Genomic DNA, 57,671 nt, shown 5'->3' with positions numbered 1-57,671 from the left:
TGGTAGTCAGCCATATTGCTGTGGCTAATACGGTTGATGCGGTCGCAGAGCTGTTTGGTATCTCGGCGGACGATCGCTCAATCACCTTGTCCGCACTGGATTTTGACCTCTCAGCCTATGACATCTTCACCTTCCTTGGCCGTGGTGGTTCGCTGGTGGTGGTGGATGAAGCAGAACGTCGCGATGCAGCGGCTTGGGTGCATTTGATCAACCACTGGCAGGTCAGCATCATCAGCGCCGTTCCCGCGCTCGTGGAGATGATCACTGTGGCTGCGCAACAGATCGGGCTGACCAGCCAACTGCGATTAGTGATGGTGGGGGGCGACCGCGTAATGCGTCAGTTGCCGCAAGAGTTGTGGAACCTCGCGCCGCAGACGCGCTTTGTGGCACTGGGGGGAATGACGGAAGCCGCCATTCACTCAACCTACTATGAAATTCAGCCAGACGATCCCTGGTGGCCATCCGCGCCTTATGGCATACCTGTTGCCAACATACAGTGCCGCGTGGTGGATAAGCAGGGTAGAGATTGCCCGGACTGGGTCAAAGGTGAGTTGTGGGTCAGCGGCGCGGGCGTCGCTACCGGATACTATGGCGATGAAGAGCGCACCGCTGAGAAGTTTGTCGTGTGGCAGCAGCGGCGCTGGTATCGCACCGGCGACGTCGCCAGCTATCGCCCGGATGGGATACTGGATTTCTTCGGGCGTGCGGATAATCAGGTAAAAATTCGCGGACACCGCGTTGAACTGGGGGAAGTGGAAGGAGCGCTGAGCCGTTTGCCGCAGGTGGAGAACGCGGTAGCCGTGGTGCTAAGCGGTGCCACGCGCAAATTGGCAGCAGCGCTGCTGGCGCATCAGCCATTAGATCTCGCTGCGATCAAACAACTGGCGCAAGCCACGTTACCTGAATATGAAGTTCCTGAGCATTTGCTGCAAATAGACAGCATACCGCTGACGGCCAATGGCAAAGTCGATCGTCACTGCATCGCCCAGCAGATTGCTGCCCATCTGACACAAAGCAGCAGGGCGGAAGATAGCGCGCAAACGTTGCAGGGGGAGGCCGAACAACTGCTGGCACAACTCTGGTGTGAGTTACTGTCAGTGCCGCAGGTTACCGCAAGCGACAACTTCTTTAGCTTGGGCGGTGACAGCCTGGTGGCAACCCGATTGATGAACCGCCTGCAACAGGCAGGTTATCGTGGTGCACTGGCGTCGCTGTTCACTACGCCGCAGCTGCGCGCCTTCGCGGCGAGTTTGCAGCGCAAAGCAGAAGCCGAAACGCCGTCGTTGCAACATGACAGCGCCATTCGCTATCAACCGTTCCCGCTCACCGAGGTGCAGCAAGCCTATTGGCTGGGGCGGCAGGCAGATTTTACCCTCGGTGGTATCGCCGCGCAGTGTTACAACGAATATGAAATGCCAGGTATGGATGTGGCGCGGATGGAGCTGGCGTGGCATCAGTTGGTTCTGCGTCATGACATGCTGCGCTGCCGTATTACCGCCGATGGACAACAGCAGATCCAGCAGCAAGTACCTTATTACAACTTCCGCCAGCATCTGCTGCATAAGGTGCAAAATCCGCAAGCTGAGTTAGAGCAGTTACGGCGACAAATGGCGTACCAAAAGCTCGATCCAGAAAGTGGCCGCCTCTACGATCTACAGGTGATCAAATATGGCGACAATCAGGTACGTATGGCGGTGCTGTTCGATAACCTGATTGTCGACGGGCTGAGCATGCTGACGTTGTTCACCGAACTGTTTCATTTCTATCAACATCCCGACCAACCGCTGCCACCTATTGGTATCCAGTTCCGCGATTACCAGATGCTGCGCCAGCAGCAGGGCGTGTCCCCGAAGGCCATGGCCTACTGGCAGCAACGTCTGGCGTCACTGTCGGCAGCTCCTGCGCTGCCGACCCGCGTCGCGCCCGAATCACTGAATAAACCCAGGTTCTGCCGCTTGCAGGCGAAACTCGCCACTGCTGAGTGGCAAACCATTCTACAACGGGCGCGTCAGGCGCAAATCACCCCCTCCGTGTTACTGCTGACCTGCTTCTCCGAAGTGTTAAGCCGCTGGAGCGGGCAGTCATCGCTGCTGGTCAACATGACGCTGTTTGACCGTAAGCCGCTGCATGCCGACATCAATAAGGTGACTGGCGATTTCACCTCGCTGATTCTGGCGGAGTACCATGCTAGAGCGGCAGAGAGTTGGCTCAGCCACGCACAGCGTTTGCAGCAGCAAATCTGGCGCGATCTCGATCATCAGGATGTTTCAGCCGTGAGCGTGATGCGTCAGATGGCACAGCAAAACGGCGGTGAAACACGCACGGTGCCGGTGGTATTTACCAGTATGCTGGGGGTCGCTGATGCACTGGCAAAAGCCGCACCCTGGCCTGATTTCACACTGTCGCAAACCCCGCAGGTGTGGCTGGATCATCAGGTGATCGAACTGGAAGACGGGCTGCTGCTGAGCTGGGATTACCTTGATGCTTTGTTCCCGCCACAGATGGTAGAGCAGATGTTTGCCCGCTATCAACAGGCGCTGCATACGTTAGTGGAAGGTGACTGGCAGCAACCGCCGCTGCGTGCGTTGCCAGCAGAACAGCAGATCGTACGCCAGAAAAGCAACGACACCGCCGCGCCAGCAACCGAACCGGCAGTGCTACATCAAGGTTTCTTTGAACAGGCTCTGAAACACCCGCAAAATATCGCGCTGTGCGATGCGCACAACGTCCGCGTGGGTTATGGCGAGTTGCGCCAGCGTGCGCTTGCCGTTGCCGCAGGCCTGCAGCAACAAGGCGTGAAGAGTGGTGACTGCGTGGCCGTGTTGCTGCCACGCGGCATCGAACAGGTCATCGCCGTGTTGGGGATCATGGCGGTTGGTGCTGCTTATCTGCCGGTAAACATCGATCATCCCGCCGCCAGGCAGGCGTTGTTGTGCCATAAGGCGCAGGCGCGTGTTGCCATTGGTGAACGGCCCGCTATCGAAGGCGTTGAAGCGTATCCGTTTGAGCAGTTAGCGCGTGCAGAGCCGTTGGCCGCGCCCGTATTGCCAGACCCCGCCAGTCTCGCCTATATCATCTTTACCTCTGGTTCGACCGGTGAACCCAAAGGCGTTGAAATTGAACATCGCAGCGCCAGTAACACCGTGAATGACATCTGTCAGCGTTACGGCATCCGCAGCAAGGACGTGCTGCTTGGCGTCGCGGCACTCGATTTTGACCTCTCAGTATTCGATATCTTTGGGGCGCTCAGTCAGGGCGCACTGCTGGTGTTGTCGGAGGAAGAAGAGCATCGCGACGCCGAAGGCTGGCTGGCGTTGATGCAGCAACACCAGGTCAGTGTGTGGAATAGCGTGCCGACACTGATGGAGATGCTGGTCGAGATAGCTCGCCTGCGTGGCGTCACACTACCCTATCTGCGTCTGGCTCTACTCTCAGGCGACTGGGTCAACCCTGATATCGCTGCACGTCTGAAACTGACCGCGCCCGTTTGCCAGACCATCGCCCTTGGTGGGGCGACCGAAGCGGCTATCTGGTCGAACGCCTGGGTAGTGCCGGATCATGCACCGCGCCACTGGCCATCCGTCCCTTACGGATGGCCGCTGCGCAATCAGCGATTCCGCGTGGTGGATGAACTGGGCTGCGATCTGCCGGATTGGGTGCCGGGTGAACTGTGGATTGGTGGCGAGGGCGTGGCGCGTGGCTATAGCGCGGCACCTGAATTGACTGCCGCCAGCTTCAGTGGCGAATACCCTCATCGCTGGTACCGCACCGGTGATAGGGGACGTTACCGCCCGGATGGCATTTTAGAGTTCCTTGGGCGACGTGACGGACAAATCAAGTTACACGGTCACCGCATCGAACTGAGTGAAATTGAACAACAGCTACAGGCGTGCTCCGGCATTCAGCGCGCGCTAGTGATGCTGCATGGCAGCGGCGCTAGCGCCAGCTTGCATGCTTTCTATGAAGGCGAAGGCGTCTGTGCCGAGCAGGCTGAGCGCTGTCTACGCAGCGTGCTGCCCGCCTGGGCGGTGCCTGCCAGCTTCGTATCTCTTACCCATTGGCCACTCACTGCCAACGCCAAGATCGACCGTAAAGCGCTGGCAGCCCAGATCCGACAAACCCCTACTGACGCACGGATGCTCGACAACCCGTACCAGCAAGCACTGGCTGAAATCTGGCATCGCGTACTGGGGGCAATGCCTGCCAACGCCAAGGAGAGCTTCTTCAGCGCGGGGGGTAACTCACTACTGGGTATCCGCCTGGTGGCCCAAATCTGCAAACACTTCAGTATTCGTCTGACGCTTAAAAACTTTTTTGCCGACGCGACCCTCTCGGGCCTTTCCGCATCTGTTGAAAGGCATCTGGCTGACAAAAACAGTATGAAAGAAGGTTTATTGTGAAAATTTTTGACTTTATCGCACAGCTTGAAACTCAGGGTATTGAACTATGGAGCGAGGAGAACAATCTACGCTTCAGAGCCCCCGCTGGTGCCATGACCGAAAGCATCAAGCAAGAATTGCGCGAACACAAGTCCGCCATTCTTGCCTGGCTGCAACAACAGCGTGCGCCAGCGGTGCTCACCGCCAATCCCGATACGCGCTTCGACCCTTTCCCGTTAACGCAAGCGCAGCAAGCCTATTTTGTCGGTCGTCACAGCGCGTTTACTTTCGGCGGCGTCGCCTGCCGCAGTTATCTGGAGATCGTCTTCCATCAACCCATTACGCATCAGCAAATTGCCAAAGCCTTTAACCAACTCATCGCTCGTCACGACATGCTGCGTGTGGTGATTGAAGAAGAGGGGTATCAGCGGGTACTACCGCAGGTGGTGACCTTCTCCCCGCAACACCACGATTGGCAGGAAAAGTCCACGACAACGGTGCGTGTACAACTTGATGAGCTGCGTGATGGCATGCTGGCCGCGCCTGTAGATTATCATCACTGGCCGCTGTTCAGTGCCACCAGTGTGCAAACTGCAGAGCAAACCCGATTGCTGCTGGCGATAGAGTTGATCCTGGTCGATTCCGCCAGCCTCTATTTGCTGGTGAAGGAGCTGGAACAACTGCTTTTTGAACCCTATTCGTTGCTACCTGCCCCCTCACTGGGCTTCCGCGACTATGTCATTGCCCAGCGCACGATACGCCAGGGCATACGTTACTTTCAGGCACAACAATACTGGCGTGAGCGGTTGCCAGATTTGCCGAATGCTCCCCTGTTACCGCTTGCGTCTCAGGAGGAAAACGCCCGCTTTATGCGCCGCAGTTTCCGTCTGAGTCATGCTCAGCGTGTGCAACTGGAGCTGTTGGCAACGGCTGCGCAAGTCACACTCAATACCTTACTGCTCGGCGCTTTTGCCCAGGTGATGGGCTTTTACAGCGAGCAGCGTCATTTCACCCTTAACCTGCCGATCTTCCATCGTGATGGACAACACCCTGATCTGGACCGAGTCGTGGGGGATTTCACCTCGATCACACTGTTGGAGGTTGATCTACGCGGGGAGGCGGATTTCGGTCAGCAGTTAACGGCGATCAATCAGCGCCTGTTTGCCGATCTTGATCATAGCCTGTTCTCCGGCCTGGAAGTGTTGAGTGAACTTTCACGTCATCACGGCGAAGTCGCGTTGATGCCAATCGTCTTCACCAGCACCCTGGGGCAGGAAGAGCGCACAGGCGAAAACGCCCACTATCACATCGCGCAAGGACTGACACAGACGCCGCAGGTACTGATCGATTGCCAAGTTACCGCACAACCAGACGGCATGATACTGGCGTGGGACTCGCGTGAAGCGCAGTTCCCGCAGCACTTCATTGAACAGGCATTTACCGCCTTCAGCGAGGTGATTCAGAGACTGTTCAAAGAGGGCGAGCGTTGCCTGCGTCAGCGCCAGTTGCTCAGCCTGCCGCTGGCCCAACGTCAACTGCGTGACAAGATCAACAGTGATGCCTATCCCATTAAGGCGCAACTGCTCCATCAGGGGGTTCTGCAACAGGCCGAATTTCAACCCAATGCCACCGCACTGTGGGATAACGAAGGGCCGATGACCTACCACGATGTGGCGCAACAAGCTTACGCGCTGGCAGCTAATTTACAACATGCCGGACACGTAGCGGGCGAACCTGTCGCGGTGATCGGTGATAAAGGCCGTGCGCATGCGCTGGCTCCGTTAGCCATTCTGCTTAATGGTGGGTATTACGTTCCGATCGATCCGCAACAGCCGGCGCGGCGCCGCGAAAAAATTCTACGTAATGCCGGCGTGCGCTGGGCATTTTGTGCCAGTGCCGAACAGCTACCCAAGGGGGTTGTCGCGCTTAGCTACAGCACGGAAACGCCAGCGGGCCATTACCAACCGCAGCACACGGACGTGTATCAACCAGCTTATATCATCTATACCTCGGGTTCGACGGGCGAACCCAAAGGCGTAGTGATCAACCATCACGCTGCCTGGAACACGGTTGTTGATATCAACCGCCGTTTTGCCGTTAGCGCGCAGGATCGTGTACTGGCGGTCGCCAACCTGAGTTTTGACCTCGCGGTGTATGACCTGTTCGGTGTACTGGCCGCAGGCGGCACGGTGATTTACCCGCAGGAGGCGCGTAAAGCGGACCCTTCGCACTGGGCTGAGCTGATTACCCAACATGGTGTGACCCTGTGGAACACCGTGCCTGCTCAGTTGCAGATGCTGACTGATGCCGCACAATTGCTGCCTTCGCTGCGCCTGGCAATGGTGTCAGGAGACTGGGTACCACTGGATCTGCTGGCGCAGTTGAAATCCATTGCGCATCAAGCACAACTCATTGCGCTAGGTGGTGCCACTGAAGCGGCCATCTGGTCGGTATTCCATCCAGTAGCCGAGGTCGCCAGCCACTGGCAGAGCATTCCTTATGGCAAACCACTAGCGAACCAGCAGTTGCATATCGTCGATGAGGATCTTCAGGATCGCCCTGACTGGGTCAGCGGCGAAATCGCCATTAGCGGCGAGGGATTGGCTGATTGCTACTGGCAGGACAAGCAGAAAACGGCGGCACGGTTTGTTGAACGCAGCAATGGTCAGCGCCTCTACCTGACCGGAGATCGTGGGCGTTACTGGCCGGATGGCAACATTGAGTTCCTTGGCCGCGTGGACAATCAGGTCAAAATTCGTGGTCACCGCGTGGAGTTGGGTGAGATTGCCTCAGTAATGCGCCAACATCCCGCTGTGGCAGATGCCGCAGTGTTGCTGAGCGAGGGGAACGGCACCGCCAGCAACCTGAGCGCCTTTGCCGAACTCGCCAGTGGCGTGCAACCCAGTGCAGAACAGGCACGACAGAATGCGCAGCAGCGCGCGCGGCAGATAGAACAGCAGATCGACGGTGCCGCCTTCCGGGCGCTAATGGAGGGGGCGGATCGTGTTGCTATTCTGGCAATGTCCGATCGATTACGCTGCGACGGGTTGTTTACCCAGGCAGCATCCCGCCATTCACTGGAGGAAATCTATCAGGCGACAGGGGTTGCTGAGGTACATCAGCGCCTGCTGCGACGTTGGTTAGATGGGCTGATCAGCGTTGGTGCCTTACAACAGGATGAACAGGGCGATTACCATTCGCTGATCGCCGCCGATGCTGAGCGCCTGCAACAGTGCTGGCAGGAAGTGGAACAGTGGGAGCAGCGGGCGGGCTACGGTAGTCAGACGCTGCACTACATTCGGGTGTGCAGCCACTGCCTGCGCGGATTACTGCGTGGCGAGACTGATGTACGCGGTATTCTGTTCCCGGAAGGCGAACTCTCAACCGCACATGCCGCTTATCGCGACAATCTGGTGAGCCGAAGCATGAACAATATCGTCATCGCGGCGGTAACCACGCTGGCAGCCGCCAGTCATAAGCCGTTACGCATCCTGGAAGTCGGCGCTGGAGTCGCAGGCACTGCCAGCGATCTGGTGCCCGCGTTGGCGGAGTACCGCCCGGAGTATTGGTTTACCGATCTCTCCGAGTTCTTCCTGATGGAAGCACGCAAGCTATTTGCCGCCTATCCGTGGATGCATTACGGTATTTTTGACATGAATGAAGATGCCGTCAAACAAGGCATGGAGATGAACAGCTTCGATGTCATCTTGTGCTGTAACGTCTTGCACAATGCGTGCAATGCCGGTGAGGTGCTGGCACAGTTCTCCTCACTATTAGCACCTGGCGGTTCGCTGGTGTTTATCGAGCCATTCCGTCGTCACAACTACCCGCTACTGGTCTCGATGGAGTTCTTCCCGGAGTTAACCGGATTTACTGACCTGCGTGCGACGACTGATCAGACCTTCTTCACCCGCGAACAGTGGCTAAGGCTACTCGATGAGGCAGGTGCGACGCTCTGCGATTGTGCCCCTGTGGCGGAGAGCGCGCTGGCCAGCTCTGGACAAGGGGTGTTTATCGCCCAGTTCAAAACCGATCGTGCCAGCTTACGCACGGCAGAGTTGTGCGATTTCCTGCGCGATCGGCTGCCCGGCTATATGGTTCCTGTGCATTTACAGCTGCTTGATCGCCTACCACGTACCCCCAATGGCAAAACGGATCGGCAGCGGTTGCTAAGTTACGTGCCACAAACGCTGACCAATACGGAAAACCGTCAGAGCGGTAATGCGCCGCGCGATGCGCTGGAGCAGAAAATCGCCGAAGTGTGGGCAAGCGTGCTGGATATTGCGCAGGTAGGGCGTGACGCCGATTTCTATGCCTTGGGCGGTGATTCACTGTTGCTGTCGCGGATGATTGGTCGCCTGCGTAACCAGGTGGAGGCCGCTGCCCATTTCGAGTGGGAAACGCTACTGCGCCATCTGCTGCACCACTCCACCGTGATGGGATTAGCTGATCTGCTGCGCGGTGCAAAACAGCAGAAAGAGGATCAGCAGCAGGCAAAAGCGCTGCTGGTGCCACTATGGGGAGAACAGAATTACCACACGCACTGCTGCGTGCTGCTGCATGCCGGCACTGGCAACTTGCAACCTTACCAGCATCTGCTGGCCTCCCTGAACAAAACGCCGTTTGCGCGCGGCGTGGGGCTGGAGCTTCCCAGTCCGCAAGCCTTCATGGCGCTGGCACCGCATGAAGCGTTGGTGACCCTGGCCGGACACTATGCGGATGCGTTAGCTGAACAGGGCGAAAACTTTACCCTGATGGGCTACTGCTTCGGCGGGCTGCTGGCGGCAGAAATCGCGGGCCAACTCACCGAGCGTGGTAAACAGGTGCGCGAGCTGGTGGTCATTAGCAGCTATCAGCCGCCGCAGGTGGATGACGCGCGGCTGGTGGATTATATCTTTGCCCGAGCGATCGGTGCTGATCTGGAAAAACTGGGTCTGCCGCAGGAGCCGGTGCTGGCGGCGGCAGTTAGCACGCTGTTGCAGCGCTCGCCGCAGCGTATCGCTGAAGATGCGTTTGATCATCTTGCTGAGCATGCGGACGTTGCCACTGCGTTGACACGCTGGATGCAACAACCAGAAGAGAAACGGCTACAGGCGCTACAGGCGGCGAGCATGGCCCAAGGCGTTTATCACCAGCAGGATGAAACCCATCCGCTGTTTGCCAGTCGCTATGCTCTGTTTGGTCATAGCCTGGCGTCGGTTGGGCAATATCATCCCAATCCATGGTTGGGTAAAACCATTGTGCTGCGTAACAGCGAAAGCGATCCATTATTACCCGGCACGCCAGGTGACGTGCATGAGTGCTGGAACGCCCTCTGCCTCGGCGAACTGATTGTGGAAGACACCCCAGGCGATCACTTTAGCTGTCTGTCACGTCACCATGCACCTGTGCTCGCCGAACTGATTGCACGCCACACGGTGCAGGCGGTGGTGTCATGATTATTGCGATATTGGGGGCCAGCGGCGGCGTGGGCAGCTGTGCCAGCCGCTGGCTGGCACAGTCAGGGCACGCACTGCGCTTGGGTGGGCGACGATCCACGGCATTGCAGCCGCTTGGGCTGGAACTGAATGCCGAGATTCAGACGGTGGATCTTTGGCAGGATCGACAGCTTAGCGCCTTTTGCCGTGGCTGTACTGTAGTGGTCAATTGTGCCGGACCATCCTATCAGGTGCTGGATCGGGTCGCGCGTGCCGCCGCCGCCGCAGGTGCACATTACGTGGATGTCTCAGGAGACGGGCCTGCCTGGCATTTGCTACAGCAGAAACCAGCAGGAGACCCATACTGGATCGCCATATTTTCAGCCGGCATGCTGCCGGGCCTCGCCAATCTGGTGCCAGTCTGGATGAGCGCGCGCAGCGGCGGCAACCTGACGGTTTACAGCGGCGGTATCGAGCCGGTGAGTGGCGCAGCTGCCAAAGATTTGGTGCTTTCCCTCAACGAACACTGTAGTGCGTTACAGGGTAGCGATTACTGGTATGGCGAAGCCGGGGCGAGCTGGCAGCTAGGCCGCCGCAGTCGGCACAGTTTACTCACTCAGCAAACCGATTCTCTGGCGCATTTTCCCGGCCAGGTCACGCTGCTGCCTTATCTCAGCGCCGATGCGGAACGGCTGGCGCTGCGTCGTCATCTCTCCAGTCTGCGTTGGTACAACGTATTCAGCGGGCAGTGCTTGCGCGAAACCCTGACCGGACTACGGGGCAAAGTCGATGGCTCAGCAGAGAGTCTGGCGTCCGCCGCCGCCGCCGTAGAGAAGGCGAGTCTGATCGATTTGGCAGGTTTCACGCCTTACTATCAGATGGTGTTTGACCTGCAACAGGAAGATGTGCCGTACAAACGTGCGGTGATCACCACCAACAGCAGCCTAGCGCTTACTGCTGCGACTGCCGTCAGCGCAGTCAATAGCCTGTTGCGCGGTGACGTGCCTGCGGGTGTCCACTTTGCTGATCGCGTGTTGTCACCGAGTATCACGTTGCAGGATATAGGTCATCTGCACCCTGGCACGCGCATCAGTCACTATCAGTGTGAGCAGTGTGAGGAGGGCGTGCTATGAGCGCTTATGCAAAACCTGTGCGCGCCATTGTTTGCGGTACCAGCTTTGGGCGCTTCTATTTGCGTGCGTTGGCAGCCAATCCCGACATTGAGTTGGTTGGGATACTGTCGAGCGGATCTGCGGCTTCTGCGGGCTATGCCTGCGAGCTTGACGTTGAGCACTTCACCTCAGTGGAGAGTCTACCAGCGGATATCGACCTGGCTTGTGTGGTGGTACGCGCTGCGGTTTCGGGCGGCGAGGGCGCAGAGATAGCCTGTCAGCTTTTACGTCGTGGCATTGATGTCTTTCAGGAGCATCCGCTGCATCCTGATGAATTAGCCGAGTGCCTGCGCATTGCGCATCAGCACAACGTGCGTTTTGGCATTAACGCGTTCTATCCCTTCGTAGCGCCAGTCAGCCGCTTACTGCAAGCGGCGGGGATCATCAGAGCGCAGCAGCCCATTCAATACATTGAAGGGATCTGCGGCGTGCAGGTGCTCTATCCGTTGCTGGATGTGATAGGCCGCGCCACCGGAAAGCTGCGTCCAGCGCAGTTGGCGCTGGCGCAACCCGCCAACGTTGGCCCTTATACCTGTCTGCAAGGCACTATGGGTGGTATCCCTCTCACGCTGCGGGTGCAAAACCAGATCCATCCTGCCGATGCCGATAACCATGCGCTATTACTGCATCGCTTAACGATTGCTTGCGAAAGTGGAGTCCTGACGTTGGCGGATACACACGGCCCGGCGATCTGGAACCCACGGCTGCATACCCATCGTGACGTTACACATCGGCTGGTGCTGACAGGGCCAGGCACTGAGCGCCTGGCTGTGCCAAGCAGTTCAATCATCCCGGGCAGTGAAGCAGTCACGTTCAGCGAAATATTTGATCGTGTCTGGCCGCAGGCGATTAACCGGGCGATAGCCGATTTTCTGCAATCAACCCAGTCTCCCGCGCGTGTGCAACAGCAGGCGCAGTGGGCGCTGGGGGTCAGCGCTTTCTGGCATCGTGTCTCCACAGTGTTAGGACCACCAGAACTGATCCATCCCGACTCACCGCATGTGCTGCCATTGCTGGAACAACTGCCATCGGAGGCTGCTGTATGACGCCCACTTTCTTGCGATTTTACCAACCGGCACCCGCCGCCCCGCTGCTGATAATCTGCTTTCCTCACGCGGGCGGTGGTGCCAGCGCTTTTCGTCCCTGGTCTTGTCTGTTTAATGAGACAGAGGCAGAAGTGGCAGTGGTGCAGTATCCAGGACGCGAAGATCGTTTCTCCGAGCCGTTTATCGATGCTATGCCGCTGCTGCTGGAGGCGTTGCAGCAGGAGTTGCAACTGAGACTGAAAGGGCGACGTTTTGTATTGTTTGGTCACAGCATGGGCGGTGCTGTGGCGCATGAACTGGCGCAGCGTTTGCAACAACTGGGCATACCGCCGGAACAACTGATTATTTCTGGCCGCCCACCACCACAGTTTCATCCCCTCGACAGCACTATCCATTTAGGCAGCGACCAGCAGATCCTTGATGCATTGCTGCGACTGAGTGCGGACAACCAGGCGCTGCGCGAACAGCCAGAGCTGGCTGAGCTGCTGCTACCGGTGATCCGCAACGATTACCGGCTGATTGAGCATTATCGGCCACAGCCTGTTCAGCTGCTGTCATGTCCCATCATGGTACTGAGCGGCGAAAACGACAGTGAGTTGTCGCTGGAACAGGCGCAGGCGTGGCAATCCTGTACCACTGTCGCCAGCGAAGTGTATCGTTTTCCCGGTGATCACTTCTTTATTACCAGCCAGCGCGCCGCCGTAGTCGCGCGCGTTAAGCAGGTGTTACGTCAGTTCTCTCCCTGCTTCAGTGAAGGATAATCCATGGACGACTTCTACTCTCCGGTCGCTGAGTTTTATGATCTGGTGGGGCGTGCACACTCTGCCGGTGAACAGGCCCTGCGTGAACGTCTCTCCGCAATGACCCATATTCACGATCCGATTCTGGACATTGGCGCTGGCACCGGCCGCACCGTGATGACCATTGCCGAGTCAGTGCCGCAGGTGGACATTCTGGCCGTCGAACCGGCTCCGGCGATGCGTGCGGTGCTGACACATGCGGTGGCACAGTGTCTCGAATTGCGACAGCGAGTCACCATCATTCCTGACACCGTTGATCAGTTACAACTCCCTCAGCGATTGGGCGCGATAGTAGCATTTGGTGTGCTGGGACACTTAACCTCATTGCAACGCCAGGGGCTATGGCCGCTGCTGCTACCGCGTCTGGCTAGGGGCGCGCCGATTTTTGTTGAGCTATTGCCCGTTGAGAAGCCGGTAGTGCTACCCAGGATGATGCTGGCCAATGAAACCATTGGTCAACGTCACTATCAAGCTACGTTAGAGGGCGAACCCGGGCCGGACGATACCATGCTGCTCACCTCCTGCTGGACAGTGAGTGGTGGACCTTGCGCGACACAGGTGATCCGCAACCGCAGCGTCTGGCACACCTTCGGTCTGGACGATCTCGCACGTGAAAGCGGTTTGCACGCACAACGACTGACGCCACAAGCGGGAGTGCTCTATGTCTGAACTCGATTTGAACACCAATCATCGCATCTTGCCCGCCGAGCTGTGTGGGCCTGCACCCCTGGCTGACCGCTATCGGCAACGCGGTCTGAGCATAATCGTAATGCCTTTACCACCGAGGATTTCTTCAGCAGCGGTGACAGGGTACGGCTGAGGGTCGAAGGGCGCACGCGCGACATGATTAACCGTAGTGACGAATCGGTCGCCGCAGATGAAATTGAAGAGTGCTTACGCACGCACTCGCTAATCCACGAGGTCTCCGTATTGGTAGACGCGGTGGGGGAACAGCAGGAAACTATTCATGCTATTGTTGTCGCGCGCGCAGCAGCCACGTTGGCTGAACTGCGTGCCTTCCTTGAGCAGCAGGTTGCCGCTTTCAAATGGCCTGCTCGCCAGACCCTAGTCGACAGCTTACCTTTAACCCCGATGGGTCAAGTCAACAAACAACAGCTAGCTGCCCAGTTGGCAGAGTGAGGAACATCTTATGGCAAACACATTCACCCAAGCGCGTCTGACGCTGCCTGCTGACCAGACGCTTGCGGCTATTGTCAGCCTGATTAGACAAAACGCGGGCGAAAATTATTTCGTTTATGAGCGTGCACCGCGCTGGTATATCGGGTTGGGAAAAAAGGCGCAACTGACAATCTCTCCCGATGGCTCACAGGCCATGATAGAAAGCGCACAAGGTACCGCCAGTGCCGCCATTAAAACCTCTTTGGCAACGTGCGCACGGCAGTTCACGGCGCAATATGCCGCACAAGGTCAGCGCGTATTTGGCATGGCCGGTTTCAACTATGCAGCTAAAATCCGCAACCTCGCCTTCACCCCCGGAAGCTGGCCGCTGCTGTCGTTAACCGTGGTGCGTGACGAGCTGATTATTGAAGAAGGTGAAGTCACCATTTACGCAGAGAATGAAGCGCGCTGTCAGCGGCTATGCCAGCAATTACAGGCTATTTTGCCAACAGAACAGGGCAAGCCCGTACAGGCCGATCTCACCGCGCAGGGTGACGATTATCAACAACGGGTCAATCGCGCGCTGGAGGAGATTGCGTTAGGTGACTACACCAAAGTGATAGTGGCACGTGCGCTGGTGATGCCGCACAAAATTGACATGTCCGCTACACTGTGGCGTGGACGACTCGCCAACACGCCTGCACGCAGTTTCCTGCTGAAACAGGGAGAATTGGAGGCGACCGGTTTCAGCCCGGAGATGGTGGTGACAGTGGAAAAGGGTTTCGTTACCAGCGAACCGCTGGCCGGTACGCGCGCCCGATCCGATTCTGCCGGTGAGAATGTGCATAATCGCGCCGAGCTGCAAAGTGACAGCAAGGAGATCGTCGAGCATGTCATCTCTGTCAAGGCGGCCATTGAGGAGTTGGAGCTTCTCTGTTGTGCGCAATCGGTCGTGGTGTCCGACTTAATGTCGGTGCGCGAGCGCGGCAGCGTGCAGCATCTGGGATCGCAAGTACGCGGCGAATTGGCTCCGGGATACGATGCGTGGGATGCTTTCGATGTGCTGTTCCCGGCCATCACCGCATCGGGCATTCCCAAGATCCCCGCGCTTGAAGCAATCTTACGCCTCGAAGCGGTGCCGCGTGAACTCTATTCTGGTGCTGTGCTGATGCTTGAAGGTGAGCAACTGTTTGAAGCGGCGCTGGTGTTACGCAGTGCCTTTCAGGATCAGCAACGTAGCTGGATCCAGGCGGGGGCCGGGGTGATCGCGCAGTCGAATGCGCTACGGGAATTGACCGAGACCTGTGAAAAGCTCTCCAGTGTGGCACCCTTCCTGGTAAGGCGTGAGGAAAATGATAAGAATTGATAATGATTATTATTTACAAATAACCAATCCTTAGTATGATGACTCTCTGAGTTTCGTTTTGGGAATTGAGCACTCGATACCGTGCGCATCGAGTGCTTACAAAAGAGGGTTTTTATGCAATCCACTCACCAGTTACATTCTCAGCAGCCGCTCACCGACATGACTCATAAGTGGGGATTACCATACGGCGTTGATCTTTGCCTGAATGACCTGACGGCTAATGGCGACGCTCATCGCAGTGAGACGCTAAATCACTGTCTTACCATCCTGCTTACACTCGACGGCGATGAACCCAATTATTATCTGGATGACGGTAGCCTACTGCCGGTTGAACGTGGTATGGCTAAAGTTATCGCCAATAAAGATCGCCTGCGCCTGTGGTGTCGCAACCCACGCGGTCATCACAGCCGTAGCATGGTGATTCAGGCCGCTCCTGAGCGGATTAGTGACAATGAACTGGCTGACCAGATTGAACGCATTTTGCAACGCAACCAAGTGTTTGGGTTTGTCGTTCCGCAATCCACCATCGAACGCGCCAATGAGCTGTTCAGTTACTGCGACAATTGCGTGATTGGCCGCCTGCAAACCCGTAGCTGCGTATTAGATCTGCTGGCGCAAGTGCTCCACGCTGCGGAACAGGATGTGCCACACGTGGATGTGATGATGCAGCATCGCGATGTGACGCGGGTATTGAAAGTGCGCGACAAGCTGGTGAGCGAATTGGACAGCAACCACTGCCTGGGCGATTTGGCGCGTGATGTCGGCATCAGCGTGAGCGCGTTAAAAAGTAAATTCCAGGCGGTGATGGGGCAATCGGTGTTTGCCTTCTTGCGCGATCAGCGCCTGACACGTGCACGGCAAGGGTTGGAATCCGAAGGCTGGACGGTTAAGCAGGCTGCATATTATGTGGGATATCAGCATCCCAGCAACTTCTCCACCGCATATCGACGTAAATTTGGTATGTCGCCGCGTGATTCACTTAGCCCCTGATTGGCTACCGCCATAACTCATTTGGCTCTACTCATAACTGAGTTAGATAGGGTATCCTATTGCAGCCCCATACAATTGTGACAGAAATAAAGCACATTTTTGTCTCAAACTTCAATGCCATGGGGATGAACATGACCAGTACACACCAACCGCGTGTCAAAATAACACCGAAAACATCTCTCAAACCTCTCTGCCTGTTGTGCGGGCTGGCGATAACGGCACCTGCGTTTAGCGCCAAGCAAACGGCCAAAACTCAGAAAGACGAAACCTTGATGGTCACCGCGCGTAAGGTGAAAGAAGATGCGCTGAAAGTACCGGTGAGCATGACGCTCTTTGATCGTCAGATGCTTGATGATCGCCGTATTGATGATGTGGAGCATCTTCTCCGCGCCATGCCAAACATCAGCTTCAGCTCGTTAGGCGATAGGCGTTCAACCTATCTGTCGATCCGTGGCGTGGGTCCGATGGCGCAGCCAATGGGTTTTGATGATACCTCGGTGGTGACTTATATCGACGGCGTGCCGCAGCCGTCATTTGGTTCTGATCTGCGTTTTCTTAATGTCGAACGTATTGAAGTGCTGCGCGGGCCGCAGGGCACCGTGTTTGGCCGCAATGCACAGGCGGGTGCCATTAACATCACCACACGCCAGCCGAGTGATAGCTTTGAGGGAATGCTGCGTGCAGAAGCTGGGTTGAATAGCGAGTCAGAAAATGTGGGGCAGCTCTCCGTTTCCGGGCCGCTGATCGAAGATCGTCTTGGTGGCCGTTTTTCTGCCGCCTACTCCAATCTGGGGCCAGACGTTGATAACAAGTCGTCTGGTGGCAAGCTGGGTAAAGTAGAAACCGGGGTGTTTCGCGGTTCGCTGGTGTACACGCCAAGCGCTAGCACGCGATTTGTTCTAACCGGCAACTACGAGCGCGATAACAACACACCGTCCAACTTCCTTTTAAAAAATGGGCCGAGCTTTCCTGCGGTACAAATTGATCCTAAAGGCTGGGTTAATCGCCAACTTTCCGGGCTGTCTCTGACCGCTAACCATGAATTCGAGCGATTGCAGTTCACTTCCGTCTCAGCGGTGAACCACTACAACTTCAAAAACCTGACCAACAACTCGGAAGCGCTGACCTTCAGTAAAATGTTTAGCATGCCGGCCTCGTCATTTATTCCAGCCACCGACTGGAGCACTTATGACGAAAGCCAAAACAGTCTCTATCAGGAACTGCGCCTCAGTAGCCTTGATAACGCAGATAGGGTTTGGGTTGGCGGCGTCAACTATCTGCATAACAGCTATAAGCTGACCACCAACTACGATTCAGCATTTTTCTCCTCTACCAACGGCACCCGCAACGGTGATCACGACACCAATAGCTATGCTGCTTTTGGCGAAATGACAGTACCGCTGTATGGCAATGATAGGCTCAAAGGCACGTTAGGCGGCAGCTATACCCACGATCGCAAAACCTACGACTCGAAATATCGTTCAAACGGCTTCCCAGGTACGGTCGCCAAATTCGATCAGAGTGGCGTGCTGAGCGACGATATGCTGACCGGACGCGCCGCCCTCAGCTATGAACTTACGGACAATAACTCGATTTATACCAGCGTGTCGCGCGGCGCAAAGAGCGGTGGCTTCCCCAACTTCACCAACAATGCACCGAGCGGCAGGAAGGACACCCCTTACAAAGACTCGACCTCCTGGAGCTATGAAGTCGGCAGCAAAAACCGTTTCCTCAACGGACGGTCAGCACTTAATGCTGCGCTGTTCTGTAACACGGTGAAAGACGAGAACCTGTTTGCCCTCGATTCCGCCTCGTTTACCTTCGTACCAAAACCTATCGACACCCATAATTACGGTGTAGAACTTGAAGGTTCATATCAACTGGCAGATAGCTGGACGTTAAGCGGTGGCCTGGGTTACACCCATGCTGAACTGCGCAACGTTTCCGAAGATGTGGCGGCGTCATCCGGCGCACGCAACGGAAACTTCGTGCCAGCGGTGCCGAAATTCAATACCAACCTGACATTGCAATATTACGCCGCCGCCGACTGGCTCGGCCTGCCGGATACCAATATCTTCGCGCTGGCGCAGCATCAGTACGTCGGCAGCCGCGAGGCGGACGTGGGCAGCCACTTCAAGCTCGATGCTTACCAGCTGTTCAACGCCAAAGCGGGACTGGAGTTCTCTTCCTTCGACCTATACCTGTTCGGGCAGAACCTCACTAACGAACGCCCGCAGTACATTGGCCTTTATTACGGCCCGCAAAGCACAGCCATCACCGTCGGGCATGGCCGTGTGCTGGGCGTCGGCACACAAATTAGATTCTGATGGCTGGGTGATCATATGTTGAAATCAGCGCTATATCGCTGTTGCTCTCTGGCTGGATGGCTGCTGCTGAGCATACCACTGACGATGCCAACAGGCTTTGCGAGCGAGCAGACGCTGCGGGTACTGATGCTGGGTAGCCAGAGCGAAACTCTCGATTATGGCCGTGCGCAAACCTACTATCCCTGGGTGGTGGTGGGGAATGTGTGTGATGTGCTGGTAGCGGATAAGCTGGGCGAAGCGCAACATCCACTCAGCCAGAGCATCACACCGAATCACGACGCTACGCGCTGGACGATCACCTTGCGTCCAGGCGTGCGTTTCTCAGATGGCACTGCCTTAACCGCTAATGATGTACTGGCCAGTTTACGCTTTCTCGCCGCCTCGCCTGGCTTTGCCAGTTTCTTCAGCGATGTTGATCTCGCCGCCAGCCATAAACTCAGTGACCACCAACTGGCACTGGTACTAACCCGACCGCGTACCGACCTGGTAAGCACCATCCTGAGGGCGGCGAGCATGGTGTGGAAGCAGGGGAAAGGTGATGCCGCTATTCCGGTTTGCAGTGGATCTTATCAGGTTAGCCAGTTCAATGCGCAGAGCGGCGCGGTCTTGGAACGCAACCCTTACGCATGGCAACCTGCCGCGTACTTTGATCGCATAGAGATCCGCCCACTCGCTGATGCCAGCGCGCGCGTGAATGCGTTGCTCAGCGGTACAGCAGATTATGTTTTCGACGTTCCCGTAAGCAGCGCCCGCAGTGTGGAAGGGCGCAAAGGCTGGCAGGTGATACGCAGCGGCGTCGCTAATGCCAGCGCGTTCTATTTTGTTTTGAATACGCGGGTGAAGCCGTTTGATGATCCTGACGTCCGTCAGGCATTAAAACAACTGGTTGATCGCCAGCAACTGCTGAACGTGGTGCTGGGGGGTTATGGTTACCCTGGCAACGATGTATTTGGTCAGGGGCTGCATGGATTTGATAGCCAATTGCCACAGCGGCATAGAGAAGTGGCCGCAGCCAAAGCTGTGCTACAGAAAAAGGGCATCACTGAGCTGTCGCTGATGACGGCCGAACTGACACCGGGCCTGAACGATGCTGCTGAACTGTTGCGCCAACAGTTGGAAGACGCCGGTATCCGGCTGAAAATCAATACCGTCAGCGCTGCTGATTATCTTGGTGACATCCCACGTCTGCATCGGGCGCAAATGCTCTCGCTATTCGCTCTCAATCGCCCATTCCTCAGTGCCATTCCGATGCTGTTGGGTAATGACAATCCCTATAACTATGGTGGATGGTATCCGGCTGACTTTGCCACAACGGTCGAAAAGGCACGCCGAACGCTGCGTACCGAACAACAGCAGCAACAGCTCAATCAGTTGCAGCAGCAGTTGTGGCAGCAAGGCCCGTACCTGCTGTGGGGCTACCGCGATCAGCTTTCGGCTGCGGTTCAGGGATTGGTTGGCGTCAAACTCAATCAAGGTATCCCGTTATTCCGTGATGCGCGGCTAACGGGCCAGCAGGAATGACGCGTTTTATCCTGTGGCGTCTGGGCAGCACGCTGCTGTTCCTGCTGCTGGCGAGTGCGCTGATCTTCTTTACTCTTGCGTTGGCACCCACGGATGCTGCCGTGCAGATGCTGGGTGAGCGTGCATCATCGCAAGCGTTGCTGACTTTGCGCCACCAGCTTGGACTGGATCATCCGATGAACGTTCGCTATCTCGAATGGCTGACGGCGCTGCTGCGAGGCGATGTTGGCACCTCGCTGATGAGCAAACAATCCGTGGCGGAATTGATCGCGCCAGCTGCGGCGCGTAGTGCCTTGCTGGCGCTGCTTGCCGCACTGGGCATGCTGTTACTGGGCGGAATAGGTGGCATAGTGGCCGCCATATATCATGCGCGTTGGCCGGATCGTCTGCTCTCGTCTTTCGCACTGAGCGGATTGAGCACGCCAGAGTTTATTGTCGCCACCCTGCTGATCCTGGTGTTTGCTGTTGGCCTCCGTTGGTTGCCTGCAGTTTCATTGCCGCCACCATCGGGTCACATTAGTGAGCAGTGGTCAATTCTCGTTTTACCCGCCATCACCCTGTCGTTGATCAGCGGCTGTTACTTGCTGCGCATGGTGCGTGCGTCACTGCTGCGGTTGATCACTGCGCCCAATATCGTCAGCGCGCGGATGAATGGCGTTGGAGTGGCGGCGCTGGTTGGCCGCCATTTACTGCCGCAAGCCAGCGGATCGCTGGCGCAGATGGTTGCCGCCACCGTTCCGTATCTGTTTGGCGGAACGGTCATCGTTGAGCGGATTTATGGCTATCCCGGTCTGGGCGAACTGCTGCTCACCGCGTTCAGTACGCGCGACGCAATCTTGTTGCAAGGTGTTGCCATGCTGTTGGCAGCGATAACGGCAATGTGTTGGCTGATCGCGGATATCTTCGTGGCCTGGGTAGATCCACGGCGGATGCGGCCGTGAAATTCGTTGTTTTGATCATGTTGGTGGTGATCCTGTGCGCGCCGTGGCTGGCACCTTTTCCTCCCCAGCGTACGCTGGTCATGGCGTGGCAATGGCCTGCCCAGCCTTTCTGGCTAGGCAGTGACGGTCTGGGGCGTGACGTGTTGAGTCGACTGTTGAGCGGTGGGCGTACGCTGTTAATTTTCCCGCTGCTTTGCACGCTAAGCTCGACGCTGATTGGCAGTGTCATCGCTCTGCTGTTGCTGGCTTTACCTGGCAGAGGTCGACGCTGCGTGGCGTTGCTAGATCCCATCCTCTATATGCCGCCTCTGCTGGTGCTAATTGGCGTTATCTATCTGTTGGGCAGCGGGCAGCCTGCGCTGCTGCTTGGTATTACACTGCTCAACATTCCTTTTACCGTCCGCTATGTGCGAGCGCTAGCGGATCCCGTCTTTGATAGCGGCTACGTCGAGGTGGCCTTTGCTGCAGGCGATGCACTTGTGCTGATCCTGTGGCGAGAAGTATTGCCGGTGATTGTTCCCGGCATCCTTGCCGATGCCACCACACGCTTTATCACCGCCATTTATCTGCTGACCTCTGCCAGCTTCCTCGGCATCACCCATACAGAAAGCGTGGATTGGGCGGGAATGGTGCGCGATGGATTGCCCGGGCTGATGCTTAATCCCTGGGCTTGCTTGCTACCAGCACTCTGTATTGTGGTGGTGGTGCAGGTGGTGAGTTTCCACAGCGAGCGCTGGAGTCAGTCATGAGCAGGGTGATTGTGCAAGTGAGTGAATTGAATGTGGCTACTGCGCAGAGCGAGCATACATTGCAGGGCATCAATTGCACGCTAAAAGCAGGTGAATCGCTGGCGGTGGTGGGGAGTAGCGGGGCAGGCAAAAGCACGCTGGTGCGCGCGTTGCTCGGTGCAACGGCGCCGGGTTTCCAGATCAGCGCACAACAACTGAACTGCTGCGGCGTTGATATTCTGCATGCCAGACCACGGCAACTGCGCAGGCTACGCGCCAGAGAGACGGCGTGGCTGGGTCAGGATCCAGCCCAGGAACTCACGTCCACTATGACGGTTGAACGGCTGTTGACGGAGTTATCGCGCGTCAGCAAAGCAGAAGCGATGACAGTGCTCGCCGCGCTCGGGCTGCCGCAGGCGGGGGATTTGTTACGGCGTTTTCCGCATCAGCTCTCCGGCGGTCAGCGGCGGCGCGTTGCCTTGGCGCGAGTGCTAGTGAAGCGTCCACAGTTGCTGATCCTCGATGAACCCTTTGCCGGACTTGATGAAGCACACTGGCGCAACACATGCGACTATTTGATGCAACTGCAACAGCAGCAGGGATTTGCAATGGTGCTGATCAGTCATGAACGGCAAGCCGCCGCGCAGATGACACAGCAGGTGCTGGTTTTGGAACAGGGTAAACTGTTAGCCCATGGCGAGTATCAACAGGTTTTAGCTGCACGTCATACCGCGTTGCTGCAAGCCCCTGCTTTGACCAAACCCGTGGAGGATCAGCAAGAGCAGACGTTACTCCACGTCACTCAGTTACAGTTGGCAAAACCGGGTAGTCAGTCGCTGCCCAACATCAGCTTCGAATTACGTGCGGGTGAATGTCTGGCGATCACCGGAGAGTCAGGTATCGGCAAAAGTACGCTGGCACGCACCCTTGCCGGTTTGGAACGCCCGGCGTTTGGCAGCATCGTGTTCGCCAACACTCAATTGGCAAGTCACGTCAGACAACGCAGCCGTCAACAGCAACGCGCCATCGCGCTGGTGCCGCAAGATCCTGCGCGCTCACTTCATCCGCTACGTAACGTCGGTAAACAGCTACAACAGGCGCTTAATCGCTATCCATCCGACCATCGCCAATCAGTGGTTTCCCTGCTCCAGCAAGTGGAACTTCCCGGCAAGTATGCCAACCGATTGCCGCAGCAGCTCTCTGGCGGCGAGCAGCAACGCGTGGCATTAGCACGTGCGCTGGCGGCGCAACCACGATTACTTATCTGTGATGAGGTGACTTCAGCGCTGGATGTGTTGAACGCGCAAAAGATTATCCATCTGCTGGCCCGACTGCGCAGCCAGGGGATGACGATTTTAATGATTACCCATGATTTACAGGCAGTCAGTTCACTCTGTTCTGCCTCGCTGCAACTGTGCCGCGATAAAAGTCAGTTCAGTAGACCAACGGCGATTGATAAGGCGATGTTTGATGATCTCAACAAACCATACTGAGCGTCCGCCCGGCAAGGGGCTGCTAACGCCGGTGCGTGGCTGGATAACACTGGCGGTGATATTGCAAATTGGCTCGTCAGCACTGGTGCTTGCGCCATTGATTGGCCTTACCGAGTTGGCGCGCGTGTTGATCAGTGTTGATGCTAAGCGTGCGGACATGGCGTGGCAGATCATAAAAGTCTCCGCACTTTGTCTTGGTGCGGGACTGGGACTGCGTGGTCTGGCCGATCTGGTCACTCACCTCGTCGACAATGCCTTTTCTCTCTGGTTGCGCCGCCAACTGGCGCGCCGTATGGCCAACGCGCCGTTGAGTTGGTTCAGTGAAAACAGTAGCGGAAAAATCAAGCAGGGTATGCAAGAAGATGTGTCGGCGATCCACCATCTGGTGGCGCATTCTTATCTGAATTTGGCCAATGCGGCGACCACGATTTTGTGTGTCTACGGCTATCTGTTTTCGGTCGATTGGCGCATGGCGCTGATTACGCTGCTGCCACTACCGTTTTTCTTCCTGCTTTACCGCAAAATCATGCTGGCCAGTCAGGCTAAAATGGCGGATTACGGCCAGGAACTGGAGAAGGTCAACCGTTCGGTGGTGGAGTTTGTGCAAGGCATCCCGGTGGTGAAGATCTTCGGTCAACATGGCGTGGCGCACCATGCCTATAGCCGCGCGGTGGACAGCTTTCGCGACTTTTTCCTCGACTGGGTTCGCCCGTTAATCAAACCCGAAAGCCTCTCTGGCGTGATTATTGCGCCCATCACCTTGCTGTTACTGGTACTGGTAAGTGGTATTGCCTTTATTCATCTCGGCTGGATGGATATCTGGCAGTTGTTACCGTTTGCCGTGCTCGGACTGGGGATTTCGCTGCCCATTGGCACGTTAAGCAGCAGCGCCCAGTCTCTGCAAATGGCAAAAGGGGCATTCAACCGACTGGCAGAGTTGCTGGCGATCCCGCAACAGATGGAGCCGCAAAAAGTGATGATCAATGCCGGTAACAACGTGTGTTTCGAACGGGTGAGTTTCAGCTATGGTGGAGATCGCCGCATCATTAACGATATTTCTCTGACGCTCGAACCTGGCAGCGTCACCGCGTTGGTGGGTGCGTCTGGCGCGGGTAAATCCACGCTGGCCAAATTACTGCTGCGCTTCATCTCGCCCGATAGTGGAGGGATTACCTTGGGTGGTGTTGATCTGAGGCAGATAGCAAGCAAGCGACTGTATCAGCAAGTGGGCTGCGTATTTCAGGATGTCAGGCTGCTGCGCATGAGTATCCGTGACAACATCGCGCTGGGTCGTCCGCAGGCAACAGATCAGCAGGTGATGGCAGCGGCACAGGCCGCGAACATTCATCAACGCATTTTGCAGTTACCTCGCGGCTACCAATCAATCTATGGCGAAGATGCGTGTTTGTCGGGCGGCGAAGCGCAGCGCCTCAGTATTGCGCGCGCACTGTTGTTGGATCCGCCGGTCTTGGTGCTCGACGAAGCGACCGCGCAAGCCGATGCGGAGTCTGAAACCGCGATCCAGGATACGCTGTCACAGCTTATCTCACAGCATGGGCAGCGCGTGCTGCTGGTGGTGGCGCATCGTCTGGCGACCGTGATGAACGCCGACAATATTGTGGTGCTGGCCGATGGCTGCATTGCTGAACAGGGTACGCATACCCAGCTACTGATGCAAAACGGTGAGTACGCGCGCCTGTGGCAGTCGCAGTATGCGCAGACACAGGAGGAAATATGATGCTGACCCGTCTCTACGCACTACTGGGCAAACAGAATGCGCGCGTTATGCATCGTTATCTGATCCTGATGTTGATTTTCTGCCTGGTGCAGGGGCTTTGCTTCGCTATGGTGGTGCCAATCATGCAGGATCTGTTACAGGGTGACGTCAATCACGCGGCGCTGTGGCTGATACCGTTAATCGTTGGCACCTCGCTGACCGGGTATCTCAACTACTTCACTTCTCTGGGCAGCTTTGAGGTCGCCATTGCCTTATTGAACACACTGCGCCATCGCATTGGCGATCACGTGGTCTCCCTGCCGCTGGGGTGGTTCACCAGCCGAAATACTAGCCAATTGGGCGTACTACTCAGCCAGGGGGTGATGGAGATCCTTGGATTGCCTGCTCACCAACTCACACCACTGATGCGCGCCACGCTGACGCCGCTGGTAGTGGTGCTGATCACCTTCTGGTTTGACTGGCGTATCGCGCTCATTGTTCTAGTGTTCCTTCCATTGGTTGCGGTGATCTACTGGTGGGCCGGTAAATTGGGACGGGCAGCGGACATAGCCGTGCACCAGGCCACCGCAGACGCCAGCGATCGCATGGTGGAGTTTGCGCAGAACCAGATGGTGTTGCGTACCCATGGTTGCGGTGAACAGGGGCATGCGAGTTTTGACGCTGCGCTGACCAACCAGAACCGTGCCAGTCAGCGTCAGTTGTGGCTGGTTTTACCGCCGCTGCTGGCAAATTCTTGGCTGGCGCAGTTGAGTTTTCTGACGTTGATGGCAAGTGTCACCTGGCTGGGACTGGCTGATGATAATCCGCAACAGCTCGTCACCTTATTGGCGTTGCTGGTGCTCATTAATCGCGTTATCGATCCACTCACTGAAGTAGCGGCTTACGGCTCAGGGATACGCATGGCATCGGCGCAGATGGATGCGGTTGAGCGGGTGCTAGCAGAGAAGCCATTGCGGCACTCAGAACGGCCGCAGCCCTTTAGCGGCGATGCCACCATTGAATTGCATAACGTCACTTTTGGTTACCAGGCGGATCGTCCAATTCTCAAAGACGTATCCGTTTCGCTGCCAGCCAATACCACCACTGCGCTGGTGGGGGTGTCAGGTGCAGGAAAAACCACTTTGACGCGGCTGATCGCTCGCTTTTTCGATCCCGACTGCGGCAGTATCACCATCGGTGGCACCGATCTGCGCGAGCTGAGCAGCCGCGATCATATGGCGCTGCTTGCACTGGTGTTCCAGGAAAATTATCTATTCAGCGGTACACTGCATGAAAACGTATTAATTGGCAATCCGCATGCCAGCACGGAGGAAATCGCGCGAGTCACCAGGCTGGCGTGCCTCGACGAGCTATTGGAACGCTTGCCACTGGGCTGGCAGAGCCAGGTCGGAGAGGGCGGAGGGCTTCTCTCCGGCGGTGAACGCCAGCGCGTGGCGATTGCTCGTGCGCTGCTGAAGAACACACCGATATTATTGCTCGATGAAGCCACTGGTGCACTCGATGCGGAAAACCAGGCGGCGATTGCCGCAGGGCTGCACTCTCTGCATCGGCGCTGTACACTGTTAGTCATTGCACATCAGCTTTCCACCATTCAAAACGCCGATCAGATTCTGGTGCTGGATCAACAACGGATCGTAGAACAGGGCCGCCATCAGCAACTACTGGCGGCGGGCGGTCATTATGCTGACTTTTGGAAAGCGCGTAGCCGCGCCGAAGGCTGGCGGCGACGTTAGGGGCTGTCCGGACGAGTAGGATGGGGCCAGGGGGGAGCGCCGCACTTCTGTTCATATATCAAAGGAATTGAAAAAATTATGGAAATAAATACATCAAAGTAAAAAATAACTTTATAAAAACTTATCATGAACCATTAAACTCTAACCCGGAAAAAAATCATCCATAGAAACTTGAAGGTGGGTAAAGCAAAGTCGGATAATTATGACCCTCTGATGAATATATTTGAAGGTTTATCTGAAAGGCAGTTCGATAAACTAAAATTTCCAATGTGGCGTCCCTATCAGAATGATTTTTTATCCTGATACTAATGGTATTAAGGGCCGCTTGGAGAACGGAAAATTTTGCACTTAGCGTAAGATAATTTCCGTTTTCCAGGCAGTTCCCATGATGCCCGATCTGGACGCGAACTGGTGGGAGTATCATTGTACTTCAATGTGTTACAGCCAGTACGACAAGAATGCAGATATCCTTAAAACGGGGTGCCAATGAAATAATAACGGCCTAGTTCAGTGAATTTACTTGACAATAAAATAATTAAAAACTACAATACTATTGTAGTAATGTATTTTGCGCATCCAGAGTTCTAGGCAACTTTCAATAGTGTTTTCAGCGCTAATAATGGCGGTTTCACTTCTACATTGAATCTGCTCAATTTTATTTTTTCATGATTAAAAGGATAAAATTATTAGTAAAAATATTATCTACATACTGGTATCTATTTTTTCTCTTTCTTTTCATGAACCAGCATTAGCTGGCCAGTATACAGAGAATGGTTACTACGTATATAACATTAGAGCTGATAACACTGGCCCTAGCTGTTTTATTCAGATAGCTTCAGCTCCCTACTCTACAATTAATCATCAAGGAGGGAGGTGGCAATGCGATACACAATACAATTGAAGGGCAAAATATGCTTAAATTAGCCCAAACTGCCTTTATTCTTAAGTTACCTACAAATGTAACTTTTGAAGGTGATGGAGAGGAATTTAAGCCAGTGTACGCAATACGTATAATAGACAAATGATTCTATGGAGAGCTTATATATGGGAAGACTAGCTTATTCCGTAGCTTTACTTTTCTTAATCAGAAGCAGCGCATGTTTTGCAGTGCTTCCGCTAGAGGTATATCGTTCAGTTATGGAGGATCCAGAGTTAGTTAAAGCTGCCGATGGTTTCTTACCCAAAGGGATGGATGGCACGAGACCAAATCAGCCTATACCCAGCGTATCACTGTATAATCATGCCATGGGTTCTGAAACCGGGCTGGCCCGTTATGACTTGGGATATGTTTCTACGACCTCGTCCTTACGCCTTGCGCATATCTGGTCGAACAGTCAATTTCCAGGTACGAGTTATATATACACGATCCAACCAACACCTAATTTTATTGATGTGAATGCTTCTCTAGGGAGGTATTCGCCTCACCCTGGAGAGGAAGAGTTTGCTGCTCTTGGACCAATACGCTGGGCACAGATTATTGGATGGAGAAGAGTTCATTTCAACGTGATGGGGGAGTTTATTAGAAATAGGGACTTTAATAGAAATTTATACCAGGGCATGCATGCTACGGAAAGTGTGCCTGAGTTGGCCGGTTTTCCTCGTTCTCATCCAGCTTGGGGCCAACCACCATGGCGATATTATACGAATTGTGATGATAGTGATCTTAAAAAGCGTGCTAGCATTATATGTATTCCATTAAAATCGAACAGACTAGTAGCGCTTCAGTACTCATTGAGGTATGACCCGACTATAGTTTTTATTATTACGAAATGAATATATCGCCTGCGCATCAGCAGCCATTGGATCTAATGGTCATGGTCACTCAAATTTATCGTGATTAAAAAGGATTAAATTATGAATAAAAATATCATCTACATGCTGGTATCTGTATTTTTATTTTTCACTTATTTGCAAGGTATTACATATGCCAGTGTGTTTAGCTTGCGTGGATACATATATAGCTATAAAGCCAATAATGTTGGCCCTACCTGTTTTTTAAAGTTATCTAGCTTGTCTACTTTTAATATACCCTTTCAGGGAGGTAACTGGAATTGCAATGGAATTGAGGGGCAAAATATTCTTGAATTAGCCCAACTTGCCTATATTCTTAATTATCCTGTAAATGTAACTTTTGATAGCAGTGGAGGTGAATATAAAGAAGTGTATGCAATAAGTCTGCACGACAAATGATAATTGTGTTCTCCCTCTGGCCCGTCAAGCATTGGCGTTGACATAAATACCTTTCACACATCCTGCCATCTGCAGAGCCGCCATGACACACCACGCAATGCATGAACCGGCTACGCCGGGCGACCTGTGATCCCCACCTCCCTGACCAAGCTGCATATTTCTACGCGACATGATTTGCAGAGAAATTCCGAGGTGCCCCTTGTCCGTCATGCCAGTCAGCCATTACCAGACGCAGATGAACGTGGAACACCATGGTGCAAATGCGCTATATCGTTGCATGAAGTTCTTCAATAAACAATAAAAAGCCTTTTAAATCAAAAAGTAAAAATTGGCATGTTTCTTGCTTTTTCACTTTTGGTTTTTAGAGGTAAGTGATCATTCCTTCTTCGTCACTAAGGCATCCGGTGAGTGGCACTAAGTAAATGGCACAGAGGCAACAACACATTCACACACTGCTTAAGGAGCAATATGATGGTTGAAAATGTAGGTAGGAAAGATCATTCCCATCCGATTTATACTTATATCAATTCTAATTCACAAAGTGATAATACATCAAATCAAATTACGCAGGAGTCAAGGCTTGCCAATGATATAATTTCCATCACTCAAATACACACTGATATTGTAAGCTCATCACTAGCTCCTCTGAACCCAACGCAGGGGCCAGGGCTTGCCAATGATATGCGTTCTATCACTCATGAAAGCTCAACATCAAATGAAGAGACCACTTCAGCTAGCAAACCACTTCACACTGTCATTCAAATGACCGAAGATAATGAAAGCTCAACATCAAATGAAAAGGCTACTTCAGCTAGCAAGCCACTTCACACTGTCATTCAAATGACCGAAGATAATGAAAGCTCAACATCAAATGAAAAGGCTACTTCAGCTAGCAAACCACTTCACACTGTCATTCAAATGACCGAAGATAATGATCGGGATGAACAAGAATGCTGGAGCGCTTATATTCATCGGCACGGTAAAAATACCGGACTTGCACTTAAACGTAATATAGTTTCAGTGGGCTTGCCTACTGCAGTACGTGAGTATGTGAGAAGGTCTGTTTTACCCGTATTGTTTGATAAACTTCCTCAGGCAGCCCCTGTGAGTCTTGGGGCTATAGCCCTAGCAACACCAATAGCGCTCCAATTAATAGGATTAGCACGAGATATTCACGCTGGAACTATAACACAGAAAAGCTTAAGTTCCAGGCTGACAAATATAGCCCTTGCCTTGGGAACAGGTACAGCTTTAGTTGCTACAGGTGGTCTATCTGTTGCGGTAAATTCCTTGATTGCTGCTGTATTTTCTTATGTTCCATTAAGAGACTTATCTCAATATTTTTTACAGCTGCAAGATAATAATCAAGGTGGATTCAGATTTGAACCCACTTCCAAGTCTGCCGCAGCCTATATGGTAAATCAGATGACAGTAGATCAGGGAATGAACATGTTGGTACACACTCTGACACCTATAATAGGAGAGCTAGCAGCGAATATGCTGGGTAGAGCATTAATCAACATAGCGGGGGAAACAGTTGATGAGTTAACAAATCGGGGGTTTCACGCAACATCATATAATAATCCTGAACTTAATTTTGACTTGCGTTTCCGGCCCGGAAATGAGAGAACTCAAAAAACCGCTTATAATCAATTATTTGATACATTAGCAGGGCGTGCAACTCTATTCAGTAGTTCAACAGCTGGGTGTTTTGCTGCTCAAAAAGGAGATTTTCGCGATAGTATGGTCGTTGGAATCATTTTAGCTATCGGATATATACCATTCATTTACACCCATGACAAAAAGGAACTCATCAAATTGCCAGCGACAACGGTATAGGACTGTAATTCACCATTTGAATTCCGCAGCAGCCTCTTTAGTTGTATTAGCCAAGATGTGATCTGACAGTTACCGGTTATTTATACAGGGGTTTGTCAGATTACATCTGGCCTAAATTTTTCTCAGCCCAGACGCGCTTTCCATCAACTACTTGGACTTGGCTTTTGGCTACAGTCTGGAAAGAATGCTGATGAAATTTTGGCTATTAAATCTGCTCATGCTGAACAGGTGAGGGCGGTAACTCGCGCAGTATTAAACCTGGGAAGCCGAACCACCAGTCTTCAATGCGCAATCCTTCCACACGTTCAATTTTCTATTAATTAAGTTTATAAATACCAGATTGCCATGGTTCTAAAACTAGCAAGGTATCATTTTTTTTCGTACTACTTTTGGCATTGTTTTCAATAATGGTTGTATTAATAGATAGATTGTTAGGTAACGTATAGCGCATAGTTTTTTCTTTAAAATTAACGATTATAAGATATTTTTCCGAGCCAAGATTTCGAGTATAGGCATAGATAGAATCATTTTTAGTATCCAAATCAACGTAGTTTCCGTAGGTTAGGGTTGGGATATCATGACGAATTTTGATCAATTGACGATAATAATTAAATACTGACTTTGGGTCATTAAGTTGGTTTGCTGCATTGATTTCTAGGTAGTTAGGGTTTATTTTCAACCAAGGCGTTCCGGTGGTGAATCCTGCATTTTTACTCGCATCCCATTGGAATGGCGTTCGGCTATTATCGCGACTGATCTGGCGGACATTTTGCAAGAATTCTTCGGCGTTTACCTTACCCGTCTTAACATAGTCATGCCAAAAACCTTTCACTTCAATATCGTCAAAATCATCCATTTTTTTAAATGGGTAGTTGGTCATACCCAGTTCTGAACCTTGATATATGAAAGGCGTGGCGTGTTGGCTTAGTATCAAGGTTGCAAGCGCTTTGGCTGAGTGTTCACGCCATTGCGGACGATCATCACCGAAATGAGATACAGCTCTAGGGTTGTCATGGTTGTCTAAGAAGAAAGCATTCCATCCATATTCCCCGGCAGTACGGTCAACCTTATCGATCACTTGGCGGAATTGTGAAAGGTTCCAGTCTTTTCGCCGCCATCTTTCATCATTGTCGCGATCAAGCCTAATCAGATCAAAGGTAAAAGCAATATTTAGTTCATTGCGGCGACGATCGGAGAACTTTATTGATTGATCCAAGGGAATGCCAAAGAGTTCGCCCGCTGTAGCGATATCGTAATGGGATAGCACTTCTCTATTTATTTCATTGATATAACGATGAATATTAGGCCCTTGAGTATATTCTTCTGAAAAATTCTTCAATTGCCGTTGAGTAAGGTTTGGGAAACCTGGAATTTTTGAATAGGTAGCAACAGTATCAAAACGTAGACCAGAGACCCCCTTATCTAGCCAGAAACGTAGCATTTTATACAGATCTTGGCGAACGTTAGAGTTATCCCAATTGAGATCGGGTTGTTGCTTGGAAAAGTAATGGAGGTAATACTGGCCGAATTTATCATCTTTTTGCCAAGCTGAGCCACCAAAAAAAGAAGGATAATTATTTGGTGCTTGATCGTCTTTGCCATCTCGCCAGAAATAATAGTCTCGGTAAGGATTATCCTTACTGCTTTTACTCTTGACAAACCAGGCATGTTGATCGCTGGTATGGTTAATGACGATATCGATCATCAAACGCATGTTGCGCTTCTTCATTTCTGTAATCAGCCGATCGAAATCTTCCATCGTGCCATATTCTTTCATGATTTTTCGATAATCACGGATGTCATAGCCATTATCCGTATTCGGGGAATCGTAATGTGGATTTATCCAGATTGCATCAATTCCCAGTTTTTTCAGATAGTCTAATTTTTCTATGATACCATTAATATCACCAATACCATCCCCATTGGTATCTTTGAATGAACGCGGGTAAACTTGATAAAAGACAGCCTGTTTCCACCATGTAGGCGGTGCCTTCGACTGTTGAACAATGGACTCAGGATCTGCGGCTTGTATAGCGCCATAGGCTTGATGACACTTGGTAGAAACAGAGGTTGCGATAAGGATAGCTATCGCAGTGAGATATCCGTGATGGGGCATTAAATTACTCTCCCGAAGTTATCGGTAAATATTAAAGTATTTAATAATCGCTATACTATAAGCAATATATAAACCATAAAGAAATTAATAGCAACTTGTAACTATTATTACATGGGGCAATCGAGATAGTGGGGTATTACGCTGGAATCCCAGATTTTTCCAGCGTTTTGTATATCCATTATATTTATATATATCAGACAGTTACTTATCAAGCGTACCTTGCATAGGAGGCTGGTCGCGTGACGTCATGAAATCAACGCTGACATCGTCACCGTCGAACCTGACCTCCACGCGTTTAACGTCTTAAGGCGATGCCACAGCCTCCGGCAGCCGGACGGCCTGGCTGCGGTTACTGAGAAAAACGCCTCCGAAAATGGATGATATCAGCCCGGCAACCGACGTGACTACTTCGGTGAGCTGATTAACTGATAATTGAATAAGTTATCTATTTTTTCGATTGCAGGTATTTTTCTGCATGACTGGAGCATCTGTTAAAAAGCGCATCCATATGTCTTTTATCTTCAGGTGTTTGCAGTGGAAATCGCTCCGGTACATCGACGGTATTTGTAACTCTGTTTACTTTACCAGCAAGCCCGACAGACCTCCCTTTAGAATCCTTATAGATGCGATCATCAGCAGCGGTGTGCTGAGTTGATGATGTAGATAATTTATTAACATTCATAAGCAAACCTTGCAACAGACAGTGAAGTGATAATTTTGCCAGAACATTTCAGCATGGCGGAAGATTTTTTCAAAGGACATTTCTATTTTTGAGGATTGGGTTACATTTTAAACTTGCAATAGCTCCAGTCATGCATAAAACACCTGCAATCGAAAAGAAACACGGATGCGCATAATGTATATTATGTTAAATTTATTTTACTGATGATGCCTGAGATCCTAGAACGCTGGAAGTTATGCGCTTGATCACCCGTATAGAGCATGGGGTTTATTTGTGATCCGACCAAAACCCGCTATCTGAGACCGCGTCTGTGACCATGCTGGAGACTCTGGTGCACTATCACCACAACTATTTACTCAATCCTGAGTACCCTGCTGTCTTCGAACTGACGGCAACCGTAAAAATAGGAACATACTCACTGATTAATTGTGAAATAACCCTGAGTATTCAAAAATGTTTTACCATTTGTATTAATAACCCAGTACAATGCCATACTTCGTTGTTAACCCTTTACTTAGGTTAAATGTGTCGTTAATTCAGACAAATGCATCGCGAGGCTTGGTGCCTACCTGGTTAGGGATTTTTGCGATTCTAATGCTGTTTGTTGCCCCAGTGATCTCACGATCTCTGGAACATACGCGCGTTGGCTGTTCTGAAACGACAAGTATGGCGGATTTCGGCATGAAAATGCTGATGCATCATCAATCTACAAACCCGCCGCAGGCACAGCCCGGCGCCCCACCCCCGATGATGCATGCCAATAGTAGCCATAATATGGCAATGATGATGGACGACAACGCCTGCGGTTACTGCACCTTGTTAATCCATGTTCCGTTGCTGGATTTGGCGCAGTCTCCACTGTTCTGGTTTGGCTCGATAATTTCCCGGTCACTACCAATACACTACATCTTCCCTTTATTTGCTCATGTCGTTCATACTGAACTACAACCCCGCGCGCCGCCAATATCACTTCGCTGATTTAAAAGAAAACCTACAGCGCTATTGTTCAGATTATTCCAGTATCATGACTGGGATAACCCCATATTTAAGGCAGCTTTTTTTGCCACGATTATTTATGCCTGATGAAAATAAGCTGCCAGCGAAAACCATTTTTATATATAAAGGTACGATGATGTTCGTAGAAACTACACTTTATACAAAGAACGCCGTAAGCCGTTCGATTACTGCCGCCATGCCGCTATTCTTGCTGGTAGCCTTCCAAAGCCAGGCTGCACAGCCGCACCAGCCCTCCTCTCTTGGGCCTATAAATGATGGCGAAGTGATCACAGTCATTGCACCACTCTACTCGCCATTGACCATAGTGACTTCACCTAAAACGCCAAGACAACCAGTGCCTGCCAGCGATGGTTCCGACTACCTGAAAACTATTCCTGGCTTTTCTCAAATCCGCAATGGCGGCACCAACGGTGATCCTGTGTTGCGCGGCATGTTTGGTTCACGATTGAAAATTCTCACCGATGGCTCGGAACTATTGGGTAGCTGCCCCTCGCGTATGGATGCACCCACTTCATATATCTCACCAGAGAGCTACGACCTGTTAACCATCACCAAAGGGCCGCAAACGGTGCTTTGGGGGCCAGGTTCGTCAGCAGGCACGGTGCGCTTTGAACGTGAGCGCCCACGCTTTGATAAACCGGGTATTAAAGCCAACGCCAGCGTGTTGACTGGCTCTAATGGCCGATGGGATGAGAATATCGATGCCAGTTTGGGTGCAGAACAAGGCTTCCTGCGAGTGATGGGCAATAAATCCCGCTCTAACGACTATCAGGATGGTACCAACAACCGGGTGCCATCACGCTGGGACAAATGGAACGGTGATTTAACGCTAGGATGGACGCCAGACAGCGATACCCTATTAGAAATAACTATGGGCAGAGGCAATGGTGAGGCGCGTTATGGCGGCCGAGGGATGGACGGTTCGCAGTTCAAGCGCGAGAGCCTGGGTATGCGCGTTGAAAAATCTAATATTGGCGATGTGCTCGACAAACTGGAGGCACAAGTTTATTACAATTACGCTAACCACATCATGGACAACATCACCCTGCGCTCCCCCAGTAGTGGCGGCATGAGCGGGCATCACGGTATGCATATGGCTGCCGGTATGGCCATGCAGGTCGATCGCCGCACCATCGGTGGGCGTGTGATGGGAACTTGGCGATGGCAGGACGTCAAATTGGAGAGCGGTGTTGACACCCAGACGAATACCCATCGCAACATGAGCCGTGCCATCTGGCAAAAAGATGCGCAATTCAATAACTACGGTGCCTTCGGTGAACTGAGTTGGAATGCCAGTGAGCAAAGTAAAGTGATCGGCGGCGCGCGTCTCGATCGCAGCCTGGTAGAAAAATTTGCCAACAGCAAGGACGTGGAACGTTCGGACACGCTGCCCAGCGGCTTTGCGCGTATTGAACATACGCTCGCGGAAATGCCGCTGATGCTTTACGCTGGCATTGGCTATACTGAGCGTTTTCCCGACTACTGGGAACTGTTCTCGCCAACCTTCGGCCCTGATGGAGGTAAAGATCCGTTCTCCCGCGTGAACAGCGAGAAAACGACCCAGATTGACATCGGTGCTCAGTACAACGGCACGCGCCTCAGCAGTTGGGTCTCGGCCTACGCAGGCCGCGTTGATGACTTTATCCTGTTCAAGTATGATCCCCACAACGCGCGTATCAGCCAGGCCGATAACGTTAACGCAAATATCATGGGGGCGGAGATGGGCTTTGGCTATCAGTTGAGCGAAGACTGGAAAACTGATGCTAGCCTGGCCTACTCATGGGGCAAAAACACCCGCGATAACCAACCATTGCCGCAGATCCCACCGCTGGAAGCACGCTGGGGGCTGACCTATGAGCACGGCGACTGGAGCAGCACTGCCTTGTGGCGACTGGTCAGTAGCCAACATCGTGTGGCGATCAACGAAGGCAACGCGGCAGGTAAAGACTTTGCCGCCAGCCCGGGGTTCGGTGTACTATCGGCCAACGTGGCCTATAAGGTAAATAAAAACCTCAAGTTAAGTACTGGGCTGGATAACATCCTTAACAAAGCCTACAGCGAACATCTGAACCGGGCAGGCAACAACGACTTTGGCTATTCAGCCAATACTTCTCTTAACGAGTCGGGCCGCACTCTGTGGGCCAAAGTTAACGTCAGCTTCTGATTGAAACCGGGCGGGGAATGGCCCTCGCCCGGTAAACCCATCACCATCAAGGTAATGTGTAAAACTCATATTCAATGCCTATTTCTGACATGGAGATTAATATATGCCTGGATCACTAGATTCAATAAACAGAGCCAATAGTTCATTAAAAAAAGAAGATGATACCCTACTCAGTGATGAATCATTAAAAAGTATTATTACACGTTTAGAGAATGACATTAGCGATGGTAGTTGGATCTATACCAATTATGTAAGTACAGATATTAAAATGATGCCAGCCCTAGTAGATCAAGCAAATAATAAATACCCGGAGATGAACCTTAAATTTATCACAACACCACGAGACCTTCCCATAGCAATAAAAAATGCGATCGATGACGGAATTGAATCTTCCAGACTTATAACTAACATGGGGGATAGGGGAACCCATTTTTCAATTATCGATTATAAAATTGTCAATAATAAGACATCATTGGTATTGTTTGAACCTACAACCTTCAATGGTCTTGGCTCGGCAATGCTGGCGTTGAGGACAAAAATGGCCATTGAATGTTATCAATTACCTGATTGTTATTTTTCCCTGGTGGAAATGGATATTCAACGAAGCTCATCCGAATGTGGGATTTTTAGTTTGGCTCTGGCTAAAAAACTTTATCTCGAATCTGACAAGTTAGAAAAAATACACAAGGATAATATTGACGGTGTCTTATGTGAGCGAGGTGCTACTTTATCTCATGAAAAGTTGGATAAATATCTTCCAGCCAATTTTTACAAGCATACGCAAAGTATAAATCGTCTCAATGAATATGTAAAATCAAATCCAGAGGCTGAAAACAAGATCATTAACAAAAAAAATGAGACTATTTTTGAAAGATTTAATAATAACTTGGTTGTAATAAATGATAAAAGTTTATCTATCTCTTCACACAAAAAAAGGATTTCCGAATATAAATCTCTGATTAAATCATAATGTTTGGCGGGTTTCCGTTTACAACCCAATCATTGCCATTCAATTATCCGTCACCTGCGCGTTTCCCCCTTGATATCCTTGCGAACGTTTATTCATTGCGTCCTGCTAGCGGCAGACCTTATCATGCCGGGGCTTTTTCGGTGCCAGCAGATAATCTACTACGCTCTCATCCACACAATGGTCGGCCCCCTTCAGGACTAGCGTATGTCCGTCCCGCTCGCGGGTGATCAGCGGACTTTTGAACCAGTTGGCCATCATCTGCGCATTACGATATGGCGTAGCGGGGTCGTAACGTTGGCCAACAAACAACAGCGGCGGTAGTGTTGGTGAAACTACCGGCACATGCGGGCGCAATTTGCCAGGGTACGGCCATAAATCGCATATTTCGAGTGGGTATTCATGCAGCGGTAAATAGTGAGCATACATTGCCGTGGTGTTGATTTCCTGACGCTGTCTACGCAGTTGCGGCTCGCTGCCTGGGTTAGCAACATCCGCACAAGTGATGACATTCAGCGCATCTTCAGCATCCGGCGAATAACTTTCGTCGACTAGATCGGATAACTGCTGGCTGGCGATCCCGGTATTTATTTGTTGTAGCACCACGGCCAATTCATGCCAGCGATCTGGCCACGTCAGCAGCGTTCGGGTCAGGGTCACCACATCATCGGCAGAAATCTCATAACCTGCCTGGGTGATGAAAGGATGATCGTGCAGTTTGCGCAGTAATGCGTGGTAAACTTGTATCGCCTGATTGGCATCGGCAGGTAACGGGCAACTGCCCGTTTTGCCACAGTAAGCGGCGAAACGCAGGAAACTTTGCTGATAGCCGCGTTCCTGGTTGATACGCTGGGTAAAATTATCTGCGGCAAGATCCATGACACCATCTAGTACCAGCGCGCGGGTTTTCTTCGGATAGCGTTCGGCATACAGCACTGCCACTTTAGTGCCGTAGGAATATGCCACTGCGGTAAGCGCCGGTTCACCCAGCGCGTGGCGAATCAGGTTCAGATCGTTGACCGCCTCATCAGTACCCATATGCTGCAATATTTCTGCGCCAGTACCCTTGATGCACGCGTTGATCATCTTGCGTACCTGTAGCTCCGCCGCAGGAATATCATTACTATTGTTTGACAGTGTCTCGTTGTTTTCTGCCAACTGGCAGGTGATCTTCGGCGTTGATTGCCCCACGCCGCGAGGATCGTAGCCAATGATATCGTAGGATTTTCTCAGCCTGGCATCACCCACCAGTTGCGGATTAATGCCGGGTTGCCCTGGACCACCGCTAATCACCACCAGACTGCCCTTTTTCACCCCTGTGGCCGGCAACAAGGTTAAAGCCAAACGTACTGTCCCATTATTGCCTGGCAGCATATGGCTGGCATTAACTTGATGGATCAACGGCACTTCAACATAGCCACAGCGTAAGCCTAGCGGTGGTGGCCCCATAAACCAGTGCTGAAATTCGCTATTCTGGCAGTATTGCCAGCGCATGCTGCTTTGTGGCACAGCAGCATGAAGTAACGGTTTGGCATAAGTAGGCAGATGAACGGCGGCGGCAAGCAACACTAGAATACGCAGTACTGACATGGGGTATCCTTTCTACTCGGAAAATCTGTCAGGGCTAATAAATTGCCCCGGTTAACCCACTAGACCATAAAATTCATTCAAGGTGAAGGTGCACAGTCTATATCGATACAATTCGGTGCCGCGACGATACCACGAGAACCACGCTCACCCGCACCCGCTTATCGGCAATGAACCAGCCCGCTCGAAGTACCGAGCGCAAAAGTGGCCCGTGCTGCCGTGAGGGTGCCGTAAGTATCTTGCCGGTTAACAGTTGGTGCAGCTTTTGTGCCATGATTTCAGGCGTAGTCGTATCGCGTTCGTCGCCAGACAAGGCTTGGTTCAACCCTGGTTCCCAGCGATCAAGACGGAGCAGTAAATGCAAGATGTTGTTTAGCGACAGGTGAGTACTCGACCAGGTCACGCTGACGATACTGTACGCGACGATCGAGCTGCTCCCGCCGGGAGTCATCCAGGGTCGCTTGGTGGGCAAAATGCAGCGAATAAGGGGCTGACGAGAATGTTGCATATTAATACTCCGCCTTGGTTTTTATTTAGGTGTTCATTAAAAATAATATAAACCGTTGAGCGGGCTATCTTCATTTGTACGTTCCAGTATGCGACGCCGTTCGGCCTGGGCCACGGCAGACAGAAAGGTGACAATCCTCTTCCCCAAGGCAAAGTAGGTATTCGTCTGCTAGGCTTAAGTTTTGTTAATGGTTGCAACAGGAGAGTCATTATGTTTGGGAAAGTGGAAGACAAAGCCAATGAAGTGGCTGGCACGGTAGAAGAAGCGTTTGGCAAAGCTACCGACGCGCCACAGCACCAGGTGTGTGGTGCCGCTCGCAAATATGCCTCGCAGGCAAGTTATGCTGCTCGCGGAGTCACCGAGAGCGTCAAAACACAGGTGGAGTCAAATCCGTTGACTGGCGTAGCCATTGCCGCAGCGGTAGGCATCGTGTTCGGCTTCCTCTTAGGACGCAAATAGCCCTGTCCTATTAAATATAACGGACTCATTATGAGTCCTTTTTGTTTCTCGCGCAACGCATCGCATTCAGCGCTTAGTAGGGGGGCGGTGGGCAAACCGATCATTCAGCGACGCTTCTTTTTGTTGAAATCTAGTTCGAAAGCAAAGACTGCGCTCTGAATTTTCCTTTCCATCGCCAACCCTAATTTGAGAAAGCGGCATGACAAGCGCGAGAAATGCACCACTCCCCCGTTGTCGTCAACGTCTTGATCCCGATTCACCACTACGAGCTCCATATTCACCTTAAAGCTGCCGTAGCTGCCGAGATCGAGATGCGCTTTTTTCAGCAATAGACCCGGCAGGAGAAACGCTGGCATCTGGCCATCAAAACGCAAACCCACACCACCTGCGGACAAATCTTGGATACGTAATTGATACGGCGTGCCGTCCGGGTATTCACCGCTACAAAAGAACTCGCGCCAGTGCGGAGGGGTGATGCGGAACTGACGTCGGCGCTGGATGTAGACCATTTCCTGCGGTAGTCGGGTTGACCACACTTGAATGCCCTGATGTTGAGTCAACTGCACTTGGTCAACCGAAAATTCAATCTTGGCATCATGACTTTCAATCACAATGGTAATTTCGCTGTCGGTCGCCGTTTCATTTTTGTTGCCGATGAAAACGATATTGTCCGGCCCAACACTTAATAACTGACTCTGAAACTGCTGCCTCTGGCTGTCTACCCGTAGTGGAGTACGTTGTTTGCAAATGTCACGTAAAATCGCCAGAACTTCAAAACGTTCCCGTTTAATAAATAGCCCATTATCACTGTGCTCCACACGTTTCTCCTGGCAATTTTCAATGTCACTTACAAAATTTATTATATCAATAATCTATGGGAATATTCCTAAAGTCAAATCCACCATCCGCTAAATGTTTCCACAGTAACAGGAAAAGTGCATAATTTTGTGTATTTTTAACCAGATAATAACACGATATAGAGAGAATGCTGGCAACTACACTATGCCCGTTTTGCGGTTAATGTAATGATACTGCGGGTATTTTGCCAGATAGACACCGATGACCAGCCTCTAGTGATCCAGACAGAGTAAACCGATCGGGTAAAACTGCGATGCTCAGCTTGGATTTTCTGTTGCAAGGCGCATTTCTCCACACATCCCTATCAGTGAACAACTAAGAGCCTAAATGGGATAAGTTCTTAGTGTATGGGGTGGGATAGCTACGGCAATAGCCTGTTCCACTAACACGTAAGTTACCTACCAAGGAGCAGGGCATAGAACTTAGGCGCACCATGTGCCATCTACTGACTCAATCGCTGTAAACTTAAGCTGTATTTATGACTCTAGTATGCCAGTGACATGACAAAAATGAACTCCCTCGACTATCAAGTATAGCAAGTACTGGTTCCGCCCACCGCATCCGGTAGTGTCACCATCGAACATTCATTAACCTTTCTCCACTATGATCTATATCATAGTATTTCCTCAGTGCTGCCTTTATCATTAACTCACAGAGGCAAGGAGAGTTATAATTTTGCCATTTTTTTGTTTTCCTTTGATTATTTTACTTTTTTGATAATTAGCTGTTTTTTTATTGATTGGCGGCATTTTCATTTAAGAGGAACCGCATATGAATCATGACCTCATCGCGTTAGGTGTATTGGCGATCCTTCCACTTACTTTGCAAGCCAAACCGCTTGCGGGTAGCCCAGTTTCCTCAGGTATTATCCGCTTCACCGGCTCTGTTACTACGCCGACCTGCACCGTTATGTATCAGCATAAGCAACTTGTCTCCCACTGTTTCAGTAATATCGCAGAAAACCAAAATGGCTATATCGTTAGGCCATTAAATAATGTGCTTTCTGAATTGGTTTCCAACGTAACTAGCGAAAAGATTCACAATAAATCAAATTTAGAACGTGTCACCATCAGTTATAAATAGCTCAACGCAGTGCATAGCTAGCTATAATGGGCGATGTTAGATATCCCATCACTAATTTATAAATTTTATTTATAAATTAGTGAATAACGGTTGAATGATTTACCCCTCGCCCCCCTTCCAAGCACGAAATCTGCCATTCTCCCGTCGCGTTTTATGCAATAATCGCCCTATCACACTAGGGAGTGATTCAAATGCAAACTCTCTTACTCGATCGTATGGCTACACCGATAGGCGAGTTGATACTGATTGCCGATGAACAAGGTCTCCTGCGCGCCATTGATTGGGCCGATCATCAAGTGCGCCTGATGAAACTGCTGAACATCCATTGCCAGGCAAACTATTTTCAGCTTAGTAAACAACGCAATCCTGGTGGCTTTACGGAGGCAATGCAACAATATTTTGCTGGTGAACTGGCAGTGATAGATCACCTACCGATCATGACCGCCGGTAGCGAGTTTCAGCGCACCGTCTGGCGGCAGCTACGCCAAATCCCTTGCGGGGAAATCCTCACTTACGGTGAATTGGCTAAACGCATTGGTCGCCCGACCGCTTCGCGCGCAGTCGGTATGGCCAACGGTTCTAACCCAATCAGCATCGTGATCCCCTGTCACCGTGTGATAGGTGCCCAAGGCGCGTTGACCGGCTATGCTGGTGGCATACAGCGCAAGCAATGGCTACTGCAACATGAAGGCTATTTGCAGCAGGATCAGCGTTGATCCTGCCAGCAGTATAGACTAGTTAGCCGGTGACAAAAATTGTCAATATGTGGCATATTTGACTAAAAATAGCCGAATATTTCGATAATCTTGTTAGTGTCGCCTTATCAGTTGTGGCAAAAGATGTTAAAATTGACTCACATCAATTTTGTATGAGCGTAATCTATGATCCCGGAAAAACGCATAATCCGTCGTATCCAATCTGGTGGTTGTGCAATCCATTGTCAGGACTGTAGTATCAGCCAACTATGCATTCCTTTTACCCTTAATGCTCATGAGCTGGATCAACTCGACAACATTATTGAAAGGAAAAAACCAGTCCAGAAAGGTCAAGCGTTATTCAAGGCTGGAGACAATCTAAAATCGTTGTACGCTATTCGCTCTGGAACCATTAAAAGTTACACCATCACTGAACAAGGGGACGAGCAAATCACCGGTTTTCACTTGGCGGGTGATCTGGTCGGTTTCGACGCTATCGGCGATTTGAAGCACCCCAGCTTTGCTCAAGCACTGGAAACCTCAATGGTATGCGAAATCCCATTCGAAACGTTGGACGAGCTATCCGGCAAAATGCCTAACTTGCGCCAGCAAATCGTACGACTGATGAGCGGCGAGATTAAGGGCGATCAGAATATGATCTTGCTATTGTCGAAGAAAAACGCCGAAGAGCGTCTGGCAGCGTTCGTTTACAACCTTTCGCGCCGCTTCGCGGATCGTGGATTCTCGCCGTGTGAGTTTCGCCTGACTATGACACGCAGCGATATTGGCAACTACCTCGGCCTGACAGTAGAAACCATCAGCCGCTTGTTAAGCCGCTTCCAGAAAAACGATATCCTCAGCGTGAAAGGAAAATACATCACCATCGAAAATGTTGATGCCTTATCGATGTTGGCGGGTGTGCCCAACACCAACGTAATCGCTAGCTAGCGTTTGATCATCAGTAGGTTAAACACTTCACCGAAATTATTGAACGACACACTTGTGTAGTTGTTCTGTTTTTCAATGTTCGGTTACTCTGTATATAAACAGACCGTTGATTTAGCTGTTAAGGAGACCCTATGGCGAAGTATCAGAATCTTCTGGTGGCTATTGATCCCGATAGAGATGATCAACCCGCACTACGGCGGGCGGTGTATCTGGTTAGGCGCAATGGCGGACGCATTAAGGCTTTCCTTACTATCTATGATTTCTCCTACGAGATGACGACTCTGCTCTCACCGGAGGAACGGGCGGCGATGCAGCAGGGCGTGATCAGCCAGCACACTGCGTGGATCAACCAGCAATGCCGTTTTTATCTCGACGAAGGCGTGCCTATTGAAATTAAAGTGGTCTGGCATAACTGTCCCTTCGAGGCAATCATTCAAGAAGTGCTTTCCGGCTCACACGATCTACTGCTGAAAATGGCGCATCAGCACGACCGATTTGAATCGGTCATTTTTACCCCCACTGACTGGCATCTACTGCGCAAGTGTCCTTGCCCAGTATGGATGGTCAAAGATCAGCCCTGGCCAGAAGGCGGCAAAGCTTTGGTGGCAGTCAATCTGTCCAGTGAGGATCCATACCACGATCCGCTCAATATCAAACTGGTGCAGGAAACTATTGAGTTGGCGGAAAATGTCGATCAAGCCGACATTCATCTAGTGGGAGCCTGTCCCGTCACCTCAATCAATAATGCACTCGAACTGACTGATTTTTCCCCCAGCGTCTATAACGATGCTATACGCGGCCAGCACCTGATTGCCATGAGGGCATTAAGGCAGAAGTTCTGTATTGAGGAAAAGTTTACCCATGTTGAAAAAGGGTTACCGGAAGAGGTGATCCCAGATTTGGCCGAGCAACTGCAAGCAGGCGTGGTAGTGTTAGGAACGCTGGGGCGCACTGGCATCTCCGCCGTCCTTATCGGCAACACGGCAGAACATGTGATCGATCATCTTAAATGCGATTTGCTGGTGATCAAACCGGATAACTTCAACTACCCGTTCAAAGCGGACAACGACGATAAACTTTAAGCTCTACGCCTAAAAAAATGCCAGTCACCTCACACATGACTGGCATTAGGTTTTCATTCGCGCGTTACACTACAACGCCCGTAGGATCGCTTCTACGCTCTCCTTGGCATCGCCAAACAGCATGTGGGTGTTATCTTTAAAGAATAGCGGGTTTTGTACCCCGGCGTACCCAGTATTCATCGAACGTTTGAATACGATAACATTCTGCGCCTTCCACACCTCCAACACTGGCATGCCCGCGATTGGGCTATGTGGATCGTCAAGCGCCGCCGGGTTCACCGTATCGTTGGCACCAATCACCAGTACGGTATCGGTATCTGAGAAATCTTCATTGATTTCATCCATCTCAAGTACAACGTCATACGGCACTTTGGCTTCCGCCAGCAGCACATTCATGTGGCCCGGTAAGCGGCCAGCGACCGGGTGAATACCAAACCGCACGTTGATACCGCGTGCACGCAGCTTCTCAGTAATTTCCGCCACCGGGTATTGTGCCTGCGCCACCGCCATGCCATAACCTGGGGTGATAATCACCGAAGTAGAGTTCTGCAACTGCTCGGCCACCTCTTCTGCGGTGGTTCCACGGTAGTCGCCCATTTCTTCAGCTTCACCAGTGGAAGAACCATCAGTGCCAAAGCCGCCAGCGATCACGCTGATAAACGAACGGTTCATCGCCTTGCACATAATGTAAGATAGAATGGCACCTGAAGAACCCACCAACGCACCAGTAACGATCAGTAGGTCATTGCTCAGCATAAAGCCTGCCGCCGCCGCCGCCCAACCTGAGTAAGAGTTGAGCATCGACACCACCACTGGCATGTCGGCACCGCCGATAGACGCCACCAAATGCCAGCCGAATGCCAGCGCAATCACCGTCATCAGCAACAATGCTACCACCTGCCAACCTAGGCTTCCGGTGCAAACGAACATCAACAGTAATAGGAAGGACAGCGCAAGCGCCGCTAAATTCAGCTTGTGTCGGTTTGGCAGCATCAGCGGCTTGGACGAGATGATGCCGCGCAGTTTGCTAAAGGCGACGATCGAACCGGTGAAAGTCACCGCGCCGATAAAGATGCCGAGGAACACCTCCGTCAGATGGATATTCTCCATCACTGGCTCCATCGGTATACCCTGATCAAGATAGCTGTTGAAACCGACCAGTACCGCCGCCAACCCGACGAAACTGTGCAGTACCGCTACCAACTCCGGCATCTCGGTCATTTCGACCTTCCTCGCCAGATAAATGCCTATCGCGCCGCCAATGATCATGGCGATAATGATCCAACCGATGTTGCCGGAATCCGGTCCCAGAATGGTGGCGATCAGCGCAATCGCCATGCCAACGATGCCGAACAGGTTGCCTTGCTGCGAGGTTTCGTGGCGTGACAGCCCCGCCAGGCTGAAAATAAACAGAATAGCGGCAACAATGTATGCAGCTGTGACTAATCCTCCAGACATTTGCTACCCCTTAGTTCTTGCGAAACATCTTCAGCATGCGCTGAGTGACGGTGAATCCACCAAAAATATTGATGCTGGCAATCAGTACAGCGATAAAGGAGAGGAAGCTCACCCAACCACCGTGACCAATCTGCAATAAGGCACCGACCACGATAATCCCTGAGATCGCATTAGTGACCGACATCAAGGGGGTATGCAGTGCATGGCTGACATTCCATACTACGTAGTAGCCTACCACGCAGGCCAGCGCAAACACGGTAAAGTGTGATAGGAACTCTTTTGGTGCCGCGCCAGCCAGCCAGCCGAACAGAATAATTGCCAGGGCGATCAGTGCATATTTTAATCCAGGCGATAGCGGTTGTGCCGCAGGCTTGGCCAAAGGTGCGGCCTGTGCTGGCTTAAGCTGTGCGGAGACTTGGATAGGTGGTGCTGGCCAGGTGACTTCGCCGTTGCGCACCACGGTGACACCCCGGATCACCGTGTCTTCGAAATCGATATCGATTTCACCATTTTTCTCTTTCGACAGTAGCTTCAGCAAGTTAACCAGGTTGGTGCCGTAGAGCTGAGAAGACTGAGTCGGCAAGCGGCTCGGCAGATCGGTATAGCCGATGATCTTCACACCATTGTCGGTGACGATCACGCGATCAGCCACGGTCAATTCGCAGTTGCCGCCGGTTTGTGCAGCCAGATCAACGATCACGCTGCCCGGCTTCATCGAGGCCACCATCTCTTTGGTGATCAACTTCGGTGCCGGCTTGCCAGGGATCAACGCAGTGGTGACAATGATGTCCACCTCAGCGGCTTGGGCAGCAAACAACGCCATCTCCGCTTTGATGAAGGTATCGGACATTACTTTCGCATAGCCATCACCGCTGCCCGCTTCTTCCTCGAAGTCCAGCTCTAAAAATTCTGCGCCCATACTCTGTGCCTGCTCTTTCACCTCTGGGCGGGTATCAAAGGCACGCACGATAGCACCGAGGCTACCGGCTGCGGCGATCGCCGCCAGGCCAGCAACGCCAGCGCCGATGATCATCACTTTGGCGGGCGGCACCTTGCCAGCTGCAGTGATTTGGCCGGTAAAGAAGCGGCCAAATTCATGCGCCGCCTCCACGATCGCCCGGTAGCCAGCGATGTTAGCCATAGAGCTGAGTGCATCTATTGACTGGGCGCGAGAAATGCGCGGCACCGAGTCCATCGCCAGGGCGGTGATGTTTCGCGCCGCCAGCTTTTCCATTAGCTCAGGGTTCTGCGCTGGCCAAATGAAACTGACCAGCGTGCTGCCCTCATGCATTAACGCGATTTCATCTTCTGCTGGCGCGTTAACCTTTAAAATCAAATCTGACTGCCAAACATCGCCGGTGTTGGTGATAACCGCTCCAGCAGCTTCATAATCGGCATCATCAAAACTCGCCAGTTTACCCGCCCCGCATTCAATCGCGACGGTAAAACCCAGTTTAAGCAACTGCTCCACCGTTTTTGGTGTTGCTGCCACCCGGGCTTCATTGGCCAACCGTTCTTTTGGTATACCAATACGCATCATGTTCCCTTCCCACCTGTCATGGATAATGTTTATCTTGCTGCCCATAGTACCGGCACTAGTGCACAAGGTTTTGCTGATAGCTGCCCGTCCGAATTTTAGGTGCCACCCATAACCTACTTGAAAATATATCAGGCGATGATATGACAAGTCGCAATTTCTAGTGAAAAAATCATACGGAACATCACTTTTACCACAACATTGCGATTCATGTCGCGGCGACAATATTTACTTACAGGGGTTATTGGGTCGCGCAAGGGAACTTCCCCCCTGCGCTCCCTTCGCATCGGGACGACAGGTTCCCTCGTTCCATGCCAGAGCCTGTGTTGTGCTCATGCTGTCTCTATGCCGGATGCCGACCAGCCAAACCAGATAACCGCTGGACTTATCACGCACCGCTTAGAAAGCGCATTTTTGACATCATCTTGTTCCTTTCGACACTGCATCTACAGTTCACTCTCGTTCATCTTCACAACACATACATGACGCATCTGACTGCGCCTTTTCCCTGACGCTCACCACCACCGCTCTTAACGGCAGCAGCTCAGGGTAGTTTGAAGGCTGCGTCTGGACACCGCCTCCGAGGGGCCTACCCTCATCTCTCGCACAGCATTGCACCCTTATTTGCCACAGGGTGCATTCGTGGCACACCTACGCCGGAACCGCGGAAATTTTGTCACCTTAACTTAAGCCCCTCAATCATGGCATCCAGATCGATTTCTTTTCCATCACTGATGAATGTGTAATGGCCATTTAATAGAAAGCAAAGCAGATACAGGTAGGTTTGCTCAGTTTTAAGTTTACGCAAGTCATGTACGGTGTAAAAGTTTGCAAAACTCGCAAAATAAAAGAGATTTTGCTGAGATAAGTCGAGTTTTGGCAATAACGCTTTTTCTCGGGGTCTAGCGGCTTAGACAGGATATCAGCCAGGCGTTGTCGTTCGACAGACAGCGTTGGACTGATAGTGTCCTACCTTGGTCGGACAATCTTGTTATCCCGTAGCCAACTGATCAACTCTGCTGCAACTTTGCCATGGCTTCCTGAATGTTCTCCGCTTTAAGTCGTTCTTCGGCATACATCTTTTTGAAACGGCGATTCTCCACGGCTCAGATTACGAGAAAATTCTATTTATAAGCACATCGATTCGGCGTACAACCCCTTACTAAAGTTTTTCATTAGCGATTTATCGTATGGGATGGGATAGCATAAAATGCTGAGACAGCTTGCAAGGTTACATGTAATAATTGGCAACTAGATTACACTTCGATCCTATCCCAGTAGGCATATATTGTTGCAGTCAGTTTGGACACCCACTGCAGGAACAACCGCAGCGTACAGTGAGGATGGTGAGCACTGCACAGAACCAGAATGGCAAAAAAATAGCCTAATGGGATAGGTTCTTAGACAGTTCACTGCTGTTATAAACGTTAATGCGATAGGCGAAAGGATTTTTTATGACGTTGAAGACCACGATCATCGTATCAGCTTTGTTATCACTTCCCGTACTTTCTGCTCACGCTGCGCAAGAATTAACGCCTGAAAAAGCAGCCGGGTTGCAGCCCTTTGATCGCATCACGATTACTGGCCGCTTCAATGCCATCAATGAGGCCGTTGCTGCCGTATCCCATCATGCGGACAAACTGGGTGCAGACTCTTTCTATATTCAGGGCAGCAATAGCAACAACAACAGTGGCAATTGGCGCGTGACCGCAGACCTTTACCACAAAAGTGCGCCAGAAGTAAGCAAAGAACCAAAATACCGCATATTTAACGGCGTAAACGAGCTGCCCAAAGAGCAGGCTTACTTGCTGGAACCTTACGATACCGTTAGAGTCAGCGGCTTCTACCGCAGTCAGCCAGACGTCAATGAAGCCGTCGCCAAAGAAGCGAGGAAAAAAGGCGCGGCCTCCTTCTTTATCGTGCGTCAGATTGATGCCAATCAGGGTGGCAACCAGTTCATCACCGCTTATATCTATAAAGCTGATGCGCCAAAACGCCGTGTACAAAGCCCCGACGTGATTCCTGCCGACTCTGACGCTGGCAGAACCGCATTGGCGGCCGGTGGCGCAGCAGCAGCGAATGTGGAGATCCCTGGTGTAGCCTCTTCCGGGTCACCAAGCCGCAATGTGGGACGACTCTTCGAAACTCAGGCTTCCACCGGCAAACGCTACACTGTAACGCTGCCGAACGGTACCCAGATCCAAGAAGTCAACAACGTGACCGCCTCACAGATGGTGCCGTTTGATTCGATTACCTTTTCTGGTCATTTCTACAGTATGACCGACGTCTCCAGCGAAGTGGCGAAGCGCGCGGCCAAGAAAGGTGCCAAGTATTACCACGTTACCCGTCAATGGCAGAATGGGAGCGGTGGTAACTTGACCATTAGCGCCGATCTGTTCAAATAAGTATTACTTAAAGCCTATCTCAGTAGGCTTACATTGTTGCAGCTAGTTTGGACACCGACAGCGTGCACCCACCGGACACCGGAGCGTACATGTAACGTGAGGATGGTGAGTTCTGCCCCAGGGCCAAAATGGCAAATAAAATAACCTAATGGGATAAGTTCTTAACGGTTTACCATCGGGCAGCGCTTGAGTTGCCCATTTTTATTTGTACCCAATATACCATCCCGCTATATCCGGCGTGACCGGAATATGGAATCAGAATAACGATGTTCTCGGTAGCAATAATGTAGTGGATCAGTAATTCAGGACACTTCTAAATCCTGTTAATGTTAAACAGTGAATATGAGGTGATGAATGATCAAAACTCGTCGGACTAAACGTACATTTTCCCCGGCATTCAAACTCGACGCTATTGAGCAGGTGGTTAAATACTAGCGCGCTGCCCGGGAGAGTGCTCTGGCACTCGAACTCAATCCTGACCAGGGGCCTGTCCGGGCAACCGGCAGGTCTACTCGACTCAACCCCCTTTTTGGACGTCATTTCGGGTCTCCTTTCACTGAGCGCCTAGTCTTCAGCATCCCCGGGGTGGTTCAGATCAACCGGTTGGCTCAGAGAGAAAAAAACATTCTTGCCACAGAGAACAACCCGGTCAGTTTTTACAGGGGATGGTGATGCTCATTCGTTCCCCCTTCAGGGTGATAACCGTATCTTGCGCGCACTCTTTTTGGATCACCGCCAACTGTTCCGCTTTCAGCGTATAGGGTAACTGAATGTCAAATACCACCAACCCCTGTTGTGCGGCCAGTTCGATCAGCCGTACAATATTGGTTTCGTCACGAACCTGAGTGGATACCACTTGCAGCGCTAACTCTTTCAACTGTTCATTGCGCGTTTGTGACGTGGTCACTCGTGATTTCAACACCATGCCGAATATCGGCATCACACCATAAATAGCATCAACAAAGCGCCAATGCTTCTTGCACGAGGCGGACAGAAAATCCATGTAATCGAAACAGATTTTCTCACTGTGCGCGATGGATGCAAGGTGGCTATTGTTCATCCCCTCATTCCTCTCATGGCCAGTGTTAACCCATGGTATTTCAACCTGCCAATGGGCGAGAATGTGAAATTCATTGGGGGTCTTGATATCCAGAAGTAGATAATCGGTACTAAGCCTTATCGACTTTCCGCGTATGATGGCATAATTTGCCCATTGTTTGCCAGTCTGTTAAGGATCTTTAATTAATGGAACATTACCACTCAGCACCAGTGCTGATCACTGGCGGTGCTCGGCGAATTGGGTTGGCGCTAGCCAGGTCATTTTTGCTGCGCGGCATCCCGGCTATCATCGCCTATCGCAGCGATTGTCCGGCGTTGGCCGAGCTGAAAGGGCTGGGAGCATGTTGTATTCAGGGTGATTTCTCCACCCATGAGGGGATCTACCACTTCGCCGATCAAGTAAGGCAAGCTACGCCCAAGCTGCGGGCGGTGATCCACAACGCCAGCGCTTGGCAAGCCGAATCGCCGACAGTACCGCCGGAACAGGTCATGGCGGCAATGCTACAAATTCACGTCTATACCCCTTATTTGTTGAACCTATTGCTTGAACCTTGCATGCTCGGCCAGGGTCAGGGTAGTGCCGATATTATTCATCTGACCGATTATGTGGTGGAGAAAGGCAGCGATAAGCATATCGCCTACGCCGCCAGCAAGGCCGCGTTGGACAACATGACCCGCTCCTTCGCCCGCAAGCTGGCACCGGAGGTCAAAGTGAACGCCATCGCGCCAGCGCTGATCATCTTCAATCCCGATGACGATGAAGCCTATCGTCTGCAAGCGCTGGCAAAATCTTTGATGAAGGTAGCTCCCGGCGAGAACGAGGTGGTCAATCTGGTGAACTATTTACTGGAGAGCCGTTACATCACTGGCCGTACCCACGGCGTCGATGGTGGACGGCCGCTGACCTAAGTAAAAAAGTGCATGGCATAGCCCTGGACACCGCGCTATGCTGAACTCCGTTTTTCTAATAAAACCACAGTGATATGCATAAAATTGTTTTTGTAGAAGACGATCCTGAAGTGGGCAAACTGATCGCCGCTTATCTAGGCAAGCACGATATCGATGTGCGGATCGAACCACGCGGTGATAGCGCGCAAGCACGGATTGAGTTGGAACAGCCTGATTTAGTGCTGCTGGATATTATGCTGCCCGGCAAGGATGGCATGACGCTGTGCCGCGACCTGCGCCCATCTTTTCCCGGTCCGATCGTGCTGCTCACTTCTCTCGATAGCGACATGAATCATATCCTGTCGCTGGAAATGGGCGCTAACGATTACATTTTGAAAACTACGCCGCCAGCGGTGCTGCTGGCGCGGTTGCGTTTGCACTTTCGCCAGCTCAGCCAGCCGAAAGAAGAGCCGATTCAGACGATGATCCAGCATAACGCATTGTATTTCGGGCTGTTGTGCATCGATCCTGTCAACCGCCAGGTGAAGCTGGGGGATGAAACTATTACCCTTTCTAGCTCTGATTTTGATTTGCTGTGGGAACTGGCGACCCACGCCGGGCAAATCATGGCTCGCGAAGCCTTGCTGCGGAATCTGCGTGGCGTGAGCTATGACGGTCTTGATCGCAGTATTGACGTGGCCATTTCGCGCCTGCGCCGCAAACTACACGACAATGCGCTAGAGCCATTTCGCATCAAGACGGTACGTCATAAAGGCTACCTGTTCGCGCCGAACGCGTGGGGAACCATGCAGCAATGAGAAAGCTTTTTGTGCAATTCTTCCTGCTGCTATTCGTCTGTTTCCTGGTGATGGCGATGCTGGTCGGCCTGGTGTACAAAGTCACCGCCGAACGCGCTGGACGTAAGTCGATGGACGATCTGATGAAAAGCTCGCTGTATCTGATGCGCAGTGAACTGCGTGAGACCCCGCTCAAGGACTGGAACAAAACCATCGCCTCACTGGATTTGAACCTGTCTTTCAACCTGCATATTGAGCCACTCGGCAAACAGGCTTTAGCTGAAGAACTCAAAAAAAGGCTGCGACTAGGCGAGATCATTGCCCTTGATGATCAGTATACCTTTATGCAGCGCATCCCACGAAGCCACTACGTGTTGGTCGTCGGCCCGATCCCTTACCTGTTCTATCTGCACCAAATGCGGCTGTTGGATCTGGCGCTGCTGGTATTTATCGGTATGTCACTGGCGCTGCCGGTGTTTCTGTGGATGCGTCCGCACTGGCAAGATTTGCTCAAACTGGAGAGCGCCGCCCAGCGCTTAGGAGCCGGGTATCTGGATGAGCGCACCCATTTTGATCCCACGTCCAGTTTGAGCCGGCTCGGCGTGGCGTTCAACCAAATGGCGGACAATGTCAGTATGTTGATCGCCAGCAAGAAGCTGCTGATCGACGGTATCGCCCACGAGCTGCGTACCCCACTGGTACGTTTGCGCTATCGACTAGCGATGAGTGATAACCTGTCAGGAAGCGAGCAGCAAGCATTGAACCGCGATATCGGCCAGCTAGAATCGCTGATCGACGAGTTGCTGACTTATGCACGCCTGGATCGCCCGCAGGTGGCGCTGAATATTGAACCCCTCGACCTGCCAAAATGGCTTGAAGATAAGGTCGAGGATATACGCTTGATCCACCCAGAACGCGAGATCCAGCTCGATATTCCCCATATTGGCAGCTACGGCGGCCTCGACCTGCGGCTGATGGAGCGAGTGCTGGACAACCTGGTTAACAATGCACTGCGCTACTGCGAGCAACGGCTGCGCATCGGCCTATGGTTTGATGGCGATCTCGCCTGCCTACAGGTGGAAGATGACGGCCCCGGCATTCCAGCAGATAAACGCCAGCGAGTGTTCGAACCTTTCGTCCGTCTCGATCCCAGCCGTGATCGCGCTACCGGTGGCTGCGGTCTGGGGCTGGCGATCGTACATTCCATCGCCGTGGCCTATCAGGGGGAAGTGTTTGTCGAGAGCAGCCCTCTTGGCGGGGCCTGCTTCCGCTTCTGCTGGCCATTGATGCCTACGAGACAGCGCAGTATCCCACTTTGAACAAAAAGTGCCTCATTCTGGAGAACGTGAATCCAGAGTATGGCTGTACATTAGGTTACACGACGAAACCAAACACTCACGGAAAGCACCCCGCTGTTTGCCTAGTATCTTCCCCAAGAAAGCCCTAGCGGCCTAAAAAGGCCATAAAAAAAGCGATCGGAGGTTTCATCAATGCAACGTCGCTATTTGTTCGAAATCCTTTTGGCGGCCCTGATCCTCGGTGGGGTGATCGCTACTTTCTTTTATCTGTAACCAACCGCTGATTTTTGGTGAAAAATTTTCGAAAAATCAATTGGTGCATATCTCATGGTGACGCATCCAGTCTATAGTTAACATTCTGTATGTTTATGGGTGATGGATATTTGTTAGGCATGAGATCTATGCGCATATTCGTTTTGCTGGTGCTATGCACCATGCCGTTTACACTCCCCTCCTTTTCGGCTCGCGCCGACAGCTCAACTGGTGTTGCGGCGGCTGAGCAAACTCGCCTGTTTTTTGGCGAAGATGGCCGAGTAAAGATCACAGCAACGTCCGATTGGCCATGGTTGGCGATTGGTCAGCTAGAAACCGCTAGCGGCAATCTGTGCACCGCAACGCTGATTTCTTCTCATCTGGCGTTGACCGCCGGCCATTGCGTACTCACCCCACCAGGCCAACTGGACAAAGCTATTGAGCTGCGTTTTATCACGGATAATAACCACTGGAAATATCAGACCGAGAATATTGAGACGCTGGTTGATAGCAAACTGGGCAAAAAGTTGAAGCCGGATGGCAATGGCTGGAGCATTCCCCCGGCAGCGGCGGCCTATGACTTTGCGTTGATCCGTTTGAAGGATAAAACTCCGTTGCCACTCACACCATTACCCTTATGGCAGGGCGACAGCAAAGCCTTAACCCAGGCGTTAAAGCAAGCTCAGCGACTGATTACCCAAGCGGGCTATCCAGAGGATCATCTCGACGACCTTTACAGCCATCAGAACTGTAAGGTTACCGGTTGGGCGCAACAGGGCGTTCTATCGCATCAGTGTGATACCCTGCCCGGCGACAGTGGTTCCCCGTTGCTACTGAAAACCGCTGCGGGGTGGACGGTGATCGCTATTCAAAGCTCGGCACCGGCAGCCAAAGACCGCTATCGCGCTGACAACCGTGCATTGGCGGTACCTGGCATCCGTGAAGCGCTAAATGCGCTGCCCACTGGCACCAAATATTCTTTCCCCTACTAGGAAAGCTGCTCGATAGTTTGTAAAATTCGCTTGTCCGAAATCGGATAAGGTGTACCCAGGTGCTGAGCAAACAGGCTGACACGCAGCTCTTCGATCATCCAGCGCAGCGCTTTCACCTCGTCATCTTGCTGGCGCGTTGGCGGCAACTTGTTCAGCCACTGTTGCCAAGCCTGCTGCACCTGCCCCACCCGCAACATCTGCGCACGATCACGGTGCGGGTCGATAGCCAACTTCTCCAGGCGGCGTTCAATCGCCTGGAGATAGCGTAAGGTATCGGGTAGGCGCTGCCAGCCGTGCTGGGTGACGGATCCGCGATAAACCAACTCACCGAGCTGAGTTTTAATGTCTGACAACGCCAGCGCCAGCGACATATCCATCCGGCCCTTCAGCCGTTTGTTAATGCTGAATACTGCCGTCAGGATCTGTTCAACCTGCTTGGCTATCTCCACCACGGTGTCATTCAACTCTGCGCGAACTTGTTCCTGTAACCAGGCAAAACGTTCTTCCTGCCATACTGGCCCGCCATGCTGGGCAATCAACTTGTCGATACCGCAGGAAATGCAGTCGTCGATCAGATCCAGCACCTTGCCATAGGGGTTAAAATACAGCCCCAACTTGGCTTTGTTAGGCAACTTTTCATGCAAATACTTGATCGGCGATGGAATGTTCAGTAGCAGCAGACGGCGGGTGCCTTGCCACATCGCCAGGTGTTGCTCTCGTTCGCTGTCGAACAGGCGGATCGCCACGCTGTCTTTCTCATCCACCAATGCCGGATAGGCTTTCACCGAATACCCCCCGCGTTGTTGCTCGTAGAACGCGGGCAGTTGACCAAAGCTCCAAATATGCAAGTTGCCTTGTTCAAGACCTTCGTCCGCCACCGCAGACAATGTTTCCTGCACTTTGCCCTTCAATTGCAATCGTAGCGCGGCCAAATCCTTACCTTCACGCAGGGTCTGCTGTTTTTCACCCACCACCCGGAAAGTTATTTTCAGGTGATCGGGTACCTGATCCCACTGCCAATCATTGCGTGACACGGTCACACCAGTCATCTGACGCAATTCACGCTCCAATGCATCCAGTAACGGTAGCGCCAACGCGGTCACCCTGCCCAGAAACGCTTCGGCGTAGTTCGGGGCTGGCACAAAGTTGCGGCGCAGCGGTTTTGGCAGCGATTTAATCAATGCAATCACCAATTCACGGCGAATACCGGGGATCTGCCATTCAAAGCCCTGCTCCTCCACCTGATTGAGGATCGGCAGCGGGATATGCACCGTTACGCCATCAGCGTCGGCACCCGGTTCAAACTGGTAAGTCAGGCGCAGCTTGAGGTTACCTTGATGCCAGAAGTTCGGGTAATCCAGCGCGCTAACCTTGTTGGCACCATCCTTGATCAGCATCTCTTTTGCAACATTGAGCAGATCCGGCTGCTGCCGGCGGGCATTTTTCCACCAATGATCGAAATGCCTCCCAGACAGCACATCATTCGGGATGCGCTGGTCATAGAAGCTGAACAGCGTTTCATCGTCCACCAAAATGTCGCGGCGGCGCGATTTGTGCTCCAGTTCTTCCACTTCGGCGCGTAGTGTGCGGTTCTCGCGCAAGAACGCGTGGTGCATCTGCCAGTCCCCCTCCACCAGCGCATGGCGGATAAACAGCTCGCGGCACAGCAGCGGATCAATGCTGCTGTAATTGACTTGACGGGCGGCGACAATCGGTAGGCCGAACAGCGTCACCTTTTCGCTGGCCATCACCGCGCCTTGGGATTTCGACCAGTGCGGCTCGCTGTAGCTGTGCTTCACCAGATGCTGGGCCAGTGGTTCGATCCACTCAGGTTCGATACGCGCGCCAATGCGCCCCCACAGACGGCTGGTTTCCACCAGTTCGGCGACCATGATCCATTTCGGCGGCTTCTTGAACAGGCCGGAACCGGGGAATAGCGAGAAGCGGGCATTGCGCGCGCCGGTAAATACTTGTTTGTCTGCGTCCTTTTGGCCGATATGCGACAGCAGCCCGGCCAGTA

General features: G+C 52.2%; 42 protein-coding genes and 4 pseudogenes (2 of these 46 only partly in view). 34 read left to right on the top strand and 12 right to left on the bottom strand.

From position 1 onward, the window contains the following. The 20 genes from SYMBAF_RS06120 to SYMBAF_RS06025 all read left to right on the top strand — a co-directional run. On the top strand, positions 1-4,400 hold the final stretch of the coding sequence (locus SYMBAF_RS06120; protein WP_052447822.1) for a non-ribosomal peptide synthetase. 5,224 nt of this gene lie to the left of the window's left edge; only the last 4,400 of its 9,624 coding nucleotides appear in the window; the start codon falls outside the window, past its left edge; the stop codon is at positions 4,398-4,400. After that, positions 4,397-9,817 (top strand): non-ribosomal peptide synthetase, encoded by a 5,421-nt coding sequence (locus SYMBAF_RS06115; RefSeq protein WP_040265950.1) that lies wholly within the window; start codon positions 4,397-4,399, stop codon positions 9,815-9,817. Before SYMBAF_RS06120 ends, SYMBAF_RS06115 begins: the two co-directional genes overlap by 4 nt. Beyond that, the gene (locus tag SYMBAF_RS06110; RefSeq protein ID WP_052447823.1) at positions 9,814-10,929 is read left to right on the top strand and encodes a saccharopine dehydrogenase NADP-binding domain-containing protein; all 1,116 of its coding nucleotides are present in this window, start codon (positions 9,814-9,816) and stop codon (positions 10,927-10,929) included. The genes SYMBAF_RS06115 and SYMBAF_RS06110 overlap by 4 nt, the downstream gene beginning before the upstream one ends. Beyond that, complete coding sequence (locus SYMBAF_RS06105; RefSeq protein ID WP_040265952.1) at positions 10,926-12,014, top strand: Gfo/Idh/MocA family oxidoreductase; 1,089 nt, start codon at positions 10,926-10,928, stop codon at positions 12,012-12,014. Before SYMBAF_RS06110 ends, SYMBAF_RS06105 begins: the two co-directional genes overlap by 4 nt. After that, positions 12,011-12,775, top strand: coding sequence for a thioesterase II family protein (locus tag SYMBAF_RS06100; RefSeq protein WP_040265953.1), 765 nt, complete (start codon positions 12,011-12,013; stop codon positions 12,773-12,775). Before SYMBAF_RS06105 ends, SYMBAF_RS06100 begins: the two co-directional genes overlap by 4 nt. A 3-nt stretch (positions 12,776-12,778) precedes the next feature. Next, on the top strand, positions 12,779-13,483 hold the full coding sequence (locus SYMBAF_RS06095; protein WP_040265955.1) for a class I SAM-dependent methyltransferase: 705 nt from the start codon (positions 12,779-12,781) through the stop codon (positions 13,481-13,483). Continuing rightward, positions 13,476-13,634, top strand: coding sequence for a hypothetical protein (locus tag SYMBAF_RS06090; RefSeq protein ID WP_160289811.1), 159 nt, complete (start codon positions 13,476-13,478; stop codon positions 13,632-13,634). Before SYMBAF_RS06095 ends, SYMBAF_RS06090 begins: the two co-directional genes overlap by 8 nt. 23 nt (positions 13,635-13,657) lie before the next feature. Then, the gene (locus SYMBAF_RS06085) at positions 13,658-13,954 is read left to right on the top strand and encodes an AMP-binding enzyme (protein WP_040265957.1); all 297 of its coding nucleotides are present in this window, start codon (positions 13,658-13,660) and stop codon (positions 13,952-13,954) included. 10 nt (positions 13,955-13,964) lie between these two features. Continuing rightward, the gene (locus SYMBAF_RS06080) at positions 13,965-15,299 is read left to right on the top strand and encodes a salicylate synthase (RefSeq protein ID WP_040265959.1); all 1,335 of its coding nucleotides are present in this window, start codon (positions 13,965-13,967) and stop codon (positions 15,297-15,299) included. A gap of 114 nt (positions 15,300-15,413) precedes the next feature. After that, complete coding sequence (locus tag SYMBAF_RS06075; RefSeq protein ID WP_040265961.1) at positions 15,414-16,289, top strand: helix-turn-helix transcriptional regulator; 876 nt, start codon at positions 15,414-15,416, stop codon at positions 16,287-16,289. A 131-nt stretch (positions 16,290-16,420) separates the two neighbouring features. Beyond that, the gene (locus SYMBAF_RS06070) at positions 16,421-18,616 is read left to right on the top strand and encodes a TonB-dependent receptor (RefSeq protein ID WP_040265964.1); all 2,196 of its coding nucleotides are present in this window, start codon (positions 16,421-16,423) and stop codon (positions 18,614-18,616) included. Between the two features lie 15 nt (positions 18,617-18,631). Beyond that, positions 18,632-20,137, top strand: coding sequence for an ABC transporter substrate-binding protein (locus tag SYMBAF_RS06065; protein ID WP_040265966.1), 1,506 nt, complete (start codon positions 18,632-18,634; stop codon positions 20,135-20,137). Beyond that, complete coding sequence (locus SYMBAF_RS06060; RefSeq protein WP_040265968.1) at positions 20,134-21,078, top strand: ABC transporter permease; 945 nt, start codon at positions 20,134-20,136, stop codon at positions 21,076-21,078. The genes SYMBAF_RS06065 and SYMBAF_RS06060 overlap by 4 nt, the downstream gene beginning before the upstream one ends. Continuing rightward, on the top strand, positions 21,075-21,827 hold the full coding sequence (locus SYMBAF_RS06055) for an ABC transporter permease (RefSeq protein WP_040265969.1): 753 nt from the start codon (positions 21,075-21,077) through the stop codon (positions 21,825-21,827). The genes SYMBAF_RS06060 and SYMBAF_RS06055 overlap by 4 nt, the downstream gene beginning before the upstream one ends. Continuing rightward, complete coding sequence (locus SYMBAF_RS06050; protein ID WP_052447824.1) at positions 21,824-23,299, top strand: ABC transporter ATP-binding protein; 1,476 nt, start codon at positions 21,824-21,826, stop codon at positions 23,297-23,299. The genes SYMBAF_RS06055 and SYMBAF_RS06050 overlap by 4 nt, the downstream gene beginning before the upstream one ends. Further along, complete coding sequence (locus SYMBAF_RS06045) at positions 23,277-25,037, top strand: ABC transporter ATP-binding protein (RefSeq protein WP_040265970.1); 1,761 nt, start codon at positions 23,277-23,279, stop codon at positions 25,035-25,037. The genes SYMBAF_RS06050 and SYMBAF_RS06045 overlap by 23 nt, the downstream gene beginning before the upstream one ends. Continuing rightward, on the top strand, positions 25,034-26,770 hold the full coding sequence (locus SYMBAF_RS06040; RefSeq protein WP_052447825.1) for an ABC transporter ATP-binding protein: 1,737 nt from the start codon (positions 25,034-25,036) through the stop codon (positions 26,768-26,770). Before SYMBAF_RS06045 ends, SYMBAF_RS06040 begins: the two co-directional genes overlap by 4 nt. 1,044 nt (positions 26,771-27,814) lie before the next feature. Beyond that, a complete protein-coding gene (locus tag SYMBAF_RS06035) occupies positions 27,815-28,543 on the top strand; it encodes an enterotoxin A family protein (RefSeq protein WP_082026994.1) in 729 nt (242 codons plus the stop codon). 81 nt (positions 28,544-28,624) lie between these two features. After that, positions 28,625-28,960 carry a hypothetical protein gene (locus SYMBAF_RS06030; RefSeq protein ID WP_040265971.1) on the top strand — a complete coding sequence of 112 codons (336 nt, stop codon included), beginning with the start codon at positions 28,625-28,627 and terminating at the stop codon, positions 28,958-28,960. A gap of 468 nt (positions 28,961-29,428) precedes the next feature. Then, the gene (locus SYMBAF_RS06025; protein WP_152609149.1) at positions 29,429-30,799 is read left to right on the top strand and encodes a hypothetical protein; all 1,371 of its coding nucleotides are present in this window, start codon (positions 29,429-29,431) and stop codon (positions 30,797-30,799) included. A 316-nt stretch (positions 30,800-31,115) separates the two neighbouring features. Here the strand turns inward: SYMBAF_RS06025 and SYMBAF_RS06020 are convergent, their stop codons facing one another. The 3 genes and pseudogenes from SYMBAF_RS06020 to SYMBAF_RS06015 all read right to left on the bottom strand — a co-directional run bounded on the left by SYMBAF_RS06020 (position 31,116) and on the right by SYMBAF_RS06015 (position 33,597). Beyond that, the gene (locus tag SYMBAF_RS06020) at positions 31,116-32,915 is read right to left on the bottom strand and encodes an alpha-glucosidase (RefSeq protein WP_040265977.1); all 1,800 of its coding nucleotides are present in this window, start codon (positions 32,913-32,915) and stop codon (positions 31,116-31,118) included. A 201-nt stretch (positions 32,916-33,116) separates the two neighbouring features. After that, positions 33,117-33,290 (bottom strand): annotated as a pseudogene (locus SYMBAF_RS17595) (AbrB/MazE/SpoVT family DNA-binding domain-containing protein). Positions 33,291-33,360: 70 nt separating this feature from the next. Next, positions 33,361-33,597: a hypothetical protein gene (locus SYMBAF_RS06015; RefSeq protein WP_082026995.1), complete on the bottom strand. Its 237-nt coding sequence runs from the start codon at positions 33,595-33,597 to the stop codon at positions 33,361-33,363. A gap of 594 nt (positions 33,598-34,191) precedes the next feature. On the opposite strand from SYMBAF_RS06015, the gene SYMBAF_RS06010 reads away from it, so the two are divergent. From SYMBAF_RS06010 to SYMBAF_RS06000, 3 genes are all read left to right on the top strand, one after another. Then, positions 34,192-34,575: a DUF2946 domain-containing protein gene (locus SYMBAF_RS06010; RefSeq protein ID WP_237162959.1), complete on the top strand. Its 384-nt coding sequence runs from the start codon at positions 34,192-34,194 to the stop codon at positions 34,573-34,575. A 214-nt stretch (positions 34,576-34,789) separates the two neighbouring features. Then, positions 34,790-36,778, top strand: a complete 1,989-nt coding sequence (locus SYMBAF_RS06005; protein ID WP_410176128.1) for a TonB-dependent copper receptor — start codon at positions 34,790-34,792, stop codon at positions 36,776-36,778. Positions 36,779-36,881: 103 nt separating this feature from the next. Next, a complete protein-coding gene (locus SYMBAF_RS06000) occupies positions 36,882-37,748 on the top strand; it encodes a YopJ/AvrA family T3SS effector serine/threonine acetyltransferase (RefSeq protein ID WP_040265982.1) in 867 nt (288 codons plus the stop codon). Positions 37,749-37,853: 105 nt separating this feature from the next. Here SYMBAF_RS06000 and SYMBAF_RS05995 read toward each other — a convergent pair whose 3' ends face one another. From SYMBAF_RS05995 to SYMBAF_RS17585, 3 genes and pseudogenes are all read right to left on the bottom strand, one after another. Beyond that, positions 37,854-39,335 carry an alpha/beta hydrolase gene (locus SYMBAF_RS05995; protein ID WP_040265984.1) on the bottom strand — a complete coding sequence of 494 codons (1,482 nt, stop codon included), beginning with the start codon at positions 39,333-39,335 and terminating at the stop codon, positions 37,854-37,856. A 116-nt stretch (positions 39,336-39,451) separates the two neighbouring features. Next, positions 39,452-39,781 (bottom strand): annotated as a pseudogene (locus SYMBAF_RS17590) (serine hydrolase family protein); the annotation flags it as partial. A 101-nt stretch (positions 39,782-39,882) separates the two neighbouring features. Continuing rightward, a pseudogene (locus SYMBAF_RS17585) lies at positions 39,883-39,987 on the bottom strand (recombinase family protein); the annotation flags it as partial. A gap of 63 nt (positions 39,988-40,050) precedes the next feature. On the opposite strand from SYMBAF_RS17585, the gene SYMBAF_RS05990 reads away from it, so the two are divergent. Next, positions 40,051-40,299 carry a glycine zipper domain-containing protein gene (locus tag SYMBAF_RS05990; RefSeq protein WP_040265986.1) on the top strand — a complete coding sequence of 83 codons (249 nt, stop codon included), beginning with the start codon at positions 40,051-40,053 and terminating at the stop codon, positions 40,297-40,299. A gap of 104 nt (positions 40,300-40,403) precedes the next feature. Here SYMBAF_RS05990 and SYMBAF_RS05985 read toward each other — a convergent pair whose 3' ends face one another. Then, positions 40,404-41,117 carry a flagellar brake protein gene (locus SYMBAF_RS05985; protein WP_040265987.1) on the bottom strand — a complete coding sequence of 238 codons (714 nt, stop codon included), beginning with the start codon at positions 41,115-41,117 and terminating at the stop codon, positions 40,404-40,406. Positions 41,118-41,928: 811 nt separating this feature from the next. On the opposite strand from SYMBAF_RS05985, the gene SYMBAF_RS05980 reads away from it, so the two are divergent. The 4 genes from SYMBAF_RS05980 (at position 41,929) to uspE (ending at position 44,965) form a co-directional block, all read left to right on the top strand. After that, the gene (locus SYMBAF_RS05980; protein ID WP_040265988.1) at positions 41,929-42,240 is read left to right on the top strand and encodes a hypothetical protein; all 312 of its coding nucleotides are present in this window, start codon (positions 41,929-41,931) and stop codon (positions 42,238-42,240) included. A 191-nt stretch (positions 42,241-42,431) separates the two neighbouring features. Further along, positions 42,432-42,956 (top strand): methylated-DNA--[protein]-cysteine S-methyltransferase, encoded by a 525-nt coding sequence (gene ogt / locus SYMBAF_RS05975; protein ID WP_040265989.1) that lies wholly within the window; start codon positions 42,432-42,434, stop codon positions 42,954-42,956. Between the two features lie 165 nt (positions 42,957-43,121). Next, positions 43,122-43,883 (top strand): FNR family transcription factor, encoded by a 762-nt coding sequence (locus SYMBAF_RS05970; RefSeq protein WP_040265990.1) that lies wholly within the window; start codon positions 43,122-43,124, stop codon positions 43,881-43,883. Between the two features lie 131 nt (positions 43,884-44,014). After that, positions 44,015-44,965 carry a universal stress protein UspE gene (uspE, locus tag SYMBAF_RS05965; protein WP_040265991.1) on the top strand — a complete coding sequence of 317 codons (951 nt, stop codon included), beginning with the start codon at positions 44,015-44,017 and terminating at the stop codon, positions 44,963-44,965. Between the two features lie 69 nt (positions 44,966-45,034). Here uspE and pntB read toward each other — a convergent pair whose 3' ends face one another. The 3 genes and pseudogenes from pntB to SYMBAF_RS17580 all read right to left on the bottom strand — a co-directional run. Next, on the bottom strand, positions 45,035-46,423 hold the full coding sequence (gene pntB, locus SYMBAF_RS05960) for a Re/Si-specific NAD(P)(+) transhydrogenase subunit beta (RefSeq protein ID WP_040265993.1): 1,389 nt from the start codon (positions 46,421-46,423) through the stop codon (positions 45,035-45,037). Between the two features lie 10 nt (positions 46,424-46,433). Continuing rightward, positions 46,434-47,960: a Re/Si-specific NAD(P)(+) transhydrogenase subunit alpha gene (gene pntA, locus SYMBAF_RS05955; RefSeq protein ID WP_040265995.1), complete on the bottom strand. Its 1,527-nt coding sequence runs from the start codon at positions 47,958-47,960 to the stop codon at positions 46,434-46,436. A 760-nt stretch (positions 47,961-48,720) separates the two neighbouring features. Further along, positions 48,721-48,992: pseudogene (locus SYMBAF_RS17580) on the bottom strand (hypothetical protein); the annotation flags it as partial. Positions 48,993-49,414: 422 nt separating this feature from the next. On the opposite strand from SYMBAF_RS17580, the gene ydgH reads away from it, so the two are divergent. After that, positions 49,415-50,365: a DUF1471 family protein YdgH gene (gene ydgH, locus SYMBAF_RS05945; RefSeq protein WP_040265999.1), complete on the top strand. Its 951-nt coding sequence runs from the start codon at positions 49,415-49,417 to the stop codon at positions 50,363-50,365. A gap of 649 nt (positions 50,366-51,014) precedes the next feature. Here ydgH and SYMBAF_RS05940 read toward each other — a convergent pair. Then, positions 51,015-51,425: a hypothetical protein gene (locus SYMBAF_RS05940; protein WP_040266001.1), complete on the bottom strand. Its 411-nt coding sequence runs from the start codon at positions 51,423-51,425 to the stop codon at positions 51,015-51,017. A gap of 185 nt (positions 51,426-51,610) precedes the next feature. Between SYMBAF_RS05940 and folM the strand changes: the two genes are divergently transcribed. From folM to SYMBAF_RS05920, 5 genes are all read left to right on the top strand, one after another. Then, entirely contained in the window at positions 51,611-52,333 is a 723-nt protein-coding gene (gene folM / locus SYMBAF_RS05935; RefSeq protein WP_040266003.1) for a dihydromonapterin reductase, read from the top strand. A 74-nt stretch (positions 52,334-52,407) separates the two neighbouring features. After that, positions 52,408-53,130 carry a two-component system response regulator RstA gene (gene rstA / locus SYMBAF_RS05930; RefSeq protein WP_040266004.1) on the top strand — a complete coding sequence of 241 codons (723 nt, stop codon included), beginning with the start codon at positions 52,408-52,410 and terminating at the stop codon, positions 53,128-53,130. Further along, on the top strand, positions 53,127-54,428 hold the full coding sequence (gene rstB, locus SYMBAF_RS05925) for a two-component system sensor histidine kinase RstB (protein WP_040266006.1): 1,302 nt from the start codon (positions 53,127-53,129) through the stop codon (positions 54,426-54,428). The genes rstA and rstB overlap by 4 nt, the downstream gene beginning before the upstream one ends. Before the next feature lie 171 nt (positions 54,429-54,599). Beyond that, complete coding sequence (ydgU, locus tag SYMBAF_RS18685; RefSeq protein ID WP_455567153.1) at positions 54,600-54,680, top strand: small membrane protein YdgU; 81 nt, start codon at positions 54,600-54,602, stop codon at positions 54,678-54,680. A gap of 128 nt (positions 54,681-54,808) precedes the next feature. Next, positions 54,809-55,651 (top strand): trypsin-like serine peptidase, encoded by an 843-nt coding sequence (locus tag SYMBAF_RS05920; protein WP_040266008.1) that lies wholly within the window; start codon positions 54,809-54,811, stop codon positions 55,649-55,651. Here the strand turns inward: SYMBAF_RS05920 and hrpA are convergent. Next, positions 55,648-57,671 carry the 3' portion of an ATP-dependent RNA helicase HrpA gene (gene hrpA / locus SYMBAF_RS05915; protein ID WP_040266279.1) on the bottom strand. The gene runs 1,816 nt beyond the window's last position, so 2,024 of the gene's 3,840 nt are visible here — the last part of the coding sequence; its start codon lies off the right edge, out of view; the stop codon is at positions 55,648-55,650. The two genes, SYMBAF_RS05920 and hrpA, sit on opposite strands and share 4 nt — an antisense overlap.

This window comes from Serratia symbiotica, assembly GCF_000821185.2.
GTDB classification, from domain to species: domain Bacteria; phylum Pseudomonadota; class Gammaproteobacteria; order Enterobacterales; family Enterobacteriaceae; genus Serratia; species Serratia symbiotica.
Note: the sequence above shows the minus strand (reverse complement) of the source record. Positions and strands in the feature narration are given on the sequence as shown.

What these genes read in the sequence shown, in the direction of transcription:
- SYMBAF_RS06110 (WP_052447823.1), top strand. Translation starts at nt 9,814, where the DNA reads ATGATTATTGCGATATTGGGGGCCAGCGGCGGCGTGGGCAGCTGTGCC.
- SYMBAF_RS06105 (WP_040265952.1), top strand. Translation starts at nt 10,926, where the DNA reads ATGAGCGCTTATGCAAAACCTGTGCGCGCCATTGTTTGCGGTACCAGC.
- SYMBAF_RS06100 (WP_040265953.1), top strand. Translation starts at nt 12,011, where the DNA reads ATGACGCCCACTTTCTTGCGATTTTACCAACCGGCACCCGCCGCCCCG.
- SYMBAF_RS06095 (WP_040265955.1), top strand. Translation starts at nt 12,779, where the DNA reads ATGGACGACTTCTACTCTCCGGTCGCTGAGTTTTATGATCTGGTGGGG.
- SYMBAF_RS06090 (WP_160289811.1), top strand. Translation starts at nt 13,476, where the DNA reads ATGTCTGAACTCGATTTGAACACCAATCATCGCATCTTGCCCGCCGAG.
- SYMBAF_RS06085 (WP_040265957.1), top strand. Translation starts at nt 13,658, where the DNA reads ATGATTAACCGTAGTGACGAATCGGTCGCCGCAGATGAAATTGAAGAG.
- SYMBAF_RS06080 (WP_040265959.1), top strand. Translation starts at nt 13,965, where the DNA reads ATGGCAAACACATTCACCCAAGCGCGTCTGACGCTGCCTGCTGACCAG.
- SYMBAF_RS06075 (WP_040265961.1), top strand. Translation starts at nt 15,414, where the DNA reads ATGCAATCCACTCACCAGTTACATTCTCAGCAGCCGCTCACCGACATG.
- SYMBAF_RS06070 (WP_040265964.1), top strand. Translation starts at nt 16,421, where the DNA reads ATGACCAGTACACACCAACCGCGTGTCAAAATAACACCGAAAACATCT.
- SYMBAF_RS06065 (WP_040265966.1), top strand. Translation starts at nt 18,632, where the DNA reads ATGTTGAAATCAGCGCTATATCGCTGTTGCTCTCTGGCTGGATGGCTG.
- SYMBAF_RS06060 (WP_040265968.1), top strand. Translation starts at nt 20,134, where the DNA reads ATGACGCGTTTTATCCTGTGGCGTCTGGGCAGCACGCTGCTGTTCCTG.
- SYMBAF_RS06050 (WP_052447824.1), top strand. Translation starts at nt 21,824, where the DNA reads ATGAGCAGGGTGATTGTGCAAGTGAGTGAATTGAATGTGGCTACTGCG.
- SYMBAF_RS06045 (WP_040265970.1), top strand. Translation starts at nt 23,277, where the DNA reads ATGATCTCAACAAACCATACTGAGCGTCCGCCCGGCAAGGGGCTGCTA.
- SYMBAF_RS06040 (WP_052447825.1), top strand. Translation starts at nt 25,034, where the DNA reads ATGATGCTGACCCGTCTCTACGCACTACTGGGCAAACAGAATGCGCGC.
- SYMBAF_RS06035 (WP_082026994.1), top strand. Translation starts at nt 27,815, where the DNA reads ATGGGAAGACTAGCTTATTCCGTAGCTTTACTTTTCTTAATCAGAAGC.
- SYMBAF_RS06030 (WP_040265971.1), top strand. Translation starts at nt 28,625, where the DNA reads ATGAATAAAAATATCATCTACATGCTGGTATCTGTATTTTTATTTTTC.
- SYMBAF_RS06025 (WP_152609149.1), top strand. Translation starts at nt 29,429, where the DNA reads ATGATGGTTGAAAATGTAGGTAGGAAAGATCATTCCCATCCGATTTAT.
- SYMBAF_RS06020 (WP_040265977.1), bottom strand. Translation starts at nt 32,915, where the DNA reads ATGCCCCATCACGGATATCTCACTGCGATAGCTATCCTTATCGCAACC.
- SYMBAF_RS06015 (WP_082026995.1), bottom strand. Translation starts at nt 33,597, where the DNA reads ATGAATGTTAATAAATTATCTACATCATCAACTCAGCACACCGCTGCT.
- SYMBAF_RS06010 (WP_237162959.1), top strand. Translation starts at nt 34,192, where the DNA reads ATGCTGTTTGTTGCCCCAGTGATCTCACGATCTCTGGAACATACGCGC.
- SYMBAF_RS06005 (WP_410176128.1), top strand. Translation starts at nt 34,790, where the DNA reads ATGCCGCTATTCTTGCTGGTAGCCTTCCAAAGCCAGGCTGCACAGCCG.
- SYMBAF_RS06000 (WP_040265982.1), top strand. Translation starts at nt 36,882, where the DNA reads ATGCCTGGATCACTAGATTCAATAAACAGAGCCAATAGTTCATTAAAA.
- SYMBAF_RS05995 (WP_040265984.1), bottom strand. Translation starts at nt 39,335, where the DNA reads ATGTCAGTACTGCGTATTCTAGTGTTGCTTGCCGCCGCCGTTCATCTG.
- SYMBAF_RS05990 (WP_040265986.1), top strand. Translation starts at nt 40,051, where the DNA reads ATGTTTGGGAAAGTGGAAGACAAAGCCAATGAAGTGGCTGGCACGGTA.
- SYMBAF_RS05980 (WP_040265988.1), top strand. Translation starts at nt 41,929, where the DNA reads ATGAATCATGACCTCATCGCGTTAGGTGTATTGGCGATCCTTCCACTT.
- ogt (WP_040265989.1), top strand. Translation starts at nt 42,432, where the DNA reads ATGCAAACTCTCTTACTCGATCGTATGGCTACACCGATAGGCGAGTTG.
- SYMBAF_RS05970 (WP_040265990.1), top strand. Translation starts at nt 43,122, where the DNA reads ATGATCCCGGAAAAACGCATAATCCGTCGTATCCAATCTGGTGGTTGT.
- uspE (WP_040265991.1), top strand. Translation starts at nt 44,015, where the DNA reads ATGGCGAAGTATCAGAATCTTCTGGTGGCTATTGATCCCGATAGAGAT.
- pntB (WP_040265993.1), bottom strand. Translation starts at nt 46,423, where the DNA reads ATGTCTGGAGGATTAGTCACAGCTGCATACATTGTTGCCGCTATTCTG.
- pntA (WP_040265995.1), bottom strand. Translation starts at nt 47,960, where the DNA reads ATGCGTATTGGTATACCAAAAGAACGGTTGGCCAATGAAGCCCGGGTG.
- ydgH (WP_040265999.1), top strand. Translation starts at nt 49,415, where the DNA reads ATGACGTTGAAGACCACGATCATCGTATCAGCTTTGTTATCACTTCCC.
- SYMBAF_RS05940 (WP_040266001.1), bottom strand. Translation starts at nt 51,425, where the DNA reads ATGAACAATAGCCACCTTGCATCCATCGCGCACAGTGAGAAAATCTGT.
- folM (WP_040266003.1), top strand. Translation starts at nt 51,611, where the DNA reads ATGGAACATTACCACTCAGCACCAGTGCTGATCACTGGCGGTGCTCGG.
- rstA (WP_040266004.1), top strand. Translation starts at nt 52,408, where the DNA reads ATGCATAAAATTGTTTTTGTAGAAGACGATCCTGAAGTGGGCAAACTG.
- rstB (WP_040266006.1), top strand. Translation starts at nt 53,127, where the DNA reads ATGAGAAAGCTTTTTGTGCAATTCTTCCTGCTGCTATTCGTCTGTTTC.
- ydgU (WP_455567153.1), top strand. Translation starts at nt 54,600, where the DNA reads ATGCAACGTCGCTATTTGTTCGAAATCCTTTTGGCGGCCCTGATCCTC.
- SYMBAF_RS05920 (WP_040266008.1), top strand. Translation starts at nt 54,809, where the DNA reads ATGCGCATATTCGTTTTGCTGGTGCTATGCACCATGCCGTTTACACTC.